Raw genomic sequence first — 55,122 nt, forward strand, 5'->3', positions numbered from 1 at the left:
TGGCGCATCCCATCCCGTGCCAGTGACGGCGCCGCGCTACGGGGCCAGCCCGAGTTCGCGCGCGGCGGCGGCGGCCTGCGTGCGGTTCTCCACCTGCAGCTTGCCGAGGATGTTGGCCACGTGCCAGCGCACCGTGTTGACCGAAATGAAGAGCGTGGCGCCGATGTGGAGGTTGCTGGCCCCTTCGGCCAGCAGGCGCAGCACCTTGAGTTCGCGCCCGGTCAGGGTGTCGGCCACGCCGTTGACCAGGAACGGGATGCGCGTGCCGGCCGGGAACGGCATGGCGGTATGGACCACGGGTTCTCCGACGGCAGCGCAGATGCGCGCCAGGTAGTCCGCCTCGATCGGCGACAGGACCGACACGCCCCCGCGTTCGCGGGCGAACGCGACGAAGATGCCGCCCGCCGCCGGGCCCTGGTCGAGGATGCTGCGCAGGAAACCCTGCTCGGCGCCCAGCGCGAGGATCCGGCGCGCGGTCGCCAGCGCCGCGTCGTGCCGGTGGATCTGCGCCAGCGCGACGACCAGCAGGGACAGGATCTGGATGCGGCGGGCGCGTCGCGTCGCGTCCCTGGCCAGCGATGCCAGCGCCTGCAGCGGGGCGATGGCCGCATCGGCGTGGCCTTCGGCGATCAGCAGCCGGCATTGGCTGATCGCGCGCAACCCGGCCGGGCGCGACCACACCATCGGCAGCGCGATGCCGTCGTCGATGCCGCTGTGCCGCGCGAACCGCCGCGCGCCGGCGACATCGCCGGCCAGCAGGCGCAGGCGGATGCTCTCGCTGTGGGCCAGCGCGCAGGTGCGCTCGAACGCCGATTCGACGGGGATCGTGACGGCTTGGTCCAGGTGGGCGAGGGCGGCAGCGACCTGGCCGCGCGCGCCGAGGATGCCGGCCATCGCCACGAAGCCGCCGGTGCGGATGTCCACGTAGGCGCATTCGTCGACCAGCGGCAGGTCGTTCTCCAGGATCGCGTAGGCGTCGTCGAGCGCGTTGGTTTCGTAATGCAGCACGGCCATCAGCACGCGCGGCATGGCGGCGTTGAACGAGTGCTCGCCGCTGGCGTGCACGGCGACATCGAGCGCGCGCAGGAACTGCGTGCGCGCATCGGACAGCCGGCCTTGCGCCTGTTCGGCGAGTCCGCTGATGCAATGGCTGTAGCAGATGCCGTAGGAACAGGCGGAGCGGGCATGGAAGTGCCTGGCCGATCCGGCGGATGCCAGCGCGGGCGCGAATTCGCTGCGGGCCAGCGCCACCAGCCCGGCCACGTTGGCCAGGCACCCGGACAGGAAGTGGTACGGCGGCGTGTCCGGAAACCGCACCGACGACAGCGCGTGCGCGCGTCCGATGTCGTCGGCCATCAGCGCCACGATGGCGCGCAGGGTATGGATCTCCGCTTCCAGTACGCGACGCGACGCGTCGTCGCCCTGGCACAGCGTGTCGGCAGCCGCTTCGACGCGTTGCAGCAGCGCTTCGGCCAGCTGCACCTGCGCCATGTGCGCGACCGCCCAGCACTGGTAGAGCGGCAGCCGCGGATTCTGTTCCAGCACCTGCGGCGGGAAGCGCTGGATCCAGCGGGCGACCTGCGGGATGTGTCCCCGCTTGATCATGTCGACCGCGAAGCGCTCCACCAGCATCGCGGCCTGGTCAAAATCGTCCGCGTCCAGCGCCATGTCGACGGCGTCCTCCTGCAGTCCGGCATCGGCGAACCACAGGCTGGCCTTGCGGTACAGCGCCGGCAGCGCGTCCGGATGCCGGCGCCTGAGCTGCGCGCGCAGGAAATCGCGGAACAGGTGGTGATAGCGGTACCAGTGGCGCCGGGCATCGAGCGGCAACAGGAACAGGCCCAGGGTCTCGACCTGTTCGATCATCGCCTGCGCGTCGTCGATGCCGAGCAGCGCGTTGCAGACGTCGGCGTTCAGGCGGTCGAGGATCGAGGAGTGCAGCAGGAAGTGCTCGATCGCCGGTGGCTGCCGGCGCACCACTTCGGTGGCCAGGTAGTCGGCGATGTCGCGGGTATCGCCGGACAGGCCCAGGATCGCGCGGCGTGCGTCGCCGCGGTCCTTCAGGAACAGGGTCGCCAGGTGCAGGCCGGCGCCCCAGCCTTCGGTGTGCCGCAGCAGCAGGTCGAGTTCGCGTGGCGCCAGCCGCAGGCCACGGACCTGCGCCAGGAACGCATCGGCCTCGTGGCGGTTGAAGGTCAGGGCGTGCGTGCCGAGTTCGAGCAGCGCGTTGCGCCCGCGGTAGCGCGCGACCGGCAGCGCCGGCGCCACCCGGCTGGCGATCACCACGTGCAGGCGCGCGGGCGACCGCTCGATCAACTGGTGCACCAGGTCGTTGAGCGCAGGCGTTTCGGCCAGGTGGTAGTCGTCGAGGAACAGCACGCGGTCATCGTCCAGGCGATCCAGGTCGTTGGCGATCCTGATGGTGATCTCGTCGCTGTCGAGCGCGGACACGCGGCCCTCCACGAAGCTGGCCGTGGCCGCCGAGATCACCGGCCGCACGCGGTTGAAGCCGGCGATCAGGTGGCGCAGGAAGACGAAGAGATCCTGGTCGTCGCGGTCCAGCGACAGCCATACCGCCCGCCCGCCCAGCTGCTGGTGCCAGTGCCTGATCAGCGTGGTCTTGCCGAAGCCGGCCGCAGCGACGATCAGCACCACCTTCGGCAGGGCATCGAGCGGCGGCATCGCCAGCCGTGGCCGCTCGATGGCCGAGGCGGGCCCGCGCGGCGCGCGCAGTTTGGTCGACAGGACGTGCGGGTCAGCGGACGACATGGTGTCCTCCAGTCGCAACGTGCAGCCGGTGCCGGCATGGCATCTGTGGCGTGGCATGGTCCTGGCGCCACGACGTATCCCCGTGGATACGTTCCGTCTCCATGCCGCGTGCGGTTGCGTGCGCGACGGCGGCGGAGCGGTACGAAGGGCGGCAGCCGCAGCGGCGCCGACGACGGGACCACTGTACGCCTTGTCTCCCTGCCGTCTGTCTGGTGTGAGTTCACTTTTCCAGGGGCGGCAGGATCGGATCGCGGCCCACGAATGTGCCGTCTTTCCGGACGGTGACCTTCCGCCAAATGCGTCCCAGATTGGCACCACCCAAGTTCCGCTGGTCGAACGTGAGGAGGACATCATGCAACGCCGCGACTCTCCGCCCCTCCGGTCGAGATCCGATCGGCCCGTTGCGCCCGGATACGACGACGCTTGCACGGGCGATCTGCCGATGGTGGATGCATCGCCCGCCGCGCACGCGTGCATGGCCGCCTGCATCGGGCACCAGGAGGGTCCGCCGACGGCCGGCGATGCCAGCCTGCTGGACCACGTGGCCGTGGCGGTGGTCGGGCTTGGGTACGTGGGCCTGCGGTTGGCGGTGGCGATGGCGGAGAGATTCCCCACCGTCGGCTTCGACGTGGATGAAACGCGGCTGTCGACACTGCGCAACGGCATCGACTGTACCGGCGAGGTGGCGCCGGAGGTGTTGGCGCGCAGCAGGCTGTCGCTGCACGCCGAGACGACGGCGTTGGCCGAAAGCAACTTCTTCATCGTGGCGGTGCCGACGCCGCTCACGCCGGCCGGCAAGCCGGATCTGGCGATACTGGAGCAGGCCTGCGCGACGATCGGGGCGGTGATGCCGCGGGGTGCGACGGTGGTGATCGAGTCCACCGTGTATCCGGGTACCACCGAGAAGATCTGCGGACCGGCGCTGGAAAACGCCAGCGGGCTGCGGTGCGGCGTGGACTTCCAGCTCGCCTACAGCCCGGAGCGGCTCAATCCGGGCGACGTGCGCCGCGGGTTCGCCTCCATCGTCAAGCTGGTCGCGGCGCAGGACCGGCGCACGCTGGACCTGGTAGCCGCGGTGTACGGCGCGGTGGTCGGCGCCGGCGTGCACCCGGTCGATTCCATCAAGGTGGCCGAGGCGGCCAAGCTGCTGGAGAACACCCAGCGCGACGTCAACATCGCGCTGATCAACGAGATGGCGCAAATCTGCGGCCTGCTCGGCATCCGCGTCGCCGACGTGCTGCGCGCAGCGGCCAGCAAATGGAACTTCCTGCCGTTCTCGCCCGGCATGGTGGGGGGCCACTGCGTGGGCATCGATCCCTACTACCTGGCCGCCGCGGCGCAGGAGAGGGGGTACCACCCCCGGCTGATCGCCGCTGCACGCCAGGTCAACGAAGGCATGCCGGCGTACATCGCCAGCCGCATCGTGCTGGCGATGGCCGCGCAGGAGATCCGCATCCGCGGCGCGCGCGTCGGCCTGCTGGGCATCACCTTCAAGGAAGGCGTGCCGGACATCCGCAACTCCAAGACGGTGGAACTGGCGCAGGCGCTTGCCATCTATGGCATCCAGGCGCACATCGCCGACCCGCGCGCCGACGTCTACGAAAGCCGCGCGGCGTTCGGAATCGAACTGGAAGACGAGACCGACTGGGGCGACCTGGACGTGCTGGTGCTGGCGGTGCCGCACGCCGAATTCATGACGCGCATCTACGACCAGGCCGAACAGTCGCTGCGACCGCACGGCATGTTCGTGGATCTGAAGGGGATGGTGGATCCGGCGTTGCTGCCGGAGGACCTGTTCTACATGGCGCTCTAGGGGAGACGCACGCCGGTGGACGCAGGGTGGGTCCGCCGGCGTTCGTCGCTGGCGTCGCGGCTCAGGGCGTCACGCCATCAGGCGCATCCAGCATCAGTTCAAGCGCCGTGCGGAGGTCGCATGCGCTCTCGTCGCCGTTGTCGGGCCGCTGGCGCAGGGCGTCGCGGAGCATGCGCAGCGCTGCCGTGTCGAGGTCGCCATGCAGCACCAATGCAAGCACCGCGCCGCTACGCAGGTGCGGCAGCAGGCCGGTGACGAAGGCGATGCCATGGCGCGAAGCCAGCGCCCGCAGCGCGCGTCGCTGCAACCACAGGTCGATGGCGCTGAACGGCGAGGTGGTGTCGGGCGAGGACAGGGCCAGCAGGGTCAGGCGCTCGTCGTCCGGTGCGTACAGCACCAGCGTGTCCAGTGCCCGCGATACGTACGGCAGGCGTTCGTGCAGCATCGCGTCGTCCCAGCGCGCACCGGGGCGGTCGGGCAGGTGCAGCCAGCCGCCCAGGTAGGCATCCAGTTCCGTCAGGGCATCCTGCAGGGCCGCCGGCCCGGCGGCCATCGTCGGCAGGTCCGTGCGGGCGCGCCAGGCCTGCACGCGGTCACGCATCGGCGCGGGCAGCAGGTCGTGCGGCAGTTCGCCCTGTCCCCCATGCGCCGCGTCCGTCCAGGTGCGGCACATCACCACGAGGGGAGCTATGGGATCGTTCTGCGCCGCTTCCAGCCAGGCCGGCTGGCGCCAATGGCGCATCTCCTGCAGGTGGATCGTCGACAGCAGCGGGTCAGGAGACGGCGTCGCCTCCGCCTGCAGCGCGCGCACGCGCTCGGCGAGCGCCGCGCGCTCGGTGCAGTGGCCGCACATCAGGCAAGGTTCCTTGATTCCATCCCCCTGCCTGTTCGTGGTCGCCACGGCATGCAGGACGCGGCTGCGTCCACTGTCAGTCGATCATCATCCCGCCGGTCCGATCCAGGCTCTCCACCCCGCAGCGGGCTCGCCTGGCCAGACCGTCGCCAGGACCAGGTGCGTTCGCCGTACTCGCGCTGGCACGCTGCAGCAGGCGGCTTCCGACATGTGCGCGCATGGGTCTGGGACAACGTGTTCCGCCGGCCGCTGGCCGCCGGCCGCCGGTCGATCGTGAAGGGTGGGTGCGGGCGCGAAGGATGCGGAGGGTCGGGAGGGCGTTCGCAGTCAGGGTTCCGGCCGTGAACTGGCGATCCCCGATGGCGTCGTCCTTGTCCCGATCTGTCGGGCTCAGGCGCCGCCTGCCTTGCAGAGGCTGCGGCCTTTCCCCGAGGCGGGGCTGCCCCCCGCGCCCCGACATCCGGCGCGGGCCAGTCAACCATGGCGCTTGCCGCGTGATCCTGCTCCTTCTCCCATATCCTGAACGTTAGTGAAGATGGGAGGGGGTGCCCATGTCCTGCCAGCGGCTTCCCTTCCGAAGAAGTTCGTTCAAGGTCGAACAGCAGTGTCTGTCGTTCTGCTGCCTGGCGCCTGGCGCACGAGGGCGACGCCGGGCGAGCGGGCGGAGGGCAGGCGCAGCGCCAACGACGTGATGAACGGTCCGGCCTGACGGAACTCCGCGCCAGCGCGGGTTCGCAGCCCCCAATTTGCGCGCGATTGAGGATGGTTGAGGCAATGAACAACACGATAGTCAAGGCAATGGTCGGACTCATCTTGATTGGGGGCGGGGTGGTGCAGGCCCAGGCACAGGTGTGCCCCGCCGACACCTATCGCACCTTCTCGGCGCTGTCCGGACAGTCGGGCTTGAGCCAGAACCTGATCAACAACAGCAATACCTACGTCGGTGCGTCGCGGCTTCGGGTCAGTAATACGGCAACGGGCGGCGCCAGCTTCGACAACAACACCATCGACGCCCAGCACTACCCAGGCACGAGCACAATTCCCAGCGAGCCGGGTATCCGCATCGGGCAGAACAACACGAGCCCCAGTTCGGTACTGGTGACGGACATGGAGTTCCGGGACCCGGCCGATCTGACCGTGTGGCGGCCGGTCAGCAATCTCTCGCTCCGGCTGCACGACATCGATGCCGGCGACAACGTCACGGTCAATGCCTACGACCAGAACGGCAACCTGATCACGCTGACGTCGGCCAACTATTCGTTCGATAGCAGCAACGGCGCACCGTACGTGTCCTACGCCGGAGGCAACCGCTTCACCGCGCCCTCTGGCGATTCGCCGAACAACCAGCGACGCGGCACCGTCAATCTGACGTTCAATGGCCTGCAGATACGGCGTATCGAGTTCCGTTACTACGACACCACCAGCAGCGGGACCTACACCATTGCCGAACTCAGGGGGTGCAGCGTGCCGATCACCCTCTCCAAGGTCACGCAGCCGATCGCTGGCGGCCCGTTCGGCTTCGCGCTGACCAATACGACGCAGACCACCGCCACGGTGACCACCACCAGCGCTGGTAGCCCGACCCAGGTGGATGGTGATGCCTTGGCAGGCGTGCAGCCGTTCACGGTCGCCGCACCCGGCGGCCAGGTCACCATCACCGAGAACGCGTTGCCGAATGGCTGGAGCCTGGTCGATGCGACCTGCACCAACGCCAGCGGCGCCACCGTAGGCACCCGCAACAATGCGACCTATACGCTGCCGCCCGCGAGTACGGTCGCCGGCGAAGCGCTGTGGTGCACCTTCACCAATTCGCGCACGACGCTGCGCCTGCAGAAAGCACTCCCGGCCGGGCGCGCGCAGGCGACCGACCAGTTCACGCTCTCCATCGCCGGCACCGGCGCGCCGGCGGCCGTGACCACCACCGGCAGCGACACCACGGCGGCAGGCGTGGTGACCCATGCGACGGCCACTGCGAACAGCGCCTATACCCTGTCCGAAACCGCCGCCGGCGGTGCCGTACTTGCCAACTACGCCACGACCTACGCCTGTACCAATACGCGTCCAGGAGGGCAGACGCCATCCGGAACCGGCACATCCTTCGCCATCGTGCCGGCGGCGGGTGACGATCTGACCTGCACATTCATCAACACGAAGCGGCCCCGCGTGACCGTGCGCAAGATCAGCGTGAACGGCACGGACAGCTTCTCCTTCAGCGGCACCAATGGTGTCGCCAGCCAGACGCTGGTCACTGCAACGTCGGGGGTGCCCGTGGCCGGCGCTCCGCAGGTGTTGAGCGCCGCCAGCACCGTCACCACGATCACCGAGGGCGCACCGCCGGCCAACTACCGGTTGACCGACATCGCCTGCACGGGTCTTCCCCCGGGCGGCAACGCTGCGGTGAATCTGGCGGCCCGCCAGGTGGTCCTGGATGCTGCGGCAACCACAGCGGGTGCCGACGTGGTCTGCACGTTCACCAATACCCTGTTCCGTGCGGACGTGCGGGTATCCAAAACGGCGACTCCGACCTCTGCGCAGAGCGGTGCTACGGTCACCTACACCATCACGGTGAACAACGATGGTCCCGTGGCGGCCGATGGCACGCTCCTGACGGATGTACCGGGAGCCGGGCTGGACTGCATCGCTCCGTCGTCGACGTTCACCTGCACGGCCACCGGCGGTGCTGCGTGCCCGGCTGTCACGGTTCCTGTCACCACGCTGCTCGGTACCGGCATGCTGATTCCCAGCTTGCCGGTGGGCGGCCAGGTAACGGCCACGCTGCTGTGCAGGGCTACCGCGACGGGCTTCCCCTGAGGCGTCGTCCCGTCAGTCCGCTCTGTCCGGCACGCCAGGCGGTCTTGGGCGGCAGCACGAGCGCCGCTGGGTCCGCTATCTGTTCGACATCGCCGTTTGTCAGCGCACCCAGCTGCCGGGTTCGCCGGGCGCCACCGCGAACGATGGCGCCGACTTTCCGGTAGTGCCCGTCATGTTCGCGTCATCGGGTCATTGGGCGACAGCCCGTCCGTAAGGTGACCGCACCAGGGAGACGCCAGGGCGTGGAACTCGCTCGGCAGTGGCGTGCTTCGTCGACGACGCATTGATGTGGGCTGAGGGTGCTGCACGCATCGCCCACGTTGCACTCGCCCTTCGGCGCGCTGTCGCATTCGTTTGCGACCGACACCGCCCCATAACTGTGCATCGTGTTGAGGTTCGGCACATCCGCCGAGAAGACGCGCCGGAACGCGTCCGGCGCCGCCCCGTCGGGCCGATCCGAGGGGTAGTCCGTATCCGCAGGCAGCGACCACACGATGGCGCAGGTTCTCGCCGTGCCCGCATGCGGGACACATTCTGCGGGACACCCAACCGCGCTGCTTGCCGCCACGGTGGCGAGCGCTTGGGATCCGCGCGGCGTTCGGCATCTCCTCAATGCAGGAGGTGCTTTTCGGAGAGCTGGCCTGTGAGCAAGCGCATGAAGGCATCGCGATGGATTATCGGGGTTGCGGCCACAGCGGCCTGCTGTGCCGCCTCCGTCGCGCAAGCGCAGACGTGCGCGGTGGGCGGCAAGAATGCATGGGCGGCCTATGCCAGCCAGGGGCCCAGCCAGACGGTCACCAGCGACAATTTCGTCTTCGTGGGCACGGCTCGCCTGATACTCACTCAGCAGGCGGTCGGTGCGTCGATCAGCGCGGATCAGATAGACGACGAACATGTTCCAGGCGACATCGGTGTCAGGATCGCGCACAGCGGCAGCGCGAGTTCACCCAGCAATTACATCGAATCCACCTATGCGTTCCGCAGCCCCTCCAACCCATTCACCCCATTTTGGGTGGATGGCCTGAGCTTCCGCCTGCATGACGTGGACGCAGGCGACAACATCATCGTCAATGCTTACGACCAGAACGGTACCCTGATCGCAATCACCAGTTCGATGTACAGCTTCGCCCCGTCCCCGGTCGTCAGCTACGCGGGCGGCAACCGGTTCACCGCTCCGACCGGCGACATCGGCGATCTGCGCGGCACCGTGTACCTGAATTTCGCCGGTTATCGCGTGTCTCAGGTCGTATTGCGGTACTACGACACCAGCGGCTCGGGCAGCTACACGGCGGCCGGCTGGACGGTCTGCAATCCCTCGCTGACCGTCTTCAAGACCACGGTCGGCCAGGCGGGTGGACCGTTCGGCTTCACCCTGACCAACACCACCCGGAATACCGGCAGCATCGTGTCGACCTCTGCCGCAGGTACGCCCGAACAGGTGGACGGCTCGGTGTCGGCGGGAATCCAGCCCTTCGCCATCGTGACGGCGAATTCGCCCGTCAGTCTCAGCGAAAATACGCCGCTGCCCGTGGGCTGGACCTACACGAGTACCAGTTGCCGCAATGCGGCCGGGAGTGTGGTGGGGTCGGCAACCGCTACGGGGGTGAGTATCCCGGGTACCGCCACGCGTGACGGCGCTGCCATCACGTGTACCTTCATCAATACGGCGGCACCGCGGCTCACGCTGTCCAAGACATGGGTGAACGCCGCTCCCGGTGATGCGGTGACCGTAGCGGTGAGCGGTACGCCGGCTCCCATCGTGAGCGCACCGCTGACATCGGTCGCCGATGCTCCCAATGAGACCGATGCTGCGACCGCCTCCTACGTCGTGGCTGCGGGCAATACCTACACCATCAGTGAGGTCTTCGATGTGGGTGCGGCGGACGCATACGGCAAGGCCTTGGTCTGCACGGGAAACACCGGCGCCGATGCCGCAATCACTTATTCACCGGGCGCGGCCAGCGGCACGGTGACGATCGGGCAGGCCGCGACCAACATCAACTGCACCTTCACCAACACGCGGCAGGCCGTGATCAGGCTGCGGAAGACACTTCCGCAGGGGCGTCGCAATGCGTCGGATCAGTTCATCCTGTCGATGAGCGGTCCAGGCGCGCCGGGAGCCGTCACCACCGCCGGTACCGGCAGTAACGCCGCAGGGACGCTTGTCCACACCACCGCCACGGTCGGCGCGACCTACACGCTGACCGAAGCAGGAGCCGGCAGTACCGTGCTGTCCCACTACAGCCCGCGCTGGACCTGCACCAACGCGCGCGCAGGAGGACAGACGCCCAGTGGCACCGGCAGCGGCTTCTCCATCACCCCCGCCAGCGGCGACGACCTGACCTGTACCTTCATCAACGACCGGGCTCCCGTCATCCTGCTGGACAAGTACCTGCCGTACGGACGCTTGGCGGCCGGCGACCAGTTCACGCTCAGCGCATCGGGTCCGGGGGCGCCCGGATCGGTGACCACTACCGGCACCAGCACCACCCCGGTGCAGTCACTGACCATCGAGGCGACGGCGGGTGCCGCCTACACGCTGGCGGAGACGGCGGCTGGCACGGCCACGCTGGCGGGCTACCGCTCGAGCTATGCGTGCACCAACGTGTTCGCCGGCGGGCAGGAACCCAGCGGCTTCGGCAGCAGCTTCACCCTGGTGCCGGTGGCGGGCGATGACCTGCACTGCACCTTCGCCAACGAGCCGCGTCCCCGGCTGACGCTGCGTGCGCTCAGCCAGGGAGGAACGGGCAGCTTCACCTTCAGCGGCGGCAACGGGTTCGACGCCGAAACGCTGGTCACCAACACGGCTGGCGTCGCGGTCAGTGGCGCGACGCAGTTCCTCGATGAGTTCAACGTGTCCACCACCATCACGGCGGGTGGCACGCCGGCGGGGTTCGTGCTTTCGGACATCGCCTGCGCGGGACTGCCATCGGGTGGCACCGCTACGCCCAGTCTTCCGGCGCGTACGCTGGTGTTGGATGCCGGCGCCATGGCGCCTGGCGCGAACGTCGTGTGCACCTTCACCTACCGGCGGCTGGCCGCTGATGTGACGCTGTCGAAGACGGCCTCAGCCGGGACCGTCGTGTCTGGTGGCGACGTGACCTTCAGCCTGGTGTTGCGGAACAACGGGCCGGACGCGGCGGACAATGCCGTGCTGCATGACGACTGGACCACCCAGCCGGGGCTGGATTGCGGCGCTGGACCGGCTACCTGTGCAGTGTCGGGCACGGCCGGCACCCAGTGTCCGGCCCCTGCCAGCGTCACGCCTGCCGCACTGCGGACGGGCCTGACCATTCCCGCGTTGCCCAGCGGAGGCGTGGTGACGCTGGCGCTGACCTGCCAGGTCACCGCCACGGGCACGCCCTGAGCGGTCTACACGCTGCATGCCGTCGCGGCACCGTACATCGGGTCCGCAGCCGGTCGCCCGCGTCGCGGTGCGGTCCATGGGAACGACGTCCCGTTGGTGCTGCGTGCCTGTACGACGGGTTGCGCGCAACGACAGCCGCTGGCGCATCCTGTTGGCAAGACACCATGCCCGATCAATCAAGCGTCGGATGGGACGAGTTGAGGAAGATGTTACGTGTCGCTCCGCCATTACCGGTACAGGCGTCCGGCGCTGGACCATCCCCATATCCGTCGGTGCCCGACACCATGCGAGCGTGACGATCAGGCCTGGTACTGCTTCTCTTCGATGAAGCGCGAACCGGCCAGCCGGTTGATGGCGTTCTTCACCGTGATGCGCTCGCCGTTGCGCTGGGCGACCGCGCGGGCGAGGGTGACGAATTCGTCGTCGAAGGTCTGCGCCGCCTCCTTCGCGCGCAGCGCATCCTGCACGTCCCACATGCGCTCGTTGATCGCGCGCAGGTCCTGCTTCATCGCGACCAGTTCCGTCTGCGCGGCCGCCAGCGGTTCCCACAGCGCGCGCAGGCCGTCGAGTTCGACCTGCACGTGCGCGCGCTTGCCGGCGTCAGCGATACGCTCGGCCTTGATCTCGAGGATGGTCAGCTTGTCGGCCAGTTCGCCGATGGAAACGGGGATCAGGATGGTGTTCATGCCGGCATTCTAGACCCGCTCGATACCGGTGAGGGTGAGGACATGGCGTGCGTGTGTGGCGCGGCAACGTCCGAATGCTGGGGAATGACACTGCCTACGCGCCGCTGGCACTCGATAGCGATACCTGCGCCGTTGCGATCGGGAGGCCGACGCATGGCACCGTCCGATCCCGGTGTACGGGGCGCGGCGCGCCATGGCCGGATGATCCGCGCTCAGCAAGCCGCCTATCTCCCTTCCGAGCCGCGGCGGCCGCGCACAGTTGATGGCATCTGCAGCGAGCATGACAATACCGGGCTTCGCTACCCGGCGCGCCGGAGCAGACCTCTCGCCATGCGTCCCGCCCCTGTGTGCCGCCCCTTCCCGCGCCGGAATGCGCCATTCCACGGCAGAAGAGCGCACCCGTTGACGGAGCGAGCATGACCCCCGCCCTCGCACGCGCCCTGGCGCTGTTCGACGACATGGTTTCGCTGGCGCCGGATGCGCGCGCGCAGGCCATGGCGTTGCTGGCGCAGGAAGCCCCGGCCGTGCACGCCGCCCTCGTGCGGCTGCTGGCGACCGACGATGAACTGACGAGCGGCGAGGTCTTGGAGTATGCGTTCGACGGGTTGACGCATGTGTTGTTCGACGGCGGGGGACCGGGCGGCAGCGGGGTCCCGCAACTCGGCCGGCGCCTGGGACCTTGGCGGCTCGATGCCTTGATCGATGTCGGGGGCATGGGTGCGGTCTACGAAGCCTGGCGCGACGACGGCCACTACCGGCAGCGCGTGGCTGTGAAATGCATGCGCCAGGAACTCTCGTCGCCCCGCTTGGTGGAAAGCTTCCTGCGCGAGCGGGAGACGCTGGCCGCGTTGGAGCATCCTGGGATCGCCGCGTTGATCGACGGCGGTATCGATGCAGGAGGGCGTCCCTGGTTCGCAATGCGCTACGTCGACGGCGTGCCGATCGACCAGTGGTGCGAGCGCGAATACGCTAGCGTGGAGCAGCGCGTGGACCTGCTGGTGCAGGCCTGCGATGCCTTGGCCTATGCCCACGCGCGCATGGTCCTGCACCAGGACATCAAGCCGGCCAATCTGCTGGTGTCGCCGGATGCCCGCGTCCATCTGCTGGACTTCGGCCTGACGGCCTCGCTGGCGACCGACACGCTGGCGCCGCGCGTGGCGATCTCCGAGGGCTACGCGCCCCCGGAGGCCTTGAGCGGCGAGCGACCGACAGTGGCCTCGGACGTGTGGTCGCTGGGTATGGTGATGTACCGGCTGCTGTGCGACCGGCTGCCGACCGTGGCATCGTCCCGGTGGTGGTCGGATGTGGACCTCGCGCCCCCCACCGAACCCATGTCACGCATGGCGGCACAGATGCCCACGCATGTCGCGGCGACGCGGGGTGGCCGCGACGGACAAGCGCTGGCGCGCCGTCTGGCCGGCGACCTGGACGCGATCGCCTTGCGCTGCATCGCGCTCGATCCCTCGGAGCGCTACGCCTCCATGACGGACCTGCGCAGCGACTTGGAGGCCTGGCGGCTCAAGCGTCCGGTACAAGCGCGGCAGGGTGGTATCGCCTATCGCGTCCGGCGCTTCGTCGCACGGCATCGCATCGCAACGGCGCTTGCCAGCGTGATCCTGCTGGCGCTGGTCGTCTCCGGGAGTCTCGCCCTCTGGCAGGCCGAGCGCAACGCACGCGAGGCCGCGGCCACGCTCGCGCTGTCCGAGGTATTCGAGCAGACGCTGGGCACGGCCACCCTGTCGGGACTGGGCGACACCACCCTGTCTTCGCGGGACCTGCTGCAGGACACCGAGCGGCGCGTACGGGCCATCGCCGGGGACCGGTCCCCAGCCGTGCTGTCGCGCGGGCTGGGGATCCTGGCCCGCAACTACATCGTGCTGGGCGACTACCCACGCGCCACCGCGCTGGCGCGGGAAGCGGCGGCGCTGGGAAAGGGCGACGCGATCGCCGGGGTACAGCACCAGGCCACGCTGGCATCGCTGCTGAACCTGCAGAGCAGGCATACCGAAGCGCATCGCGTGGCGGCGCAGGCATTGATGTCGCTTCCCGACGACGAAGTGCCGGTCCGACTGCAACTGATGACGGAAATCGCCCGCAGCGAGTGGGACGAACTGGAGCGCACGCAGGCCTGGAGGACGCTCGACCGGGCGATGCTGCTCGCGCAGCGGTCAGGCGACCGGGTGGCGCTTGCGGAACTCCACCGGCAGCGTGGCGCATGGCATGCGCGCTTGCGCCACTTCCGCCAGGCCGAACACGATCTGAAGCAGTCCATCGCGCTTGCCGGCGTCGCCGCCCCGCTGGTCGCCAACGAAGCGCGCCACGTTCTGGCAGGCATGCTGCTGCTGGAAGAACGGGCCGTCGAAGCAGTAGAGGTGGCGGAGACCCAACTGATGGAAGCGCGCAAGCGGCTCGGCGGGTCGCACCCCCTGGTGGGTCGAGCGGGGTGGCGCCTGGCGAATGCGCAGTGCGTCAACGCGCAACTGGAAGCCTGCGCCGTGTCCATCGCGCGCGCGGAGGCAATCGTGCGCGATGCCCTCGGCGAATCCCATCCGGATTATGCGGACGTGCTGCGCGTGCGTTCACTGCTTGGGTCGTTGCGGCAGACCGACCCTGGCGCGAACATTGCACTGTTGCGGCGCGCGGAGGCGATCATGCGCGCGGCGTATCCGCGCGGGAACGAGAACGTCCAGAAGATGCAGAGCGATCTGGGCAGGCGTCTGGTGCTGACGCGCACCGCGGACCCGCGGGAGCGTGCCCGTAATCTCGATGAGGCCATCGCCTTGCTGGAAGAGCCGCTGGCGCGCCCGAGCGTTACCGGCGTACCGCTCCGGCCCTCGCACCGATCGGCGCTGGTGCAGGCGCTGATGATGCGCGACGCACCGGGCGATCGGGCGCGCGCGCGCCGCGTACTCACTGAGAACCGGCGAGCGATGGCGCCGTATCCGCAGGGCTACAGCTACCGCTTCAGCGACCGGATACGCGACGCGCAACTGCGGTTCCGCGAAGGCGATGCCGCGGGGGCGGACGCGTTGCTGGTCGCCCTGTTGCCCGAGCTGGAGCGGTACCAAGCGGTCACCTACAACCGCTTCTTTCTGCGCGATGCGTGGCTCGCGCGCGCCGAGATCGCGGCCGGTCGCGGAGATGCGGCGCAGGCTCGCGCGTGCCTGGAACAGGCGCTGCGGCATATGAAAACGGCGTTCGGCGAGCGGCATCCAGCGACGCAGCGCCTGGGCAGAGAGATCGCCGCGTTCGACCGCACCGGAAAGCTGCCCGCCTCGTCCTGAGCGCGTGGCGCGTCTAGTGGGTGCCGGCGAGCCCACGTGACGACTGCCCGCCAGCGCCCGCGACGTGATGACGAGATGCATCGGCTCAGGCTGAGTTGTTTCCTGCAGGAGCGAGCTCATGATCCCGGCCGCCTGCAACGATGTCATCCTGCGACTCGATCACTTGGACACCGCGTTACAAGGGCCGGTCGGCGAAAGAGCGGCATCCTGCGCGATACGCTGGACTGGCTGGCCGACGATCCTTCCGGGATCGTCGCCCGTGCGCTGTATCACCGCGAGCGCCATCAAGTGGGGCAATCCGTCTGCATGCCGCAGGGCCCTCGCGCGTGACGCGGCGCGTCATTCGGCTCTGCGCGTGCGTGGCATGATGCTGCGCCCTGTTCCGCACCTCAGGAGGTCGCGTGCGCATCCTTTCCTCCGTCTCGTCGATCATGCTGCTGTGCGCCGCGCTCGCCTCTCCCGCGCAGGCGGCACAGACTGTCCCGATGGCACGCTCCCACGTCCGCATCGTGCAGCAGGACGGTGCGTACGTGATGCTCGTCGATGGGCAGCCGTTCCGGGTGAAGGGCGCCGGCATGAGCGGCGAGCGGCAGGAAGCGCTGGCCACCCGCGGCGGCAATTCCTTCCGCACGTGGCGCACCGGCATGGACGCGACCAGGGTGCGCGCGATGCTCGACCGCGCGCAGCGCAACGGGCTGAAGGTGGCGATGGGCATCGAGGTGGGCAACGAGCGCCACGGCTTCGATTACGACGATGCGGCGGCGGTGACGGCCCAGCTCGCACGCATCCGCGCCGAGGTGAACCTCTACAAGGACCATCCCGCCGTGCTGATGTGGGTGGTCGGCAACGAACTGAACCTGCACTACTGCAACCCGAAGGTGTGGAATGCCGTGGGCGGCATCGCCGACATGATCCATGCCGAAGACCCGAACCATCCGGTGATGACCACGCTGGCGGGTTTCGACAGGAAGCTCATCGACCTGCTGAAGGCGCGGGCGCCGTCGCTGGATCTGATCGGCATCCAGCTGTACGGCGACCTCGGCGCGTTGCCGGAGAAACTGGCGGACAGCGGATGGACGGGCCCGTATGTCGTTACCGAATGGGGCCCGACCGGGCACTGGGAAAGTCCGCTGACCGCATGGAAGGCGCCGATCGAGGACGATGCCTCGCGCAAGGCGGCGCTGTTGCAGCAGCGCTACGAACAGGTGATCGCGGCGGACACGAAACAGGGGCTGGGTTCGTACGTGTTCCTGTGGGGCGACAAGCAGGAGCGCACGCCCACGTGGTACGGCCTGTTCCTGCCCAGCGGCGAGAGCACGCCGTCGGTGGATGCCATGCAGTACGTCTGGACCGGCGCTTGGCCGGCGAACCGTGCGCCGTCGGTCCAGCCGCTGCGGCTGGACGGTCGCGTGGCGATCGACAGTATCGTGCTGGCGCCCGGCGTGTCGTATGCGGCGCAGGTGGAGGCCCGCGATCCCGAGGGCTATCCGCTGCGCTATCGCTGGACCGTACTGCACGAAAGCACGGCGACCAGCATCGGCGGCGACCGCGAGGATGTGCCGCCCGAGGTCCCGCTGGCGATGCAGGACGACGGCAACGGCCGCATGACCTTCACCGCGCCGACGAGGCCGGGCGACTACCGGCTGTTCGTCGAAGTCCACGACGGCCACGGTCACGCGGCCTACGCCAACCTGCCGTTCCGGGTGGCGCCACGCTGACCCCGCTGCGTTCCACCCGCAGCGTCGACGCTGCTGTTGCGGCGCAGCATAATGGCGCATGGATGTCCCCCCGCCCCCTGCTGTCCTCCCTCCCGCCACCGAAGCCCTGTCCGCACGCCAGGTCGGCCTGATCCTGTTCGCGCTGACGCTGGGCGGTTTCGCCATCGGCACCAGCGAGTTCGCCAGCATGGGGCTGATGCCCAACATGGTGGCGTCGCTCGGCGTGACCGAGCCGCAGGTCGGACACCTGATCAGCGCGTATGCGCTGGGGGTCGTGGTCGGCGCGCCGCTGCTGGCCATCCTCGGCGCGGGATGGAAGCGCAAGACGCTGCTGCTCGCGCTGATGGGCTTTTATGCGCTGGGCAACCTGGCCAGCGCGCTGGGGCCGACCTACGAAAGCCTGCTGGTGTTCCGCTTCATCGCCGGTCTGCCGCATGGCGCATACTTCGGCGTGGCCGCGCTGACGGCCGTGGCGATCAGCCCGCCGAACAGGCGCGGCCGCGCGATCAGTCTGGTGATGCTGGGCCTGACACTTGCCATCCTGATCGGCAATCCGCTGGCGACTTGGCTGGGCCAGCTGATCGACTGGCGCTGGGTGTTCGCGGTGGTGGCGATGGTCGCGCTGGGCACGGCGCTGCTGCTGGCGGTCTGGCTGCCGGCGGGCATCGACGGTCCCAAGCCCCGGCCCCTGGCCGAACTACGCGCGTTCAACCGCCTGCCGGTATGGCAGGCGCTGGCGATCGGCGCGATCGGCTTCGCCGGCATGTTCTCGGTCTTCAGTTATCTCGCGCCGACGATGCTGGAGGTGACGCGCGTGTCGCCGGCGTGGATCCCGCTGGGCCTGGCCGGCTTCGGCGTGGGTGGCGTGATCGGCAATTTCGTCGGCGGCTGGCTGTCCGACCGCTACCAGCTGCGCGGCGCGTGGATGGTCCTGGCCTGGGCGACGGCGGCACTGCTGCTGTTCCCGCTGCTGGCGAACAGCCTGCCGACGATCCTGCTGGCCACCGTGATGATCGGCCTGATGGGCGCGCTGGGGCCCATCCTGCAATCGCACCTGATGGACGTGGCCGGCGATGCGCAGACGCTCGCCGCCGCTTCGCACCATGCCGCGTTCAACACCGCCAACGCGCTCGGTCCGTGGCTGGGCGGCATGGCGATCACCGCCGGCTACGGCTGGACGTCGACCGGCTATGTCGGCGCCGCGATGGCCGTGGCCGGGCTGCTGCTCTATGCCTGGGCACGGCGGAGCCTGCCCTCGGATCCGCCACTGCGCGTTGTCGCCTGCGATGGCGCGCCCTGACTCACGCTCTGAGGTTTTCGCCTACTCCGGTGAGGACGCCACCGGCGGCGAACCCGAGCGCCAGCGTCGCGTGGTGCGCTGGAAGAACTGGCTGTTGGGGATCTGCAGCACGGTGTCCCCGCGCAGGGCGTCTTCTTCCAGCAGCGTGGTGTAGAGCAGGTTGATGTCGATCACGCGACCGCGCAGGCCCGGCTTGTCGCCGTTCTCCAGCACTTCGATGTGGTCGTGCACGCGGAACGGTCGCGTGGTCAGGATCAGTACGCTGCAGAAGATGTTGGACAGCACGCTCCAGGCCGCGAAGAACGCGACAGCGGCCACCGCGGTGAAGCCCGTGAGCGCCGTCCACAGCACGCTGCCCGACACGCCCAGCCGGCCCAGCGCCAGCATCCCTGCGGACATGTAGACCAGCACGCCCAGCAGCCGGCGCGCGCTGACCGCCACCTGCGCCGGCAGGTGGTAGCTGTCGCAGATGCGGCGCACGACGATGCGCAGCACGCGCAACAACAACCACGCACCCAGCAGGATCGCCAGCGCCTGCGCAATCGGGATGGCGACCGCGGCGCCTTCCTGCAGCCAGCCGTTGAACGCGGGCCAGGACATCAGGAACGCGCTCCGTCGGTGGCGTGGGGCGTTCGGGCGGGGTGGGGGAAGCGTAACGTCATGCGGAAAGGGTGACCGCACGGGCGCGCAGGGTCAATGTCATGGAGCTACGTCGCGACGCGATACATCGCGCGTGGGCAATCGCGTCGGCGTGCTCCTCGCGGCTGTGCCGCCGTTGTCGGGACGGCGTCCCCGCACGCACCGACAGCGCACCATTGCGGGCAAGAGCGTGCCGCGATCACCGATCGCCACGGTTCCGGCCGGTTTGCGTATCGAAGGGTCGGGGTAGGTCGCCCGCTCGTCGTGCGAAGGCGGCGCCGATGCGTCGTCAGCTGTCCTGGCGCCGGAACACGCCGACGTTGGTGTAGCTGCGACCATCGCTCAGGTGGCCGCGCATGCGGATGACCAGCGTATCCGCGTCGACCAGTTCGCGCTCCGACCACTGCACCTCCTGGCCGTCGTGCCAGGTGGTCGAGTGCAGTTGCGTCGGCGATACGGATTCGAAACTCAACGCATCGGCGTGCGGCGTGCCGTGGTAGGGGTAGGGCACGCCATCGGCGCGGCCGTCGAAGGCCGCCTGATGGCGCTTGCCGTTCTTGCCGAACCACTCGGACGCGATCGACAGCGCGCCATCGTCGGCGCAGGCCAGCCGGTAGTACCCGCGCCGGGGGGCATGCCCGAGCTGGTAATCGCATTGCTCCGGCAACAGCTGCCAGAGCCCGGCGAAAGCGGCGGCGGCGTGGGTGGTCATCTGCACTCCGTGTGCTCGGGCAATGGGTCGGGCACCCATGCTAGCGAGACCACCGGGTACAGCGGTTGCTAACGCCGTCGCACTTCCGCATGCCGGTTTCACATTCGACGCCGGACAGTGATCGAGTGCCTTCCTGAATGTGATACGTGATGCGATGGCCGCTGCAGGGCGCGCTACCGATGGATCAGGAACGTTCTGCGCATCCGCCCGCGCGAAGACGAGGAGCGCTTGGGTTCCGGACCGCAGCACGGGGACCGTCTGCGGCTTCCTTCCATCAGCGGCGGGTCGGGTCCGCTGAGGCCGCCGTCGGCGGCGTCACGTCATCGCCGGCATGTGCCGGTGAGGCCACCCCAAGCCAGGGCGGCACATCGAGTTCGTGGTCCAGCGCGTCGGTCACCAGCAGCTGGACCAGGGCGTCGTGGACGGCCGGATCGGCGGTCTGCAGGGTGGCCAGGGCGCGGGCCTGGTCCTCGTCCTGCATCTCGGAGTAGGTGTCGAACAGGAACATCGCGAGGGCCCGGGCTTCCCTCATTCCCGCACGACCCCGGCGCCGCGCGGAGGCAGGGGATACGGGAGGCGGGCGTCATGTCCGGGCACATCAGGAGATTTCGATGCCCGATGCCGTTTCCGGACGCGTGGGCGCGCGGCCTGGGCGCCGGACTCAGGAAGGGTCGGGCAATTCGCCGTCACCGAGGTGACTGAACAGGAAGGCACGGGCCTTGCGCCAGTCCCGGCGCACGGTGCGTTCGGTCACCTTGAGCACGCCGGCGATCTCGAGTTCGCTCAGGCCGCCGAAGTAGCGCATCTCCACCACCTGCGCCAGGCGCGCATCCAGGTTGGCCAGGTCGTTCAGGGCCTGGTCCAGGATCAGCAACTGTTCCAGCCGCGAGCTCTGCGCGGGTTCGGTGGTCTCGTCCAGCGGCAGCAGGTCCATGCCTTCGCCGCGCTTTTCCGCGAGGGCACGCCTGACCTCATCGAGCAGGACGAAGCGCATGGCGCGCGCGACCAGCGCCACCAGGTGGGCACGGTTCTCCACGCTGAAATCGGCGCTGGCCAGCTTCAGCCAGGTCTCGCTGATCAGCGACGTGGGTGAACGGACATGTCCGCGCCGCTGCTGGCGGATCTGCGAGCGGGCGATCTGGTGCAGATCCCGGTACAGCAGCGCATAGATGCGGTTCCAGGCGCCGGGCTGCCCTTTCTCGACTTCGCCGAGCAACTGGGTGACCGAATCCGGATCCGGCGGCGGAATCGCGGCGACATCGAGCGAGCCAGGCAATTCACTGGCCCCCGGCGCCGTTTCGTCGCTGTCTCGCTGGTCCCTCATGTCCGGACTGTGCTCGCTATCACGATCTCGTCCCTTACATATATGACCCGTCAGCGACCGTCATGCAAGCCGTAATAACGGCTTCATCACGCCGTCGCGGGCCACAGGGAAGCGCACGGGGCGAAGCGAAGGACGGCAAGCGTGTATCGGAAGAGCGGAGCCCACAAGAGGACGTCATGCGGAGTTTGAAGAAGGTCGAGGGTGCGATGGCATCGGTGCGGAGATCGATGACAACGGGAGACACCATGGTGGTCCAGCGGAGGTCGGCGCATGGTGCATGAAGACGCAGCCGATCCCGCGCGCGACAAGGAGCACGCGGCTTCCGACCCCGTGTCCATGGGCGGCTCGCCCACCCAATGGAACCTGCCGCAGGGTATCGGTCCGCGCGCCATGCGCCAGTGGCCGATCATGGAACGGCTCACGGCCGACGAGTGGAAGCGGTTGATGCATGCGCTGCCCGGCCGCGTGGGCGCCAGGGCGCGGCACGGCGGCAACGCGCGCCGATTCATCGAGGCCGTGCTGTGGGTCGCGCAGACCGGCGCCTACTGGTCGGACCTGCCGAGCGATTTCGGTTCGTGGCATGGCATCTACGTGCGCTTCATCCGCTGGGCGCAGGACGGCAACTGGACGCAGGTGCTGGCGCACTTCGACAAGGACGATCAGCGTGCGATCGACCTGCATGCGCTGATCGAGCGCTACCTGCACCGCAACAACACCAAGCATCTCAGTCGGGCCATGCGCGCCTCGTGAGCGATGTCCTGTGCGGTGCCTGTCAGTACGAAAGGGTAGAAGCTTCTCGACAGAATTCGCGAGGAAGAGCGACGCGGGCGCCCCCCGTCGCATATTCCCCGCTCCTGGCTATCCGCCGACGTTCCCCCGTCGGCGGCTAGGTGGGCCGCTCCAACCCCATTGGAGCGCACCCATGGCCGTCCATGCCCGACACATGGCCGGCTTCGCGCTATGGCGCCAGAGGGGGAGGTGCAATGCCTCCCCCTCGTTTTTGCGGGCAACCTCCCCGAATCCGGCGCATGGATTCCGGTCGCTTAACACGCGGTGATCTATCTTCGGGACTCCTCTCTTCCCACGAGGACATCCACATGACGACCCATGTCTTCCTGGCGCAGGACGCCGACGGCCGACGTTGCCGCATCACGCTGGATCGCGGCGACGATGCGGAGTCTCCCCATCGCGATGCGCACCGGGCGCCCGTCTACCTGCTGGAAGACGGCAGCCACGTGCGACGCCTCGACAACGACACCTTCCAGATCCTCGCCACCGGCGCCTACGTCACCCGCGTCGTCGAGTAATCGTCGCGCGGGTCGGATGACGTGATGATCGGCGGGGGCGTCAGTACACCACCGCGGCATGCAAGGGTGCACCGTGGTCCCAGGCGGCGCGCGCGCCCAGGAAGCCGAGTTCCACCAGCACGCCCGTGCCGACGACGATCGCGCCCTGCCGCTCGACCAGGTGCACCGCGGCCTTCAGCGTGCCGCCGGTGGCCAGCACATCGTCGACCACGATGACGCGCGCGCCGGCCCGCATCGCGTCGACGTGGATCTCCAGCCGGTCGCGGCCGTATTCCAGGCCGTAGTCCAGCGACAGGGTGGCGCCGGGCAGCTTGCCGGGTTTGCGCACCGGCACGAAACCCACGTCCAGCTCGCGCGCCAGCGCCGCGCCGAGGATGAATCCGCGCGCCTCCACGCCCACCACCGCGTCGATGGACGCCTGTCGCCAGGGATGCGCCATCGCCCTGATCGCCTGGGCAAAGGCGGACGCATCGGCCAGCACCGGGGTGATGTCCTTGAACAGGATGCCGGGCTTCGGAAAGTCGGAGATATCGCGCAGCCGCGCGGTCCAGGTCGTCATCGGCAGCTCGCTGGGTGAGGACCGTCGATGCTACTCCAGGCCGTCCGCCCGACGCGCGGGGTGGGATGCAGTCTCCCGGGAGGGGCGGCTAATCAGCGCGCCGGCCAGCGGCTATGCTCGCGCCACCTTCTTCCGGATTTCCCCATGAGCGCATCCCTGTCGATGTACCAGGCGTCGGTCCCCGTGTTCCTGCGCGCACTGCGCAACCTGCGCCACGTGCTGGAGAAAGGAGAAGCGCACGCCCGCGGGCAGGGCGAAGAGCCGGCCATCCTGCTGCAGGCGCGCCTGCACGAGGACATGCTGCCGCTGGTGCGGCAGGTGCAGATCGCCACCGACATGGCGAAGTTCGGCGCCGCCCGCTTGGCCGGGGTGGAATCGCCGCGCTTCGAGGACGGGGAAACCACGTTCGGCGAACTGTATGCGCGCCTGGATGCGGTCGCCGACTACCTGGGCACGTTCGACGAGGCGTCGCTGCAGGGCAGCGAGACGCGTGCGGTCACCGTGTCCACGCGCACGCGCGGCGACCTGCACTTCGACGGCCGTGGTTACCTGCTGGGGTTCGTGGTGCCCAACCTGTTCTTCCACGTCACCATCGCCTACGCCATCCTGCGGCATCACGGCGTGGCGCTCGGCAAGGCGGACTATCTGGGTCCGGCCGCCTGACGACCGGCGGCCGGCCCGTTCACTCCACCGCGCATTCGCGCGCGCGCGCCAGCAGCAGGGCCTGTTCGCGGGCGTTGCGGGTCAGTGCCGCCGCGCGCTCGAACTCCGCACGCGCTTCCTCGCGGCGCTCCAGCTTGAACAGCAGATCGCCGCGTACGCTGGGCAGCAGGTGGTACTGCTTCATCGCCGGTTCCTCGAGCAGGCGGTCGACCAGGGGCAGGGCACTGGCCGGGCCCGTGGCCATCGAGACCGCGACCGCGCGGTTGAGCTCCACCACCGGCGACGGCGCGATCCGGGCCAGTGCCGCATACAGCGTGGCGATGCGGGTCCAGTCCGTGGCGTCGGCCGTGGTGGCCCGCGCATGGCAGGCAGCGATGGCCGCCTGCAAGGCATAAGGGCCGAACGCGCCGCCCAGCCGTTCGGCGCGCGACAGCGCCTCCAGCCCGCGCTGGATCAGCAGGCGATCCCAACGGCTGCGGTCCTGCTCCAGCAACAGCACCGGCGCACCGTCCTTGCCCAGGCGCGCGTGCAGGCGCGAGGCCTGGATTTCCATCAGCGCGATCAGGCCATGCACTTCCGGCTCGCTTGGCGCCAGTGCGGCTAGCATGCGTCCGAGGCGAAGCGCTTCTTCGCACAGCGCCGGGCGCGTCCAGTCATCGCCGCTGGTGGCCGAATAGCCTTCGTTGAACACCAGATACACCACGCCCAGCACGGACGCCAGCCGTTCCTGCAGTTCGTCACCGCGCGGCACTTCGAACGCCACGTCGGCCTCTGCCAGGGTGCGCTTGGCGCGCACAATGCGCTGGGCCACGGTCGGTTCGGAGGTCAGGAACGCGCGCGCGATCTCGTCCGTCGCCAGGCCGCACAGCAGGCGCAGCGTCAACGCCACCCGCGCGTCCATCGACAGCACCGGATGGCACGACACGAACACCAGCCGCAGCAGGTCGTCGTCGATGTCGTGGTCCAATGCGTCCTCGTCGCGCGCGCGCCGGTCCTCGTGCACTTCCTCCAGTTCCCGCGCGAGTTCCTCGTGCTTGCGGTCGAGCAGCTGCACGCGACGCAAGCGGTCGATCGCGCGGCGCTTGGCGGTGGTCATCAGCCACGCTCCCGGATTGTCCGGCACGCCGTCACGGGGCCAGGTTTCCAGGGCGGCGACCAGCGCGTCCTGCGCCAGTTCCTCGGCCAGGTCCAAGTCGCGCAGCATGCGCGCCAGGCCGGCGATCACGCGCGCCGATTCGATGCGCCAGACGGCGTCGATCGCGCGATGGGTGGGTGAGGTCGACATGCCGAGCATCAGACCACGGCACTGCGGCCGGTGAAAGCCGCAGCGCAGCGGGCGGGGGCGTCAGCGTACGCACGATCTACCCGCGCGGGCATCACGCATCCTTTTCGCAGTTGATCATCCACGGCACGCCGAACCTGTCGACGAGCATGCCGAAGCGCACCGCCCAGAAGGTCTGCGTCAGCGGCATGGTCACCTGGCCGCCGTCGGACAGCGCACCGAAAATCCGTTCCGCATCCGCGATGCTGTCCACCGACAGCGACACCGAGCAGCCCTTCACTCCCTCGTAGGGCTGAGCCGGATGGTTGTCCGAGCCCATCAGCACCGTCTGCCCGAACATCACGTGCGTGTGCATGATCTTCTGCTTGTACTCGGGAGGGAAATCGCCGCAGCCTTCGGCGCCGTCGAAGCGCATCATCGGGCCCAGTTCGCCGCCGGTGGCCTGCGCATAGAAGGTGAAGGCGGCTTCGCAGTCGCCGTCGAGGATCAGGTAGGGATTGACGTTCATGGTGTGCTCCTTGGGGTGGTAGGGGCCGTTTCCGGCCGCTGTCTCGACTGCGACGAATCGGTGGACGTGGAATCGACACGGGTCGGCCGCGACGTCTGTCGACCGGCGCGACCTTCAACGGACGCCCTGCGGGTCCGGGAGCGCAGGTCTCGCCCGCTTCGGCAGGCGCTCCCGGGCGTGGTGGTACGACCATGCGACCAGTTCCTTCAGGTAGGTCGACGGCATCGCCGACACGTCCACCACGGTGATCCAGCGGTGGTGACCGAGCCAGCGTGCCGGCTTGATGCCGGGCTGGTCGGTCAGTTCGAGGAAACGTTCCGGCGCCACCTTGACGCTGAAACGCCAGCGCTCCGGTTCGCTGGTCTTGAAATAGGCGAAGCGCTTGCCGCCCACGTCGTACACCAGGATGTTGGCGGGCGCGCCATGCCTTGTCTCCGCGCTGCCCGGCAGGGAACGGCAATGGCGTTTGAGCGCGGCGACATCCATGCAGTGATGCTAGCGCCATCACCGCACCCACGGTGGGTCTGCAGGCGATGTCGAGGGCATGGGCTGTCCGCATGGGAAGACGGCGGTCGGTCCATCGCACCGCTGGGGCGGAGGAAGGTGCGACACGCCTGCGTGAGTGCTTGGTATGGATGGGCGCAGGCGCCGCGCCCGATGCGGCACGTCTGGAAGGTGCGATGATCCCTCCACGGCGACCGGACACAGGGAGAAGCACGGCATGAATCGGATGGCACGTTTGCTGTTGGCGGCCGCCTTGCTTCCGGACGTGGGCGCGGCGCAGTCGGCCCCTGATATGGGGACGTTCCACTTCGCCGACGGAGGTACAGGCGCATTCCACGAGCTCCTGCGGGGCGATGCGGAAACTGTGGAAACGATCGTGTTCACCTATGGCGGATCGGGCTGCTCCGACCTGGGGCATTACTGGTTGCCGCGCGTGGCGAGCGGCATGGGTATCGACGCCCGCTACTTGGCGCTCAACAAGCGCTACGTCGACAAGGGCGCCATGGGCGATGGCGGCGGCGCGACCTGTTCGCCCGACTTCAATACGCACAATACGCCGCGCCAATGGATGGCGGACTACATGGAGTTCATCTCCAAGACCCTGGATGCGCATCCGCGGCGCTGGAAGAACATCGTCCTGGTCGGTGCGTCCGAAGGTGGGGCGCTAGCGGCGCGCGTGGCGCGCGCGCGCTCCGACATCACGCATCTGGTGGTCGTGGGTGATGGTGGGTGGAGCATGCGCGACAACCTGGCGTCGATCCTGGGCGCGGATGAGGTGGAAGCTGCCTGGAAAGAGATCGCACGCCATCCCGCCAGCACGAAAAGGATGTGGCTCGGGCATCCGTATCGCTATTGGTTCGATACCCTCGATCACACCCCGCTCGGCGACTACCTCGCGCTGGAGATGCCTGTGCTGATCGCCTTCGGTGAGCGCGACCGTAGTGTGCCCGTAGCATCGGGGCACGAAGTGCTCCGTGCCGCGCAGGCCGCCGGAAAGAAAAACATCGGTCTGGTGGTGTACCCGGGTGCGGACCACAGCCTTCGAGCCGAAGAGCAGGACTTCCTGGATGAGTTTCTGCGCGGAGCGGCACACGGCATCAGACACGGGGCCATCGAGCGGTCGCAACCCTGAATCCTCTCCTCGCGATGCGGGAAAGGACGCACAAAGGATCGCCCGGACCATAAGCAGCTGCTTTTCCCAGACAAAGATCTCGTAAGACGCAGTCGATCCGCTGTCGTTTTCCGCAGCGAACAGGCAACGCCGTCAGCCGCGCAACAAGTCCGCCAGCGCATCCTCCAGCCCCGGGAAGCGGAACGCGAATCCCTCCGCCAGGGCATGCGCGGGCAGCACGCGCTGGCCGGTCAGCAGCAGCTGCGCCATTTCGCCGAAGCCGGCTCTCAGCGCGAATGCGGGCGTCGGCAGCACGGCGGGACGGTGCAGGGCCTTGCCCAGCGTGCGGGCGAAGTCGCGGTTGGTTACCGGTGCGGGGGCGGTGCCGTTGTAGGCGCCACCGGCACGGTCGCTTTCCAGCAGCCAGGCGATCATGCGGACCAGGTCGTCTCGGTGGATCCAGCTCATCCACTGGCGGCCGTCGCCCATCGGCCCGCCGGCGCCCAGCCGGAACGGCGGCAGCATCTTCGCCAGCGCGCCGCCGTCGGGATGCAGCACGATGCCGATACGCACGCGGCAGGTGCGCACGTCCAAGGCTTCGGCCCGCATCGCCTCGGTTTCCCAGTCGCGGCACAGCTGGGCGGCAAAGTCGTCGCCGGGGGCCGCGGATTCGTCCAGCGCTTCATCGTCGCGCGGCCCGTAGTAGCCGATCGCCGAGCCCGACACCAGTACGCGCGGGCGCACCGCTTGCCGGGCCATCCAGGCGACCAGGGCCTGCGTGGTGCCCAACCGGGAATCGCGGAAGGCCGCCTTGCGCACCGCGTTCCATCGGCCTGCCATCAACGGCTCGCCGGCCAGGTTCACCACAGCTTCCACATCGCGCGCGTCGTCGAGCGCGGCGAGCAGGCGCACCGGCGAGGGCACGCGTGCGCGGCCCTGGTCGGGGTCGCGGGTCAACACGCTCAGCGTGTGGCCGCCGCGCAAGAGGTGATCGCAGAGGGCGTGGCCGATGAAGCCGGTGCCGCCGGTGAGCAGGACATGCATGGGCGCAATTCGTGGAAGGACGATGTCCAGCATACGCAGCGAGGTGTGTTGCGGATGTGGAACGGACCGTGGGTGGCGATCGACGGTCGGCAGCGAGCGCGGCCACTACACTAGCGCCATGGCGCCACTTCCCCTGCTCCTGCTGCCCGGCCTGCTGTGCGACGAGCGTCTGTGGCGCGATCCCGCCCATGCGCTGGCCGATGTCGCGTCCATCCACCACGCCGACCTGACCCGCGACGACAGCGTCGCCGGCATGGCCGCGCGCGTGCTGGCGACGGCGCCGCCGGTGTTCGCACTGGCGGCGCTGTCGATGGGCGGCTACGTCGCGTTCGAGATCCTGCGTCAGGCGCCCCAGCGGGTGGCACGGCTGGCCCTGCTGGACACCAGCGCGAGACGCGACCCACCCAAGCGCCGACTGGTGCGGCAGGCAGGACTGATGCTGGCCGAAGCCGGCCGCTTTGTCGGCGTCACCCGCAAGCTGCTGCCGCAGCTGGTGCACGAGAGCCGCGTGGACAGCGCGGTGGGCGACGAGGTGATGGCGATGGCGCAGCGCGTGGGCCTGCCGGCCTTCGTGCGCCAGCAGCGCGCCATCATCGACCGTCCGGACTCGGAGCCGCTGCTGCCCTTCATCGCCGTCCCCACGTTGCTGGGGGTCGGCGAGGACGACCGCATGACGCTGCCCGAGGAAACGCACCTGATGCGCGAACGGATCCCCGGCGCACGGCTGCACGTGTTCGCACGCTGCGGCCACCTGCCGCCGATGGAAGTGCCGCAGGAAACTGCCGCCGTGCTGCGCGGGTGGCTGACGGCGCCGTGACGCACCCTTCTCTTTCTTTCGAACCCACGGAGTACACATGGAACTGGCGATGATCGGACTCGGGCGCATGGGCGCCAACATGGCCGAACGGCTGGTACGCGGCGGCCATGCCGTGCGCGGTTACGATCCCGGCGAGGCGGCGCGCCAGCAGGCTGAAGCACGCGGCATCGTGCCCCACGCCAGCCTGCAGAACGCCGTGTCGGCGCTGCCTGCGCCGCGCGTGGTCTGGCTGATGGTGCCGGCCGGTCGGATCGTCGACGACACGCTGGCGCAGCTGCGTCCGCTGCTCACCGCCGGCGACATCGTCATCGACGGCGGCAATTCCAACTACAAGGACAGCCAGCGACGCGCCATCGCGCTGGGCGATGCCGGCATCCACTACCTCGACTGCGGCACCAGCGGCGGCGTGTGGGGGCTGGCCGAAGGCTACAGCCTGATGATCGGCGGCGATGCGGCGGCGGTGGACCTGCTGCGGCCCGTCTTCGCCACGCTGGCGCCCACGCCGGACACCGGCTGGGGGCGCGTGGGCCCGAGCGGTGCGGGCCACTTCGCCAAGATGATCCACAACGGCATCGAGTACGGAATGATGCAGGCCTACGCCGAAGGCTTCGCCATCCTGCAGAAGAAGACGGCCATGGACTTCGACCTGGGCGCGCTGGCGGAGATCTGGCGGCATGGCAGCGTGGTGCGCTCGTGGTTGCTGGACCTGACCGCCGATGCGCTGAAGAAGAATCCGACGATGGCCGGCATTGCGCCGTACGTGTCCGATTCGGGCGAAGGCCGTTGGACGGTGGCCGAGGCGATCGACCTGGACGTGTCCGCGCCGGTCATCACCCTGTCGCTGCTGGAGCGCCTGCGCTCGCGCGAGCACGATGCCTACACCGACAAGCTGCTGTCGGCGATGCGCAACGAGTTCGGCGGCCATGCGGTGAAGCAGGCGGACTGATCACCCGGTCTTATCGCTGTCATCGCTAGGGTGGCGGCCTACACGAGAGGAAATCCCCATGAAGATCCTGATGGTGCTGACATCGCACGACCGCCTCGGCGACACCGGCCAGAAGACCGGTTTCTGGCTGGAAGAATTCGCCGCGCCTTACTACGTGTTCAAGGACGCGGGCGCCGAGCTCGTGCTGGCTTCGCCGAAGGGCGGGCAGCCGCCGCTGGACCCGAAGAGCGATGCGCCCGATGCGCAGACCGCCGCCACCGTGCGCTTCAACGCGGACGCCGATGCGCTGGCCGCCCTGGCCGCGACGCAGCGGCTGAAGGACGTGGTGGACGACGAATTCGACGCGGTGTTCTATCCCGGCGGGCACGGCCCGTTGTGGGACCTGGCCGAGGATGCCGACTCCATCCGGCTGATCGAGCAGACCTTCTCCGCCGGCAAGCCGGTGGCGGCGGTCTGCCACGGCCCGGCGGTGTTCCGCCACACGCGCAGTTCGCTCGGCGAGCCGCTGGTGAAGGACAAGCGCGTCACCGCGTTCTCCGACGAGGAAGAGGAGGCCGTGGGCCTGACCGGCGTGGTGCCCTTCTCGCTGGAGCAAGCGTTGAAGAAGAACGGTGCGCACTATGAGCGGGGCGCGCTGTGGCAGTCGTACGTGGTGGTCGATGGCGCGCTGGTGACCGGTCAGAACCCGGCCTCGTCCGAAGCGGCCGCCGCGGAGGTGCTGCGGCTGCTGCGCTGATCCGTTCACGGTACCTTACCCCCCACAGGCTAGGGTGCATCACTGAACGCGCGGGAGTGGACCATGGCGCAAGCGCCCCAGCACCTCTACACGCGGCAGGCCGACATCGCCCGCATGGAGGCCTTGATCCAGCAGTTGCCGGACGAAGCGACGGTGGAGATCCAGCTCGCCGAGGGCGGCTCGATCACCGGCACCGTGCCTGCGCGGCCGACCGTGCAGGTGTTCCAGGATGCCACGGGCCAGGAAGGCTTCAACGCGGTGGTGCGCATCGACGACCGCAAGCGGCCGAACGTCGTGCATTATCTCTGGCTGGATCGCATCGCCACGGTCACCGTGCTGGGCTCGACCTGATGCCGCATCTTCCTTCCGCCGACATCGCCTGCCCGTACTGCGGCGAGACCATCACGCTGGTGGTGGACGACTCGGCGGGCGACCAGCGCTACATCGAGGACTGCCACGTCTGCTGCCGGCCGATCGAAGTGCGCGTGAGCGTGGACGACGACGGCACGGTGGACGTGGCGGCGTGGGGTCAGGACGACGCCTGAGTCGTGCTGACGACTGTAACGGCCGTATCGCGGCCGGCGCCGCTATGCTCCTCCCCGTCCACCAACCGACCCTGGGGAGGGAAGAAGATGACGACAACGGCTGCCAAAGGTTCGCTGGTCTACTGGATCATCGCGGTGTTCGCGCTGGTCTGGAACCTGATCGGCGTGGCGTTCTGGTACCTGCAGGTCAGTATGTCCGCCGAACGGCTTGCCGCGCTGCCCGAGGCGCAACGCGCGGTCTACGAAAGCACGCCGGGCTGGATCAACATCGTGTTCGCGGTCGCGGTGTTCGCCGGCGTGCTGGGCAGCGTGGGACTGCTGGCGAAGAAACGCTGGGCAACCCCGCTGTTGCTGGTGTCGCTGCTGGCGCTGCTGTTGCAGATCATCGGCGCCTTCGCGCTAACGCCCGCCTGGGCCGCCTATGGTCCGGCCGGCCTGGTGATGCCGGCCGTGCTGGTGCTGATCGCACTGTTCCTGTGGCAGTACGCGAGCAAGGCGAAGGCGCGCGGCTGGTTGGCGTGAGATTCGCTTGAGCGAAAGAAACTCGTAGGGTAGGCCTCGGCCCACCCTGATCGTGACGCAGGTTGTCCGGTGAAGTTCCGGCATGGCGACGGTGGGCCAAGGCCCACCCTGCGTCACCGGTCCGATTCACGCCTCGACATCTTCCACATCCACCCCGATGAAGCCGCCCGACTGGCGGCGCCACAATGCGGCGTACAGCCCGTCCTGTCGCAGCAGTTCGTCGTGGCTGCCGCTTTCGATCACGCGGCCGCCATCCATCACGATCAGGCGGTCGAGCACCGCAATGGTCGAAAGCCGGTGGGCGATGGCGATCACCGTCTTGCCTTCCATCAACGCGTACAGCTGCTCCTGGATGGCGGCTTCGACTTCCGAATCCAGGGCCGAGGTGGCTTCGTCCAGCACCAGGATCGGCGCATCCTTCAGCAGCACGCGGGCGATGGCCACGCGCTGGCGCTGGCCGCCGGACAGCTTGACGCCGCGCTCGCCCACCTGGGTGTCGTAACCGCTGCGGCCCTTGGCATCGGTGAGCCCCTGGATGAATTCATCGGCGTGCGCGCGCCGCGAGGCCTCCAGCAGCTCGGCTTCGGTCGCATCCGGCCGGCCGTAGCGGATGTTGTCGCGGATCGACCGGTGCAGCAGCGAGGTGTCCTGGGTGACCATGCCGATGTTCCGGCGCAGCGATTCCTGGGTGACCTGCGCCACGTCCTGGCCATCGATCAGGATGCGCCCGCCTTCCACGTCGTAGAAGCGCAGCAGCAGGTTGACCAGCGTCGACTTGCCGGCGCCCGAGCGGCCGACGATGCCGACCTTCTCGCCCGGCTTGATCACCAGCGACAGGTCGTCGATCACCCTGGCCTCGCGCCCGTAGTGGAACCGGACGTGGTCGAAGCGGATCTCGCCCTGCGTGACCACCAGGTCCTTCGCGTCCTTCGCGTCGGCGATGGCCAGGGGCTGCGCCAGCGTGCCCATGCCGTCCTCGACCGTGCCGATGTTCTCGAACAGGCCGGCCACTTCCCACAGGATCCAGTCCGACATCGAGCGGATGCGCATCACCAGCGCGATGGCCACGGCGATCGCACCCATCGAGATCGACGCCTGCAGCCACGCCCAGATCGCCACGCCGGCCACGCTGGCCAGCAGGAAGGCGTTGAGCGTATGCAGGGCGACGGTCAGCTGGGTGACCAGGCGCATCTGCGCGTGCACGGTGACCATGAACTCGTCCATCGCGCCGCGCGCGTAGTCCTGCTCGCGCATGGTGTGGGCGAACAGCTTGATGGTCTGGATGTTGGTGTAGCTGTCCACGATGCGGCCGGTCATCTGCGCGCGCGCGTCCGACTGCGCCATCGATACCTGCTGCAGGCGCGGCACGAAATGGAACACCAGCACCAGGTAGCTGGCCAGCCAGACGACCAGCGGCAGCACCAGCCACACGTCGGCCTGCGCTACCAGCACCACGGTGCCGACGAAGTAGACGACGACGTAGACGAACACGTCCATCAGCTTCATCACCGTCTCGCGGATCGACAGCGCGGTCTGCATGACCTTCTGCGAGATCCGGCCGGCGAACTCGTCCTGGAAGAAGCCCACGCTCTGCCGCAGCAGGTAGCGGTGCGACAGCCAGCGGGCGATCATCGGGTAGTTGCCGAAGATGGTCTGGTGGATGACCAGCGACTGCACCAGCACCAGCAGCGGGTAGGCCACCAGCACCAGCACGCCCATCCACAGCAGCTTCTGCCCGTGCACCTGCAGGAAACTGTCGCGCCCGGTGCTGCCCATCCAGTCGACCAGCTGGCCCATGTAGTCGAAGAAGGTGATCTCCAGCGCGGAGATCACGCCGGTCAGCACCGACATCAGCACCAGCCATGGCAGCAGCGGGCGCGAGTAGTGCAGGAGGAACGGCAACAGCTTCCTCGGCGGCGTGGTCGGCTCGCCCTTCGGATACGGATTGATGCGGGTTTCGAAGAATCGGAACATCGGGTCGGTCCATCGTGGGCGCGCAACCGCGCGCCGGAAAACACGTGCCGGCTCAGCCGGCGGGATAGGGCCATGCCGCCCGCGCCTGCCTCAGCGCGTGCCCGTACCAGGCGAGCTGGTCCAGCATGCGGTGCGCGGCGCGCTCGCTGGCGTCGCCTTCGCGCGGCCTGCCGGCGGCGTCGAACCGGTCCCATGCCTGCGCGAAGTACACGCCATCGCGCACCGGGACCGCATGCAGGCCGGAAAACACCTGCCGCAACTGTTCCGCCGCGCGGACGCCGCCGCTGTGGCCCCCATAGGCGACGAACGCGACCGGTTTGGCCTGCCAGTGGGCCTGGACCGAATCGATCACGAATTTGAGCGCCGCCGGATAGCCATGATTGTACTCCGGCACCACCACCACGAAGGCGTCGGCGCGCCAGACGCGTTGTTGCAGATTCACCAGGTCGGCGCTCGGTGCGCCGCCGTGGCGGTGCGGAAGATCGAGCAGGGCAGGATCGATGGCGTCGACGGTGTAGTCGCGCCGCAGGGCCAGCTGCGCACGCAGCCAGTCCGCGACCGTGTCGCAGAAGCGGCCTTCGCGCGTGCTGCCGTACAACAGGGCCAGGTGGAGAGGGTCGGACATGGACGATGCGCTTGCCAGAACGGGGAAACGCAGGGTAGAACCTCAACCATTCTTGAGGTCAACGCGCCATGCCCGGAAAACAGCAGTCCCCACCGCATCCTCCCATCGAAACGGAACTCACCGTCGGCCAGGTCGCCGCGCGCGCGGGCGTCGCCGTCTCCACGCTGCACTTCTACGAAGCCAAGGGCCTGATCCACAGCTGGCGCAACGCCGGCAATCAGCGCCGCTATGCGCGCGACGTGCTGCGCCGCGTGGCCGTCATCAAGGTGGCCCAGCGCACCGGCATTCCGCTGGCGGAAATCCAGTCCGCGCTGTCGTCGCTGCCGGAGAACCGCACGCCGACCGCCGCCGACTGGAAGAAGCTATCCGCACGCTGGCATGCCGCGCTCGATGCGCGCATCGCCAGCCTCACGCGCTTGCGTGACCAGCTCGACGGATGCATCGGCTGCGGTTGCCTGTCGATGAAGGCCTGCCCGCTGCGCAACCCCTGGGATGAGCTGGGCGAGGAAGGTCCGGGGGCGCGACTGCTCGATGCGGAACGCTGAGGCGGTCGCCGTCCTCCGGCGGCAAGGCTAGAATCACGGCATCGCGCCCACCGGCGCCTGCAGGGAAGCGCATGCATGGGCGGCATCAGCCTCTGGCACTGGATCATCCTGTTCCTGTTCTTCGTCCTGCCGGTCCTCGCCATCGGCCGGCTCGCATGGTTCCTGGTCCGCCGCTCGCGCGCTGCCGCACCGCCGGCACCCAGCGTGGAGGCCCGCCTGCAGCGCCTGGATGCGCTGCTGGCCCAGGGCGCCATCACCACCGCCGAGCATGCGCGCCAGCGCGCCGAGATCGTGCGCAGCCTCTGATCCCATCGTGTTCCCTCGTTTCCATTCGCCCTCAAGGAGCTTCACATGAAGAAGTGGATGTTGTGCCTGCTGTTCGTCCTCGCCTCGCCGGTCTTCAATGCGGCCGCCGCCCCCGCCAGCGAGGCGTCGATCCGCGAACTGCTGGAGGTGACCCGTGCGCGCGCCATGCTCGAGCAGGTCTACGGGCAGATGGAATCGATGTATGCCGGTTCGATGCGGCAGGCCTTCGGCGACGAGATGGCGCCGGAGCAGGAGGCCCGCATGCAGCGCTTCAGCACCCGCATGACCGCCCTGATGAAGCAGGAGCTGGGCTGGGACGTGATGGCGCCGATGTACGTCGACATCTACGGCAAGTCGTTCAGCGAGGACGAGATCCAGGGCATGCTGGCGTTCTACCGCACGCCGGCGGGCCAGGCGGTCGTGGACAAGATGCCGCTGGTGATGCAGAACACCATGGAGGCGGTGCAGGCGCGGATGGGTGCGATGATGCCCGCCATGCAGAAGATGATCGCCGAGGAACTGGAGCAGGCGCAGGCTGCCGGAGAGTGAGCGCACGCACGTGCCCGACCTCGCGCTGTTCGACTTCGACGGCACCCTGACCACGCGCGAGACCTTTCCGGATTTCATGCGCTACGCCGTGCCGCGCTGGCGTCTGCTGGCGGGCGGCGCGTTGCTGGCGCCGGTGGTGTTCGGCTACCGGCGTGGCTGGGTGGCGGGCAATCCGACGCGGGCCAGCATCGTGCAGGTGGGCTTGCGTGGCATGCCGGTCCGACGCCTGCGGACGCTGGGTGAAGCGTTCGCGCGCGAGGTGCTGCCGGGCCTGCTGCGGCCCCAGGCGATGGAGACGCTGGCATGGCATCGGGGACGCGGCGACCGCATCGTGGTGGTGTCCGGCGGACTGGATGTCTATCTGGCACCGTGGTGCGCCGCGCAGGGCCTGGAGCTGGCGTGTTCGGTGCTGGCCGAACGCGGCGGACGCATCACCGGGTATGCGGGCGCGCAATGCGTGGGCGAAGAGAAAGTACGTCGCGTCCGCGCGTTGTGCGATCCCGCTGCCTATGCCGCCATCCATGCCTATGGCGACACGCACGAAGACATGGCCATGCTGGCGATGGCCCAGCACCGCACGTATCGCGGGCGATCGGTGTCGTGAGTCGCTGTGCGCTGTTGTAGGAGCGACGTCAGTCGCGACCGCACGCGTACCGGCAACGTGGAAAGCCGGTGGTTCTCCTCCCGGGTGCGCTGCGGCGCGTTCCTGTTCCTGCAGGGGGCGCTGCCATCGGGGCGCGGTCGCGACTGACGTCGCTCCTACAGGGTCGCCGGTCAACCCACCGCAATCTCCCGGCGCTCCGCACTGCTCTGCAGCCCGAGTTCGATCAGCCGCATCACGTCGAGCATCTGCTGCGGCGTGACGGGTGGCGTCGCCCCGTGCAGGATCGCGTCGCGGATGCCGGCGTAGTACCGGCGGTAGTCGCCGGCTTCGGCCCGGGCGATTTCGGTGACCAGCTGCCCATCGCGCTCCAGCACCACTTCGCCCGCGCGCGGATCCATGCCCCAGCCCGGCGCACCCGGCACGACGCCGGCGCGCAGCTGGTCTTCCTGCGCATCCAGTCCGTGCTTTAGATAGCTGCCCCGCGTGCCGTGCACGGCGAAGCGCAGGCCGTTGCCCGCGACCAGCGTGGACGCATGCAGGACGGCGCGGTGGTGCGGGTAACGCAACGTCACGTCGAAATAGTCCGCCGCCCGCGCACCGTCGCGCAGGCGCGCGATGTCGGCGCTGATCGCCAACGGTGCGCCGAAGAGCTGCAGTGCCTGGTCGAGCAGGTGCGGGCCGAGGTCGTACCACAGCCCGCCGCCGGGCGCGTCGCGCTCGCGCCAGCGGTCCTGCACGCGTGGGCGGAAGCGGTCGAAGTGCGAATGGAATTCCGCGATACGGCCCAGCGTTCCTTCTTCGATCAACCGGCGGACGGTCAGGAAATCCGCATCCCAGCGCCGGTTCTGGAACACGCTGACCAGACGTTCCGCCCGTGAGGCGGCCGCCACCACGTCGCGCGCTTCCTGCAGCGTCAGCGTGAACGGTTTGTCCACCACCACGTGCTTGCCCCGCTCCAGCGCGGCGAGCGCCAGCGGCGCATGCGTGTCGTTCGGTGATGCGATGACGACCAGATCCACCGCCGGATCGGCGAACGCCGTGCGGGCGTCGCTCACCACCGTCAGCTCCGGCCAGTCGGCCTGGACCTTTGCGGCATCGCGCGATACCACGGTGTGCAGCGTCAATCCCGGCGTGGCCTGGATCAACGGTGCGTGGAAGACCTTGCCGACGAATCCGTAGCCGACGAGCGCGACGTTGAGCGGGTTTTCCATGTGCGGCACCTCAGTGCGAAGACGCGCATGGTAAAGGAAGCGCCGCGTTGACTCCCTGTGCACATGCGTGAATGCCGCGCGACGCCGTGCTGAACGCCGGTGTCCGCTCCCCACGCTTTTCACGCCTGTTGTACGCAGCGACGCCGACACTCGACCCACACCAACGAGGAGCACGATCATGAAGAACGTACATACCCGCTCGCTGCTGGCCGCTGCCCTGTCGACGGCGTTGCTGTTCTCCGCCTCGCACGTGATGGCCGCCAACCCGCCGAACGAGCCGGAAGAGAACGCGCAGAACGATTCCAGCCAGCCGGTGACCGACACCTGGATCACCACCAAGGTCAAGGCCGATCTGCTGGCCACCGAGAACGTGTCCGGTCTGGACATCAAGGTGGAGACCGTCGACGGCGTGGTGACGCTGTCGGGTGCGGTGGACAGCCAGGCGCAGAAGGACAAGGCGATCATGGTCGCCAAGCAGATCAAGGGCGTGAAAAGCGTCGAGGCGAGCGGCCTGGTGAAGACCACCAAGTAAGCCATCGCCGAACGTGTGGCACGGAGCGGATGCATCCCAGCGCAGGATGCATCCGCTTCTTTTTCATAGGCGTAGGCGTGCCACGTGCCGCCACCGTAACGGAGTGAAACGATGACACGTCCATCCCTCGCGATCCGCATGACACTGGCTGCCGTCTTGGGCGCGGGAGCGCTCGCGGCCCACGCGGCCGAACCCGTCACCTCCGTTCCCGAGCTGGATCTGTCCCGTTATGCGGGCCAGTGGCACGAGATCGCGCACCTGCCGATGTTCTTCCAGCGCCAGTGCGTGGGCGACATCACGGCGCGTTACAGCCTCGATGGCCCTGGCAAGATCGGCGTGCTCAATGCCTGCCGCACGAAAGACGGCGGGATGGACCAGTCCGAGGGCGTCGCCCGGCCGGTCGAAGGCCACCCGGGCCGACTGGAGGTGCGCTTCGCTCCGGACTGGCTGTCGTGGGCGCCTTTGGTGTGGGCCGACTACTGGGTGATCGCGCTGGATCCCGACTACCAGTGGGCGATGGTCGGCGAACCCGGCCGCGACTACCTGTGGATCCTGTCGCGCGAACCGACGATGGACCGCGCGTTGTTCGAGGAACTGAAAGCGAAGGCCGAGTCGATGGGCTACGACCTGAAGCCGCTGGTGATGGCGGCGCCGCTGCGGTAGCGGTGGTCGCTGGCAGGACGAACAGGTGCGGGAATACCCGGTGTGGGAACGGGCAACAGGTGTGGGAGCGACGTGAGTCGCGATCAGGACAGATCGGCGCCGTTGCTGCATGGTGGGGAAGCCCATCGCGACTTACGTCGCTCCCACATTTACAGCCGGTGCGTGTAGCGGAACTGCAGGAAATTCTCGCCGGGATTCGGCCGTTTGATGCGGGCGTTGGAGAAGTGCTGCAGGCGCAGCGACCATTCGTGTTGGTCGTCGTGGCCGAAACGCTTGCCCACGGCGATGTGGTCGCCGAAGTTGAAGGTGGTGCTGAATTCCTTCTTGCGGGTGTCGTACTTGGGGAAGATCACGTTGAGGCCGATGCCGCCCTCGACGAACCAACCCTCGCTCCAGCCGTTGGGTCGCCAGCGCAGGGCCGGGGTCACGCCCAGCTGGGTGCTGTTTTCGCTGTCGCTGTGCCAGCGGCCGGCCTCGCCCTGCCATTGGCCGCTGACATGACCGTAGCGGTACTGCTTCTCCCAGCGCCAGTCGCGGCTGGCACCGACGGTCAGCGACTGCGCGTCTTCGGCCACGCCGCCCTGCACGTACCACGCGGTGCGCGGCTCGGCGGCGATGGCTGGCGTGCAGGCGATGGCCAGCAGTGCGCCCAGCAGCCATCGGGGCACAGCGCGGGAAGACAGGGAGGAGGAAGAGAGGGTGGGGGGAAGGGGATGTCCAGCGGGCACGGATGACACTCGATCAGGGGTTGGGCTGCGCCCGTGGGCGCAGCATGCAAGGGATGGTCGGCAAGGCGGTGTGACGAAGCGGGCTCAGGGCAGCGCTGCCAGCGCGGGGGCCACGTCCTGTTCGCCCCAACCGCCGAGCGACTTGTAGATCGCCACGACACCGACATTGACACCGGCCTCGGCCTGCGCCAGCGCATCGTCCGCCGCGAGCTGCGTGCGTTGCGCGTCGAGCAGGGTGAGGAAGTCCGAAGAGCCGGCACGATACCGGAGTTCGGCCAGTTCTGCCGCGCGGCGGGCGGCAACGGATTGTTCCAGCCTGAGTTTCAGCTGGGCCTGCTGCTTGGCATAGGACAGCAGTGCGTTCTCGGTTTCCTCCAGCGCGCCCAGCACGGCCTGTTCGTACTGGGCGGCCACGCCGTCGGCCTGCGCTTCGCTCGCACGCAGGCGCGCGCGGACGCTGCCCATGTCGAACGCCGCCCAGCTGATCGAGGGCGTGACCTGCCAGGCGCGGTTGTCGCCGTTGACCAGGTTGCCCCAGCCGCCGGACAGGAAGCCGATGAAACCGCGCAGGCTGACCCGCGGGAACAGGTCCGCCGTCGCCACGCCCACGCGCGCGGTGGCGGCGGCCAGGCGACGCTCGGCCGCGCGCACGTCCGGCCGCTGGCGCAGCAGTTCGGTCGTGTCGCCGATCGGCAGGGCCTTGGCGAAGGCCGGGGCCTCGCGCGGGGCGAGCAGCGTGTCCAGTTCGCCCGGACGCTGGCCGACCAGCACCGCCAGCCGGTGGCGCGACTGGCCTTCGACCACCTCCAGCAGCGGCACCTCGGCCTCCACGGCGCGCACGCGGGCCAGGCTGCTCTGCACCTCCAGCTGGCTGCCGGCGCCCAGGTCGAAGCGCGACTCGGTCAGGCGCTGCGTCTCGCCCAGCGTCTGCAGGATGCGTCGTGCCACGTCCAGCCGCTTCTGCGTGCCGCGCAGTTCGAAGTAATTGCGCGCCACTTCCGCCGCCACCGTGACCTGCACGGCCTGCAGGTCGTTGCGCTGCGCCTGCAGGTCCGCGTGCGCGGCTTCGGCGCTGCGGCGGACGCGACCGAACAGGTCCAGCTCCCAGGCGGCATCGAAGCCGGCCGAATAGCTGTCCGTCTCCACGCGGCCCTGGCCTTCCACCGGCTGCTTGGTGCGCGTGCCTTCCACGCCCATGGTGACGTGCGGCGCCAGGTCCAGCCGGCGTTCGGAGAACACCGCGCGGGCCTCGTTGACGCGCGACACCGCGATGCGCACGTCGTGGTTGGCGAGCAGCGCCTCGCGCACCAGCTGGTCGAGCACCGGGTCGTCGAACTGGCTCCACCACGTGGCGACCGGATGGTCGGCCACGTAGTCGAGGGTGCCGGCCTGCTGCAGCGTGACCGGCGCGGTCGGTGGCGCCGCGTAGTCGGGCCCCACGGTCACGCAGCCGGCCAGCAGCGCGGTCGCGATGCCGACGGCGAGCGAGCGGATCACCATGGCAGCACCTGGTCGAAGTAGTAGTAGCCGCCGGTGGGGCCGTCGTTGCCGATCAGCGCCAGCTGCACGCTGGTGCGCGCGCCCTCCGGCACGGACAGCTCGCCGTTCTGCTGGTCGCCGGACTTGTTCATGTCGGTCTGCACGTAGCCAGGATGGATCGTGTTGACCTTGATGCCGGTGTCCTTCAGCTCGTGCGCCAGGTGGATGGTCCACGCGTTGACCGCGCTCTTGGACACGTTGTACGCCGGCACGCCCTTGAACCCGTAGATGAAGGATTCCGGGTTCTGGTGCTCGGACAGCGAACCCAGCAGGCTGGACACGTTGACGATGCGGCCCGCGCTGGACTTGCGCAGCAGCGGCAGGAAGGCCTGGGTGGTTTCGATCAGGCCGAACAGGTTGGTGTCGAACGTCGTGCGCCAGGTGTCCAGCGACTGGCCGGACACGCCCTTGGCCATGTCGTCGACCAGGATGCCGGCGTTGTTGACCAGGATGTCGAGACGGCCGTGGCGCTGTTCCACCTCCTTGACGGCGGCGGCGATGCTGGCCGAATCGGTGACGTCGAGCGCGATGGCTTCGACCGGGAGGCCCTGCGACTGCAGGTCCAGCGCGGCCTCGACGGCCTTCTCGCGGTTGCGGCCGGCCAGCAGGGTGTGCACGCCGGCTTCGGCCAGCTGGCGCACGGTCTCGCGGCCGATGCCGCGGGTGGCACCGGTGACGAGGGCGATCTTGGAAGAAACGTTCATGGCATGACCTCGTGGAAGCTAGGGGGTGGATCAGTGATGGGCCGTCGCCGTGTCGGCGGCGGGAGCGTGGGACGCCAGCGGCTTGTTGGCCAGCTTGCGCAGGGCCACGTAGAACACCGGCGTCAGGAACAGGCCGAACAGGGTGACGCCCAGCATGCCGGCGAAGACGGTGATGCCGGTGACCGAGCGCACCTCGGCGCCGGCACCGCTGGACAGCACCAGCGGCACGGTGCCGGCGATGAACGCCACCGACGTCATGATGATCGGACGCAGGCGCAGGCGACAGGATTCCAGTGCTGATTCGACGATGCCCTTGCCCTGCAGCTCCAGTTCGCGGGCGAACTCGACGATCAGGATGGCGTTCTTGCACGCCAGGCCCATCAGCACCACCAGGCCGACCTGCACGAACACGTTGTTGTCGCCGCCCACCAGCCACACGCCGGCCAGCGCCGACAGCAGCGTCATCGGCACGATCAGGATCACCGCCAGCGGCAGCGTCCAGCTTTCGTACAGCGCGGCGAGCACCAGGAAGGCCAGCATCACCGCCAGCGGGAACACCACCAGCGCGGCCTTGCCCTGGGTGGCCTGCTGGTAGCTCAGGTCGCTCCAGTCGATGCCCATGCCGGGCGGCAGCACCTGCTGCGCCAGTTCGGTGACCTTGGCCATCGCCTCGCCCGAAGACAGCACGCGCGGGTCGGCCTCGCCCAGCAGGTCGGCGGCCGGATAGCCGTTGAAGCGGATCACCGGGTCGGGACCGTAGGTCTGCCTGATGTTCACCATGCTGCCCACCGGCACCATCTCGCCGTCGGCGTTGCGGGTGCGCAGGTTGGCGATGTCCTCGACGTTGTCGCGGAACGGACCGTCGGCCTGCGCGATGACCTGCCAGGTGCGGCCGAACATGTTGAAGTCGTTGACGTAGGCCGAGCCCAGGTAGGTCTGCAGCGTGTCGAACAGCTCGGTCAGCGGCACGCCCTGCGCCTTCGCCTTCACCCGGTCGACCTCGGCATCGAGCTGCGGCACGTTGGCCTGGTAGCTGCTGATCGGGAAGCCAAGCCCCGGCGTCTGCGACGCGGCGCCCTGGAACGCCTGCACGGCGTTCTGCAGTTCGCCGTAGCCCAGGCGCGTGCGGTCCTCGACGAACAGCGACCAGCCGGAGCCGTTGCCTAGGCCCTGGATCGGCGGCGGCATGAAGGCGAAGGTGAAGCCCTCCTGGATGCCGGCGAACTTCTGGTTCAGTTCGGCGGTGATCTCTTCCGCACTGCGTGAGCGCTCGTTGAACGGCTTCAGGGTGAAGAACACCACGCCGTTGTTGGGCGTGTTGGTGAACTGCAGCGGGTTCAGGCCGGGGAACGCGACTTCGTGCTCCACGCCATCGACCTGCATCGCGATGGCGGCCATCTTCTTCAGCGTGGCGTCGGTGCGCTCGATCGAGGCGCCTTCCGGCATCTTCACGCCGGCGATCAGGTACTGCTTGTCCTGCACCGGGATGAAGCCGGCCGGCACCGCGCGGAACATCAGGCCCGCACCGACCAGCAGCACGGCATACACCACGAACACTGCGCCGCGACGGCCCAGCGCGCGGCCCACCGCGCCTTCATAGCGCTCGGAATTGCGCTTGAAGAAGCGGTTGAACGGACGGAACAGCCAGCCGAACAGGCGGTCGATCACGCGCGACAGGCGATCCTTCGGGGCATCGTGCGGCTGCAGCAGCTTGGCCGCCAGCGCGGGCGACAGGGTCAGCGAGTTGATCGCCGAGATCACCGTGGAGATGGCGATGGTGACCGCGAACTGCTTGTAGAACTGACCGGTGACGCCGGTCAGGAAGGCCATCGGCACGAACACCGCGCACAGCACCAGCGCGATGGCGATGATCGGGCCGGACACTTCCTTCATCGCCAGGTGCGCCGCTTCGAGCGGGGTCGCGCCGTGTTCGATGTGGCGCTCGACGTTCTCCACCACCACGATGGCGTCGTCCACCACGATGCCGATGGCCAGCACCAGGCCGAACAGGGTCAGGGTGTTGATCGAGTAGCCCAGCAGGTACAGCACCGCGAACGTACCGACCACCGACACCGGCACCGCCAGCAACGGGATGATCGAGGCACGCCAGGTCTGCAGGAACAGGATCACCACCAGCACCACCAGCAGGGTGGCTTCCAGCAGCGTGGAGATCACCGACTTGATCGAGTCGCGCACGAACACCGTGGTGTCGTAGATCGACTGGATCTCGACGCCCGGCGGCAGGGTCGGACGGATGTCGTCCATCTTCGCCACCACCGCATCGCGGATCTCCAGCGCGTTGGCGCCGGGGGCCTGGAAGATGCCGATGGCCGAGGCGTTCTTGCCGTCCAGGCGCGCGCGCAGCGTGTAGTCGCCAGCCGCCAGCTCGATGCGGGCCACGTCGGCCAGGCGCACGATCTCGCCGTTCGCGCCGCTCTTCAGCACGATGTTGCCGAATTCCTCGACCGTCTCCAGGCGGCCCTTGGCATTGATCGGCAGCAGGAAGTCGCTGCCGTTCGGCATCGGCTCGGCGCCGAGCTGGCCGGCCGAGACCTGTACGTTCTGCTCGCGCACGGCGCGCAGCACATCGCCGGCGGTCATGCCGCGCGCGGCCACCTTGTCCGGGTCCAGCCACAGGCGCATGGCGTAATCGCCGCCGCCGAACTGCTGGGCGTCGCCGACGCCGGGGATGCGCGCCAGTTCGTCCTTCACGTGCAGGCGCATGTAGTTGCGCAGGTAGAGCGAATCGTACTTGCCGTCGCTGGAGGTCAGGTGGACCACCATCAGGAAGACCGGCGACTGCTTCTGCGTGGTCACGCCCTGGCGGCGCACGTCCTCGGGCAGGCGCGCCTGCGCCTGCGCGACGCGGTTCTGCACGCGCACCGCGGCCTCGTCGGGATCGGTGCCCGGCTTGAAGGTCACGGTCAGCGAGAGCACGCCGTCGGAACCGGCGACGGACTTGACGTACATCATGTCCTCGACGCCGTTGATGGCCTCTTCCAGCGGGGTGGCGACGGTTTCGGCGATCACCTTGGGGTTGGCGCCGGGGTAGACGGTGCGCACGACCACCGACGGCGGCACCACTTCGGGGTATTCGCCGATCGGCAGCAGCGGGATCGAGATCAGGCCGGCGGCGAAGATCACGATCGACAGCACTGCCGCGAAGATCGGCCGGTCGATGAAGAAACGGGAGAAGTCCATGGGTGGATTTCCTGGAGGGAAGATGCAAAGGGCTCGCCACCGTCCGCGTGGACCGTGGTGGGAATCGATATCTGGCGCTGGATGGCGCGGGATCCAGCGATCCATCGGATCGCGCGCATCCCCCAGCCGTCTTTCCCGCGAAGGCGGGAACCCAGCGACTTTCCTCGCTCATGCGAAAGTCGCTGGACCCCCGCCTTCGCGGGGGCGACGCTGGTTACTTCATGGCGACCGTCGCGGCAGGCGCATCCGCCGCGCGCATCGCCACCGTCTTGGCCTGCACCGGCATGCCGGGGAAGAAGACCTTCTGCACGCCGCTGACGATGACCTTGTCGCCGGCGGCCAGGCCCTGTTCGACGATGCGCAGGCCATCGGCCATGCGGCCGACCTTCACGTCGCGACGCTGCGCCTTGCCTTCCTTGTCGACCACGTAGACGTACTTGCGGTCCTGGTCGGTCAGCACCGCCTTGTCGTCGACCAGCGCGGCCTTGAACTCGCCGCTGCCGAGCAGGCGCACGCGGGCGTACAGCCCGGGGGTGAACGTGCGGTCGGCGTTGTCGAGCACGGCACGCGCGCGGATGGTGCCGGTGCTGCGGTCGACCTGGTTGTCGAGGAAGTCCACCGTGCCCGCATGCGGGAAGTCGGTTTCGTCGGCCAGCGCCACCTGCACCGGCAGCTTGCCGTCGCGCTCGCTCGGACGCTCGCCCTTGCGCGCCATTTCGGCATAGCGCAGGAAGGCGCGCTCGTCGGCGTCGAAGTGCACGTGCACCTTGTCCAGCGACACCACGGTGGTCAGCACGCTGGCGGCATCGCCGGCGCTGACCAGGTTGCCGGCGGTGACCAGCGCGCGACCGGCACGGCCGTCGATGGGCGCGCGCACCTGGGTCCACTCCAGGTTGAGGCGGGCGCTTTCCAGCGCGGCCTGCGCGGCGGCGACGTTCGCCTGCGCCTGGTCGGCATTGGCGCGGCGCTGTTCGTACTCTTCGGTGGACAGGGCCTGCATCTCCGCCAGGCGCTTGGCGCGCGCGGCCTCGCTGCGCCCCAGTTCGGCCTGCGTGCGGGCCCGTGCCAGCTCGGCCTGCGCGCGCGCCAGTTCGGCGCGATAGCTGCGTGCGTCGATGGTGAAGAGTACGTCGCCCTTCTTCACTTCCTGCCCTTCGGTGTAGACCACGCGGTCGATGTAGCCGGAGACGCGCGGACGCAGGTCGACGTGCTCGATGGCTTCGACCCGGCCGCTGAATTCGTCCCACTGGCTGATCGACTTGACCGGCACGGCGGCAACGGACACTTCCGGCGCCGGCGGCGCACCGTGTTCGGCGGCCTGGCCGCTGCAGCCCGCCAGCACGGCGATGGCGAGGGCGCTGAGCGCGCCGAGCGCCAGCAGGCGCCGCGGACGCGGAGAAGAGGAGGGATGCATGTTCATGGTGGGTGGTCTCTTGGGGGAGAGGAGGAAACGGGCGGGAAGGGTGCGACCTGAAGTCGGGTTGAGGTCAAGCGGCGAAGCGATAGCGGTGCAAGGACGGCGATGTGCGCGACGGCGTGACGGTCAGGCGGAGGTACGGCCATTGCGTCTGGCGCCCGCCACGGCCCACAGCGCTTCCTCGAAGTCGCGCGCCAGGGTGTTCTCCGGCGGCTTGGCGTCGTGCGCGGACCAGGTGACGATCGACTGCGCCGCGCGACCGCCGCGCGACAGCAGCGACACCGCGCTGCGTCCGACGGCCAGTGCGTTCGGCCATTCCGCGCAGGCGTTGACCGCGTTCTCCGGCGTGCATACCGGCTTGTCGACCGACAGCAGCTGCACGCGCACGCCCAGCATCTGCGCTTCCTCGTGCAGCACCTGCGTCAGCATGCGCATGGCGGCGCCGGTGACCGAGGCGTGGCCGTAGCCCGACCAGCCGCGTTCGGCATACGGGCCGCCGATCAGCACGTAGTTCGCGGCGGTCTGGCTTTCGGACAGCAGCGGCAGCAGATGGCGCGCGGCGGCAAGGTGCGGGATGAGGTCGGCTTCCAGCTTCTCCAGCAGGAACGACGCCGGGCGGTCGAGCAGGCGGCCGGCCTGCAGCGGTGTGCCGATGCTGGCGAACACGGCACGCAGCGGCCGCCCGCGCTCGCGGACTTCCTCGGCCAGGCGCGCGGCGTCGCGGTCGTCGTGGATGCACGGCGAGTACAGCAGCTCCAGGCCGGGCTCGTCCTCGAAGTGTTCGGCCAGTGCACTCATGCGCGGACCGTCGCGGCCGACCGCCAGCACCGGGCAGCCGGCCTCGAGCAGTGCACCGACCACGCCGAAGCCGACGTTGCCGCTCGCGCCCAGCACCAGGGCGCCGGGGGTCAACGCGTCCGTCTTCATGCTCACGGCGTCCTCCGCTCCGGCAGCGACGCGATGCGCGCGCTGACGCCGGCCGACTTCACCCGCAGCCGCAACGCGCCGCCGTCGGCCAGGTGGCGCGGCAGGGTGAATTCGCGGAAGCCGGTGCGCGCAACGACGAACGGCAGGCGCGCGACGGACCGCCCCGTCGCGGGGGAGGAGAGCGACGGGGCGGCCGGCCGGCGGAAGCGTTCGGCCAGCGAGCGGGCGACGGCGTGCAGCCAGCGCAGGGCGGCGGTGGGAAGTCGAGCGGGCATGGGCAGCAGTCTGGCGACCGGCGCGGTGCGCGCGATATCCGGATCCTGTTGGCCGATTGCCTGATCCTGCGTGGCGTCGGCAGCCGGTGCCACGTAATGGCGGCAGCTGGCCAGGCGCAGCGCCGGCGCCGGGCGATCGGCCTGGCCGTTCGTCGGACGGCATGCGGCGAGTGTCCCGCTCATGGGATGAATCCTCCCGTCGACGGGATAATCCCATTGACCGACAGCAGTCGACCGATGCGGCGGCCACCGCCCATCACGCCACCACGCTGCGAGCGCGGCGCGGCCACATGACGGGAGATGTCATGTAACAGAAGGCTTTTCTCGCGCCGGAAAGCCCGGGGATAGGGCGATTCGGCGGGGTCTTCGTGGTGTTCCAGCGACTGGAAGAGGCGGGCGAACAGCATGGGGGCGGTACCCGGTGGGAGACGAGGGGTGTCACGTTACGCCCCCAATGAGGACTTGATTAGTCCTGATTTAGGGGAATAATCATCCCGTCAGCGGGCCAATTCGCCCTTCCCCTACCGGAGTCCCCACGATGAGCCACGATCTCAACGACACCCTGATCTTCGTCAAGGTGGTGGAGCAGGGCAGCTTCATCGCCGCCGCCAACGTGCTTCGCCTGCCCAAGACCACCGTCAGCCGCAAGGTGCAGGAACTGGAAACCCGGCTGGGCGCGCAGCTGCTGCACCGGACCACGCGCAAGCTCGGCCTCACTGAAGCCGGCAACGTCTATTACGAACACTGCCAGCGCATCGCGCGCGAGCTGAGCGAAGCGGCCAGCGCGGTCAGCCAGCTGCATGCCGGCCCGCGCGGCTGGCTGCGCTTCACCGCGCCGTATTCGATCGGCATCGACAAGATCTCGCCGCTGCTCGGCGAGTTCCACGCGCAGTACCCCGAGATCCGGGTGGAGATGCTGCTGGCCAACGACACGCTCGACCTGATCTCCGGCGAGATCGACGTGGCGCTGCGCATCGGCAGCCTGCCGGATTCCAACCTGGTCGCCCGCCGGCTCACCACGCTGCGCACGCAGGTCTACGCCAGCCCGAAGTACCTGGCGCGTTACGGCGAGCCGCTGCATCCGGACGACCTGCAGCACCATCGCGTGCTGGCCATGCCGAAGAACCGGCGCGGCAACGCCTGGGCCATGGCGTTGAGCGATGCCAGTGGCGAACACGACTATCCGATCAATCCCATCCTGGTCGCCAACGACCCGGCCGCACTGAAGGGCGCGCTGCTGTGCGGCGAGGGCCTGATGCTCGGTGCCGACGTCATGGTCAAGCCCTACCTGGAGCAGGGACACCTGCAACGCGTGCTCGCCGGCTGGACCGGACCGGAGTACGAGTTCAACGCGGTGTTTCCGCGCGGTCATGTGCAGTCGCCGAAGGTGCGCGCGTTCGTCGACTTCCTGGTCGAGCGGATGACGTTCGACGTCGACTACATGATGGAGCACTGCCCGGTGTACCTGAAACAACAGGCCGAGGCACGTGCGGCGGCAGAGGCGACGCCGGAAGTCGAAGCGGCCGCCGCCGTCGGGAGGAAAGTGTTGGCGGATGTGTTGAGTTGATGCCACGGAAATGACGGCCGACAAGAAAGCCGTCATCCCGGCGAACGCCGGGACCCAGCGTCTTTCGCGCGCACCCACTCATCCGCACGCGTCACTGGGTCCCGGCCTGCGCCGGGATGACGATCGTCCCTAACGATTCCCGAACGCAAGCCGTCGCGCAGCTGGCTAGGATGGGCCCGCATCGCCGGAGTTGGGTTGTCGCCATGGAATGGCTGCCTCGCCGCTTATCCACCTGACCAGGAATCCGCACGATGAAGAACTCGATCGCCGCCTTCGCGGTGCTGTGGCTGGTGGCCTGCACGCCCGCCACGCCCGACCCTGCTTCTCCATCGGCAGGCGAGGCGCCGGCGGAGGCGACGCCCGGTGCGACCGCTGCTTCCGCACCGGTGTCGTCCGCGGCCGGGGTCGCCGATGACCCGCGCGCGGTGAACCAGGCCATCGACGAGGTGTTGGGCGACCATGCGCGCTACGAGACCGTGATCCGCCAGCTGCAGCAGGCGGTGACGGCAAGCGATGCGGCGGCCGTGGCGGCGTTGGTCGACTATCCGTTCGCCACCGTGCGCGACGGACAACCGATGAAGATCGCCGACGCCGAGGCCTTCGTCCGCGACTACGACCGCATCATGACGCCGGCCATCGCCGAGGCGATCAAGCGGCAGAAGTACTCGCAGCTGATGGTCAACTACAAAGGCGTGATGTTCGGCAACGGCGAAGCCTGGGTGAACGGCATCTGCAAGGACGACGCCTGCAAGGACGTCGACGTGCGCGTGGTGGCGCTGCAGCCGACATCATGATCCGCACCGCACCACTGTAGGAGCGACGTGAGTAGCGACCGCACAGCCTCGCTGTCTTGAAGCAATGGACAGGCAGATGGGCCGGAAGCCAAACGATTCCTCGTTCAAATCCTGACCATGCTCGCGTACGCAGTCAGATTGCGGTCGCGACTGACGTCGCTCCTACAACAAGCGAAAAAAGGGCGGCCAGTGGCCGCCCTTTTTTAGGTCATGCCGCCACGGCTACTCCACCCGGACGTCCACACGGCGCGCCTCGTCGGCATCGCCACTGCCGGTGGTCTGCGCCGGCTTGTCCAGGGTGATGCGCTCGACCGCCACGCCGTTCACCACCAGCCACTGCTGGATCGCTTCGGCGCGCTGCTTCGCCAGGGCCTCGTTGGCCGCGGCATCGCCGCTGGCGTCGTGGAAGCCGGAGACGCGGACCTGCGCGGCGGCATCGGCGGCCAGCGTGCCCAGCACGCCGGACAGGCGCGCGCTGGTATCGGCCGGCACCACCGCCGAGCCGCTGTCGAACAGGATGCGCGCGCGGCGCCCCTCGACCAGCTCGCCCGTGGACATCGGAGCGGCATGTGCCGCCACGTCGTGCGATGCGGCGCCACCCAGCCAGCCGTTGACCGGCAATACCGGCACCAGCAACAGGGCGACGATGTTGATGATCTTGATGAGCGGATTGATGGCCGGGCCTGCCGTGTCCTTGTAGGGATCGCCGACGGTGTCGCCGGTGACCGCGGCCTTGTGGGCTTCGCTGCCCTTGCCGCCGTGGTGGCCGTCCTCGATGTACTTCTTGGCGTTGTCCCACGCGCCGCCGCCCGTGGTCATCGAGATGGCGACGAACAGGCCCGTCACGATGGTGCCGATCAGCAGGCCGCCCAATGCCTGCGGACCCAGCAGCAGGCCGACGATGATCGGCACGATCACCGGCAGCAGCGACGGCACGATCATTTCCTTGATCGCCGACTTGGTCAGCATGTCGACCGCGCGGCTGTAATCCGGCTTGGCGGTGCCGGCCATGATGCCGGGAATCTCGCGGAACTGCCGGCGCACTTCCTCCACCACGCTGCCTGCGGCGCGGCCGACGGCCTCCATCGCCATCGCGCCGAACAGGTACGGAATCAGGCCGCCGATCAGCAGGCCGACGATCACCAGATGATTCGACAGGTCGAAGGTGAAGAGCGTGCCGGGATGCGCGGTCTGCAGGTTGTGCGTGTAGTCGGCGAACAGCACCAGCGCGGCCAGCGCGGCGGAGCCGATCGCATAGCCCTTGGTCACCGCCTTGGTGGTGTTGCCGACGGCGTCCAGCGGATCGGTGATGTTGCGGATTTCCGGCGGCAGTTCCGCCATCTCCGCGATGCCGCCGGCGTTGTCGGTGATCGGGCCGTACGCATCCAGCGCCACGATCATGCCGGCCATCGACAGCATCGCCGTCGCGGCGATGGCGATGCCGTACAGGCCACCCAGCGCGTAGGCGCCGAGGATCGCGATGCACACCGCGACCACCGGCCAGGCCGTCGAACGCATCGACACGCCCAGGCCGGCGATGATGTTGGTGCCGTGGCCTGTGGTCGATGCCGCGGCGACATGCTTGACCGGTGCGTACTGCGTGCCCGTGTAGTACTCGGTGATCCACACGATCACGCCGGTCAGCACCAGGCCGACCAGCGCGCAGAAGTACAGGTTCAGCGCACCGTAGGACGAATCCGCCATCAGCTGCGTGGTGATCGGATAGAACGCGATGGCCGCCAGCACCGCCGACACGATCACGCCCTTGTACAGCGCGCCCATGATCGAACCGCCGCCCTTCACCCTGACGAACATCGCGCCGATGATCGAGGCGATGATCGACACGCCGCCCAGCACCAGCGGGTAGAGCACCGCATGTTCGCCGGCCTGCGCGGCCATCAGGCTGCCCAGCAGCATGGTCGCGATGATGGTGACCGCATAGGTCTCGAACAGGTCGGCCGCCATGCCCGCGCAGTCACCGACGTTGTCGCCCACGTTGTCGGCGATCACTGCGGGGTTGCGCGGATCGTCCTCGGGAATGCCCGCTTCCACCTTGCCCACCAGGTCCGCGCCGACGTCGGCGCCCTTGGTGAAGATGCCGCCGCCCAGCCGGGCGAAGATCGAGATCAGCGACGAGCCGAATGCCAGCCCGACCAGCGCGTGCAGCGCGTCGGCTTCCGTGTAGCCCATGTGCAGGTGGAGCACGGCGAAATAACCGGCCACGCCCAGCAGGCCCAGGCCGACCACTAACATGCCGGTGATGGCGCCGCCCTTGAAGGCCACGTCCATCGCCGCGCTCATGCCCTTGTTCGCCGCCTCGGCGGTGCGCACGTTGGCACGCACCGAGACATTCATGCCGATGTAGCCGGCGGCGCCCGACAGCACCGCGCCGATCAGGAAGCCGATGGCGCTGGCCCAGGACACGAAGAGGCCGATCAGCACCAGCAGCACGATGCCGGCGACGCCGATGGTGGTGTACTGGCGGTTGAGGTAGGCGCTGGCGCCTTCCTGCACGGCCGCCGCGATGTCCTGCATGCGGGCGTTGCCCGCGGGCTGTTTCATGATCCAGCGCGCCGCCACCACGCCGTAGATGATCGCCACGCCGGCGCAGATCAGCGCCAGCGTCAAACCGTGTTGTTCCAGCATGACCCCTCCCAAGGTTGATGGATGTCGTCCAGCAGAACGCATGAACACGCAACCCAATCCCGGTGGAGCCTGTTGAACGATTGAGCGCACTCGACCGCTGCGATGGACTGCAGCACGAAACCCTTGTTCAGACATCCCTGGAGCTGGCCCGAGTATGACCCGATGCGCTGCGGGCCGCCAGCGGTGACGGACCGGTTCAGGCATTCCATACCAGCCTTGCGGCCCCGATCGCGTTTCCGTATCCGTTTCAAGGAGTTGCCATGCGTCCGACCGTCGCACGTCCGTTGCTCGCCGCCTGCCTGGCCATCGCAGCGCCCGCGTGGGCGTCCGATCCGAAGCCCGAGATCGAACGTTCCGCCGCCACGCCACAGGCGGTGGGGACCGTGCATACGCTGCGGCAGATCCCCGAGGCCTGCGCACGGCTGGAAGGCGCCTTCACCGGTGATGCTGCACAGCCCTATCGCTACGCGTCGGTGCGCACCAGCCCGCAGTGCCAGCCGCGTGCGCGCTTCATGGACTTCGACCAGGCGAAGCCCTCGGTCGCGGCGGGCTGGAAGCTCAACGACGTGATCCGCGTACCGAACGCGGCCTGTCCCTCGCAGCAGGCGGTCGTGCGCGTCTGGCGCAAGCCCGGTAGCGCCGCGCCGCCGCCGCTCGATGGCCAGGGCCAATCGCGCATCTATCTGCAGGACGCGAAACAGCAGGCCGGTACCGCCGCGCAGGCGCCATCGCTGACGCTGTTCGCGGCGAAGCTGGATGTGGAAGGCACCGCCTGTAAATGAAAACGGCGGCGGCCCCGCAAGGAAGCCGCCGCCGCGATGCATCGTGGCCCGGCGTTACTGCTTCGCGGGCTTGAGATCGTCCGCCATGGCGTTGAACACGGACTCGTCGGACGGCGAAAGATTCGGTCGGCCCGCCATGAAGCCCATGGTGATCGAGCCCTGCACGTAGTAGGTCTCACCGGCTTCCACTTCCAGCGTCAGCACGTCCTTGGCCTCGGAGTGCACCGTGTACTGGTGCGTGCCCGGCGCGACGGAGGCGACGAAGTACGTGCCGCTGCCGAGCTTGCCCAGTTCGGTCTCGCCTTCGCGGACCTTGTACTTGATGGCGGCGCCGGTGAACTTCTTCTCGCGGAAGAACACGACCTGTCCCATCCCCTCCGCAGGCGCGCCGACCAGGCGGTTGGCGGTTTCCGTCGTCGGCGGTGCGTCGGGGGCTGCCGTCGCCGGTTCCGCTGCGGTGGATTCCGCAGGCGCGGGCGTGGCGGCCGGATCCTGCGCCTGGACGGCGGCGATCGGCAGCAGCAGGGCGAGACAGAGCAGTGAACGGTTCAACGGGTGGCGCATGCGGCTTACTCCTGAGGGTCGGGTGGTGGGGTAGCGGAGGCCTTGTCCGGTGTCGGGGTTTCCGTCGCGCCCGGAGCGGGCGCGATGGGGTCCGGTGTGGACGACGGCGTATCGAGGGAGAAGGATCCGGCCAGCTTGGCGGTCGCTGCCGTCAGTGGCGGAATTTCGATTTCCTTGCCGTGGATGAAATGCGCGAAGGGGCCGATGGCGAACGCGACACCCAGCGCCACACCACTGGTGTCCTTGCCGGCTCCGGCCAGCTTGAAGCCGCGCAGTTTCACCTCGCGGTCGCCCACCTGCAGGCGTCGCGCGGCCAGGATCAGTTCGCCGGGTTTCCCGCCGCCGCGCGAGGGTTCCGCGTGGACGACCTCGCCCACGCCTTCGAGGCCGGCCGCCAGGATGGCCACGCCGTCGACCGTCACCGGTTCCTTCAGGCGGAGACGGAACATGTCGCCGCGCTTGATGCGTGCCGAACTGATGGGGTCGAGGATCTCGAGCACCAGCGGCGTCCCGTCCGGCAGTACGCAGCAGGTCGCCGGCGGAGCCGGTCCGTCAGCGACGACGGGCGGCGGTGGTGCCGCATCCGCTGCCGGTGCTTCCTGTGCAGCGCTCGGCCAGGCGCACAGCATGACCAGCAGGCCCGTGCCCACGCACTTCCATGGTGTCCGCATACTCCCCCCTTGCCGCTCACGCTAGCGCAAGGTCCGCTCGCCGCCAAGCGGGGGAATCGGCCAATCTTTCGCGGCGCCGTGCCGCAGCGGTCGCCTCACGCTGCTGCGGATGGCGTGCCCTGGTGGTATGCCAGCTGCCAGCCCATCGCGGTGCGTCGCCAGAGCGAGGCACGCAAGGCTGCACGAAAGGGCGTGCCATCGCAGCCGAGTTCGTACGAACGGAAATGCAGCAGGGCCACGTCCGGGCCCATCACGTCGATGCGATGGTCGCAGGCGACCACATCCGGCACCTGAGTGCGTGTCGCCAGGAAGTCGATCACCACCTGCCGCGTGTAGCGCACGCCCGATCGGCCGACTTCGTGGAAGTCGGGATGCAGCAGTCGCTCCAGTCGTTCGCGCGTGCAGGGTACGCCGGGATGGTGGAGTTCGCGTTCCAGGGCGGTGAGTTCGGCCAGCAGGGTGTCCATGGGTCAAGCCT

The 55,122-nt window shown here is 68.5% G+C and carries 53 protein-coding genes and 1 pseudogene (1 of these 54 cut by a window edge); 26 read left to right on the forward strand and 28 right to left on the reverse strand.

The window, feature by feature from the left end; translation table 11 throughout:
- Nucleotides 1-26: the 3' portion of a DNA/RNA non-specific endonuclease gene (locus VGN58_RS02240; RefSeq protein ID WP_327481202.1), read on the forward strand. The gene continues 1,048 nt to the left of window position 1, outside the view; 26 of the gene's 1,074 nt are visible here — the last part of the coding sequence; its start codon lies off the left edge, out of view; the stop codon is at nucleotides 24-26.
- A gap of 10 nt (nucleotides 27-36) precedes the next feature.
- Here VGN58_RS02240 and VGN58_RS02245 read toward each other — a convergent pair whose 3' ends face one another.
- Nucleotides 37-2,769 (reverse strand): LuxR C-terminal-related transcriptional regulator, encoded by a 2,733-nt coding sequence (locus VGN58_RS02245; RefSeq protein ID WP_327481204.1) that lies wholly within the window; start codon nucleotides 2,767-2,769, stop codon nucleotides 37-39.
- 475 nt (nucleotides 2,770-3,244) lie between these two features.
- Here VGN58_RS02245 and VGN58_RS02250 point away from each other — a divergent pair, with 475 nt between their 5' ends.
- Complete coding sequence (locus VGN58_RS02250; RefSeq protein ID WP_327481206.1) at nucleotides 3,245-4,582, forward strand: nucleotide sugar dehydrogenase; 1,338 nt, start codon at nucleotides 3,245-3,247, stop codon at nucleotides 4,580-4,582.
- 61 nt (nucleotides 4,583-4,643) lie between these two features.
- Here the strand turns inward: VGN58_RS02250 and VGN58_RS02255 are convergent, their stop codons facing one another.
- Nucleotides 4,644-5,435: a hypothetical protein gene (locus tag VGN58_RS02255; RefSeq protein WP_327481208.1), complete on the reverse strand. Its 792-nt coding sequence runs from the start codon at nucleotides 5,433-5,435 to the stop codon at nucleotides 4,644-4,646.
- 774 nt (nucleotides 5,436-6,209) lie between these two features.
- Between VGN58_RS02255 and VGN58_RS02260 the strand changes: the two genes are divergently transcribed.
- Together VGN58_RS02260 and VGN58_RS02265 are read left to right on the forward strand one after the other, a co-directional pair.
- Nucleotides 6,210-8,246, forward strand: coding sequence for a prealbumin-like fold domain-containing protein (locus VGN58_RS02260; RefSeq protein ID WP_327481210.1), 2,037 nt, complete (start codon nucleotides 6,210-6,212; stop codon nucleotides 8,244-8,246).
- A gap of 643 nt (nucleotides 8,247-8,889) precedes the next feature.
- The gene (locus VGN58_RS02265) at nucleotides 8,890-11,613 is read left to right on the forward strand and encodes a prealbumin-like fold domain-containing protein (protein WP_327481212.1); all 2,724 of its coding nucleotides are present in this window, start codon (nucleotides 8,890-8,892) and stop codon (nucleotides 11,611-11,613) included.
- Nucleotides 11,614-11,912: 299 nt separating this feature from the next.
- On the opposite strand, the gene VGN58_RS02270 is transcribed toward VGN58_RS02265, so the two are convergent.
- Nucleotides 11,913-12,299 carry a DUF6165 family protein gene (locus tag VGN58_RS02270; protein ID WP_327481214.1) on the reverse strand — a complete coding sequence of 129 codons (387 nt, stop codon included), beginning with the start codon at nucleotides 12,297-12,299 and terminating at the stop codon, nucleotides 11,913-11,915.
- 416 nt (nucleotides 12,300-12,715) lie between these two features.
- Between VGN58_RS02270 and VGN58_RS02275 the strand changes: the two genes are divergently transcribed.
- The 3 genes from VGN58_RS02275 (at nucleotide 12,716) to VGN58_RS02285 (ending at nucleotide 18,601) form a co-directional block, all read left to right on the forward strand.
- Nucleotides 12,716-15,583, forward strand: coding sequence for a protein kinase domain-containing protein (locus VGN58_RS02275; RefSeq protein ID WP_327481216.1), 2,868 nt, complete (start codon nucleotides 12,716-12,718; stop codon nucleotides 15,581-15,583).
- A 431-nt stretch (nucleotides 15,584-16,014) separates the two neighbouring features.
- Complete coding sequence (locus VGN58_RS02280; protein WP_327482036.1) at nucleotides 16,015-17,301, forward strand: glycoside hydrolase family 2 TIM barrel-domain containing protein; 1,287 nt, start codon at nucleotides 16,015-16,017, stop codon at nucleotides 17,299-17,301.
- 58 nt (nucleotides 17,302-17,359) lie between these two features.
- The gene (locus tag VGN58_RS02285; protein ID WP_327481218.1) at nucleotides 17,360-18,601 is read left to right on the forward strand and encodes an MFS transporter; all 1,242 of its coding nucleotides are present in this window, start codon (nucleotides 17,360-17,362) and stop codon (nucleotides 18,599-18,601) included.
- 21 nt (nucleotides 18,602-18,622) lie between these two features.
- On the opposite strand, the gene VGN58_RS02290 is transcribed toward VGN58_RS02285, so the two are convergent.
- The 4 genes from VGN58_RS02290 to VGN58_RS02305 form a co-directional block, all read right to left on the reverse strand.
- Nucleotides 18,623-19,201, reverse strand: coding sequence for a mechanosensitive ion channel family protein (locus VGN58_RS02290; RefSeq protein WP_327481220.1), 579 nt, complete (start codon nucleotides 19,199-19,201; stop codon nucleotides 18,623-18,625).
- A gap of 328 nt (nucleotides 19,202-19,529) precedes the next feature.
- Nucleotides 19,530-19,952, reverse strand: a complete 423-nt coding sequence (locus VGN58_RS02295) for a hypothetical protein (protein WP_327481222.1) — start codon at nucleotides 19,950-19,952, stop codon at nucleotides 19,530-19,532.
- A 274-nt stretch (nucleotides 19,953-20,226) separates the two neighbouring features.
- Entirely contained in the window at nucleotides 20,227-20,484 is a 258-nt protein-coding gene (locus tag VGN58_RS02300) for a hypothetical protein (protein WP_327481224.1), read from the reverse strand.
- Between the two features lie 129 nt (nucleotides 20,485-20,613).
- Entirely contained in the window at nucleotides 20,614-21,276 is a 663-nt protein-coding gene (locus VGN58_RS02305) for an ECF-type sigma factor (protein ID WP_327481226.1), read from the reverse strand.
- A gap of 270 nt (nucleotides 21,277-21,546) precedes the next feature.
- On the opposite strand from VGN58_RS02305, the gene VGN58_RS02310 reads away from it, so the two are divergent.
- Together VGN58_RS02310 and VGN58_RS02315 are read left to right on the forward strand one after the other, a co-directional pair.
- A complete protein-coding gene (locus VGN58_RS02310) occupies nucleotides 21,547-22,026 on the forward strand; it encodes a transposase (RefSeq protein ID WP_327481228.1) in 480 nt (159 codons plus the stop codon).
- Nucleotides 22,027-22,373: 347 nt separating this feature from the next.
- Nucleotides 22,374-22,583 (forward strand): hypothetical protein, encoded by a 210-nt coding sequence (locus tag VGN58_RS02315; RefSeq protein ID WP_327481230.1) that lies wholly within the window; start codon nucleotides 22,374-22,376, stop codon nucleotides 22,581-22,583.
- Between the two features lie 40 nt (nucleotides 22,584-22,623).
- Here the strand turns inward: VGN58_RS02315 and VGN58_RS02320 are convergent, their stop codons facing one another.
- Nucleotides 22,624-23,142, reverse strand: coding sequence for an adenine phosphoribosyltransferase (locus tag VGN58_RS02320; RefSeq protein WP_327481231.1), 519 nt, complete (start codon nucleotides 23,140-23,142; stop codon nucleotides 22,624-22,626).
- A 144-nt stretch (nucleotides 23,143-23,286) separates the two neighbouring features.
- On the opposite strand from VGN58_RS02320, the gene VGN58_RS02325 reads away from it, so the two are divergent.
- Nucleotides 23,287-23,805, forward strand: a complete 519-nt coding sequence (locus VGN58_RS02325) for a DUF1993 domain-containing protein (RefSeq protein WP_327481232.1) — start codon at nucleotides 23,287-23,289, stop codon at nucleotides 23,803-23,805.
- A gap of 19 nt (nucleotides 23,806-23,824) precedes the next feature.
- Here the strand turns inward: VGN58_RS02325 and VGN58_RS02330 are convergent, their stop codons facing one another.
- From VGN58_RS02330 to VGN58_RS02340, 3 genes are all read right to left on the reverse strand, one after another.
- Entirely contained in the window at nucleotides 23,825-25,090 is a 1,266-nt protein-coding gene (locus VGN58_RS02330) for an RNA polymerase sigma factor (protein WP_327481233.1), read from the reverse strand.
- Between the two features lie 91 nt (nucleotides 25,091-25,181).
- Nucleotides 25,182-25,595: a VOC family protein gene (locus VGN58_RS02335; RefSeq protein ID WP_327481235.1), complete on the reverse strand. Its 414-nt coding sequence runs from the start codon at nucleotides 25,593-25,595 to the stop codon at nucleotides 25,182-25,184.
- A gap of 114 nt (nucleotides 25,596-25,709) precedes the next feature.
- Nucleotides 25,710-26,081, reverse strand: a complete 372-nt coding sequence (locus VGN58_RS02340) for an MmcQ/YjbR family DNA-binding protein (protein WP_327481237.1) — start codon at nucleotides 26,079-26,081, stop codon at nucleotides 25,710-25,712.
- A 235-nt stretch (nucleotides 26,082-26,316) separates the two neighbouring features.
- On the opposite strand from VGN58_RS02340, the gene VGN58_RS02345 reads away from it, so the two are divergent.
- Complete coding sequence (locus VGN58_RS02345) at nucleotides 26,317-27,231, forward strand: alpha/beta hydrolase (RefSeq protein WP_327481239.1); 915 nt, start codon at nucleotides 26,317-26,319, stop codon at nucleotides 27,229-27,231.
- A 132-nt stretch (nucleotides 27,232-27,363) separates the two neighbouring features.
- On the opposite strand, the gene VGN58_RS02350 is transcribed toward VGN58_RS02345, so the two are convergent.
- Nucleotides 27,364-28,254, reverse strand: coding sequence for a TIGR01777 family oxidoreductase (locus VGN58_RS02350; protein WP_327481241.1), 891 nt, complete (start codon nucleotides 28,252-28,254; stop codon nucleotides 27,364-27,366).
- Nucleotides 28,255-28,372: 118 nt separating this feature from the next.
- On the opposite strand from VGN58_RS02350, the gene VGN58_RS02355 reads away from it, so the two are divergent.
- From VGN58_RS02355 to VGN58_RS02380, 6 genes are all read left to right on the forward strand, one after another.
- Nucleotides 28,373-29,071, forward strand: a complete 699-nt coding sequence (locus tag VGN58_RS02355; RefSeq protein ID WP_327481243.1) for an alpha/beta fold hydrolase — start codon at nucleotides 28,373-28,375, stop codon at nucleotides 29,069-29,071.
- Between the two features lie 37 nt (nucleotides 29,072-29,108).
- A complete protein-coding gene (gnd, locus tag VGN58_RS02360; protein ID WP_327481245.1) occupies nucleotides 29,109-30,017 on the forward strand; it encodes a phosphogluconate dehydrogenase (NAD(+)-dependent, decarboxylating) in 909 nt (302 codons plus the stop codon).
- A gap of 58 nt (nucleotides 30,018-30,075) precedes the next feature.
- Complete coding sequence (locus tag VGN58_RS02365) at nucleotides 30,076-30,753, forward strand: type 1 glutamine amidotransferase domain-containing protein (RefSeq protein WP_327481247.1); 678 nt, start codon at nucleotides 30,076-30,078, stop codon at nucleotides 30,751-30,753.
- 63 nt (nucleotides 30,754-30,816) lie between these two features.
- Nucleotides 30,817-31,104, forward strand: a complete 288-nt coding sequence (locus VGN58_RS02370) for a DUF3247 family protein (RefSeq protein ID WP_327481249.1) — start codon at nucleotides 30,817-30,819, stop codon at nucleotides 31,102-31,104.
- Nucleotides 31,104-31,298: a CPXCG motif-containing cysteine-rich protein gene (locus tag VGN58_RS02375; RefSeq protein ID WP_327481252.1), complete on the forward strand. Its 195-nt coding sequence runs from the start codon at nucleotides 31,104-31,106 to the stop codon at nucleotides 31,296-31,298. The genes VGN58_RS02370 and VGN58_RS02375 overlap by 1 nt, the downstream gene beginning before the upstream one ends.
- An 87-nt stretch (nucleotides 31,299-31,385) precedes the next feature.
- A complete protein-coding gene (locus VGN58_RS02380; protein ID WP_327481254.1) occupies nucleotides 31,386-31,820 on the forward strand; it encodes a hypothetical protein in 435 nt (144 codons plus the stop codon).
- A 126-nt stretch (nucleotides 31,821-31,946) separates the two neighbouring features.
- On the opposite strand, the gene VGN58_RS02385 is transcribed toward VGN58_RS02380, so the two are convergent.
- Both VGN58_RS02385 and VGN58_RS02390 read right to left on the reverse strand, forming a co-directional pair.
- Entirely contained in the window at nucleotides 31,947-33,794 is a 1,848-nt protein-coding gene (locus tag VGN58_RS02385) for an ABC transporter ATP-binding protein (protein ID WP_327481256.1), read from the reverse strand.
- A 52-nt stretch (nucleotides 33,795-33,846) separates the two neighbouring features.
- Nucleotides 33,847-34,419, reverse strand: coding sequence for an NAD(P)H-dependent oxidoreductase (locus VGN58_RS02390; RefSeq protein WP_327481258.1), 573 nt, complete (start codon nucleotides 34,417-34,419; stop codon nucleotides 33,847-33,849).
- A 68-nt stretch (nucleotides 34,420-34,487) separates the two neighbouring features.
- Between VGN58_RS02390 and soxR the strand changes: the two genes are divergently transcribed.
- From soxR to VGN58_RS02410, 4 genes are all read left to right on the forward strand, one after another.
- On the forward strand, nucleotides 34,488-34,964 hold the full coding sequence (gene soxR / locus VGN58_RS02395) for a redox-sensitive transcriptional activator SoxR (protein WP_327481260.1): 477 nt from the start codon (nucleotides 34,488-34,490) through the stop codon (nucleotides 34,962-34,964).
- Nucleotides 34,965-35,039: 75 nt separating this feature from the next.
- The gene (locus VGN58_RS02400; RefSeq protein WP_327481262.1) at nucleotides 35,040-35,270 is read left to right on the forward strand and encodes a hypothetical protein; all 231 of its coding nucleotides are present in this window, start codon (nucleotides 35,040-35,042) and stop codon (nucleotides 35,268-35,270) included.
- Nucleotides 35,271-35,315: 45 nt separating this feature from the next.
- A complete protein-coding gene (locus tag VGN58_RS02405) occupies nucleotides 35,316-35,819 on the forward strand; it encodes a DUF2059 domain-containing protein (protein WP_327481264.1) in 504 nt (167 codons plus the stop codon).
- Between the two features lie 10 nt (nucleotides 35,820-35,829).
- Entirely contained in the window at nucleotides 35,830-36,423 is a 594-nt protein-coding gene (locus VGN58_RS02410) for an HAD-IB family hydrolase (RefSeq protein ID WP_327481266.1), read from the forward strand.
- Between the two features lie 170 nt (nucleotides 36,424-36,593).
- Here VGN58_RS02410 and VGN58_RS02415 read toward each other — a convergent pair whose 3' ends face one another.
- Complete coding sequence (locus tag VGN58_RS02415) at nucleotides 36,594-37,634, reverse strand: oxidoreductase (RefSeq protein WP_327481268.1); 1,041 nt, start codon at nucleotides 37,632-37,634, stop codon at nucleotides 36,594-36,596.
- Nucleotides 37,635-37,812: 178 nt separating this feature from the next.
- Between VGN58_RS02415 and VGN58_RS02420 the strand changes: the two genes are divergently transcribed.
- Together VGN58_RS02420 and VGN58_RS02425 are read left to right on the forward strand one after the other, a co-directional pair.
- Nucleotides 37,813-38,166, forward strand: coding sequence for a BON domain-containing protein (locus VGN58_RS02420; RefSeq protein WP_327481270.1), 354 nt, complete (start codon nucleotides 37,813-37,815; stop codon nucleotides 38,164-38,166).
- A 111-nt stretch (nucleotides 38,167-38,277) separates the two neighbouring features.
- Nucleotides 38,278-38,829: a lipocalin family protein gene (locus VGN58_RS02425; RefSeq protein WP_414710729.1), complete on the forward strand. Its 552-nt coding sequence runs from the start codon at nucleotides 38,278-38,280 to the stop codon at nucleotides 38,827-38,829.
- A 149-nt stretch (nucleotides 38,830-38,978) separates the two neighbouring features.
- On the opposite strand, the gene VGN58_RS02430 is transcribed toward VGN58_RS02425, so the two are convergent.
- The 8 genes from VGN58_RS02430 to VGN58_RS02465 form a co-directional block, all read right to left on the reverse strand.
- Nucleotides 38,979-39,497, reverse strand: a complete 519-nt coding sequence (locus tag VGN58_RS02430) for an acyloxyacyl hydrolase (protein ID WP_327481272.1) — start codon at nucleotides 39,495-39,497, stop codon at nucleotides 38,979-38,981.
- 144 nt (nucleotides 39,498-39,641) lie between these two features.
- Nucleotides 39,642-41,057, reverse strand: coding sequence for an efflux transporter outer membrane subunit (locus tag VGN58_RS02435; protein WP_327481274.1), 1,416 nt, complete (start codon nucleotides 41,055-41,057; stop codon nucleotides 39,642-39,644).
- Nucleotides 41,051-41,800, reverse strand: a complete 750-nt coding sequence (locus VGN58_RS02440; protein WP_327481276.1) for an SDR family oxidoreductase — start codon at nucleotides 41,798-41,800, stop codon at nucleotides 41,051-41,053. Before VGN58_RS02440 ends, VGN58_RS02435 begins: the two co-directional genes overlap by 7 nt.
- 30 nt (nucleotides 41,801-41,830) lie before the next feature.
- Nucleotides 41,831-45,001, reverse strand: coding sequence for a multidrug efflux RND transporter permease subunit (locus tag VGN58_RS02445; protein ID WP_327481278.1), 3,171 nt, complete (start codon nucleotides 44,999-45,001; stop codon nucleotides 41,831-41,833).
- Nucleotides 45,002-45,215: 214 nt separating this feature from the next.
- Entirely contained in the window at nucleotides 45,216-46,415 is a 1,200-nt protein-coding gene (locus VGN58_RS02450) for an efflux RND transporter periplasmic adaptor subunit (RefSeq protein WP_327482040.1), read from the reverse strand.
- Between the two features lie 129 nt (nucleotides 46,416-46,544).
- Entirely contained in the window at nucleotides 46,545-47,345 is an 801-nt protein-coding gene (locus VGN58_RS02455; RefSeq protein WP_327482042.1) for an SDR family oxidoreductase, read from the reverse strand.
- Between the two features lie 2 nt (nucleotides 47,346-47,347).
- Nucleotides 47,348-47,803 carry a hypothetical protein gene (locus VGN58_RS02460; protein WP_327481280.1) on the reverse strand — a complete coding sequence of 152 codons (456 nt, stop codon included), beginning with the start codon at nucleotides 47,801-47,803 and terminating at the stop codon, nucleotides 47,348-47,350.
- Entirely contained in the window at nucleotides 47,800-48,027 is a 228-nt protein-coding gene (locus VGN58_RS02465) for a hypothetical protein (RefSeq protein WP_327481282.1), read from the reverse strand. The genes VGN58_RS02460 and VGN58_RS02465 overlap by 4 nt, the downstream gene beginning before the upstream one ends.
- A gap of 131 nt (nucleotides 48,028-48,158) precedes the next feature.
- Here VGN58_RS02465 and VGN58_RS02470 point away from each other — a divergent pair, with 131 nt between their 5' ends.
- A complete protein-coding gene (locus VGN58_RS02470) occupies nucleotides 48,159-49,187 on the forward strand; it encodes a LysR family transcriptional regulator (protein ID WP_327481284.1) in 1,029 nt (342 codons plus the stop codon).
- A 251-nt stretch (nucleotides 49,188-49,438) separates the two neighbouring features.
- Nucleotides 49,439-49,981, forward strand: coding sequence for a hypothetical protein (locus VGN58_RS02475; RefSeq protein ID WP_327481286.1), 543 nt, complete (start codon nucleotides 49,439-49,441; stop codon nucleotides 49,979-49,981).
- Between the two features lie 222 nt (nucleotides 49,982-50,203).
- Here the strand turns inward: VGN58_RS02475 and VGN58_RS02480 are convergent, their stop codons facing one another.
- Nucleotides 50,204-50,539, reverse strand: coding sequence for an OmpA family protein (locus VGN58_RS02480; RefSeq protein ID WP_327482044.1), 336 nt, complete (start codon nucleotides 50,537-50,539; stop codon nucleotides 50,204-50,206).
- A gap of 60 nt (nucleotides 50,540-50,599) precedes the next feature.
- Nucleotides 50,600-52,627 (reverse strand): annotated as a pseudogene (locus VGN58_RS02485) (sodium-translocating pyrophosphatase); the annotation flags it as partial.
- A gap of 260 nt (nucleotides 52,628-52,887) precedes the next feature.
- Between VGN58_RS02485 and VGN58_RS02490 the strand changes: the two are divergent.
- Nucleotides 52,888-53,409 (forward strand): hypothetical protein, encoded by a 522-nt coding sequence (locus VGN58_RS02490; RefSeq protein WP_327481288.1) that lies wholly within the window; start codon nucleotides 52,888-52,890, stop codon nucleotides 53,407-53,409.
- 54 nt (nucleotides 53,410-53,463) lie between these two features.
- Here the strand turns inward: VGN58_RS02490 and VGN58_RS02495 are convergent, their stop codons facing one another.
- From VGN58_RS02495 to VGN58_RS02505, 3 genes are all read right to left on the reverse strand, one after another.
- Nucleotides 53,464-53,973, reverse strand: a complete 510-nt coding sequence (locus VGN58_RS02495; protein ID WP_327481290.1) for a DUF2846 domain-containing protein — start codon at nucleotides 53,971-53,973, stop codon at nucleotides 53,464-53,466.
- A gap of 5 nt (nucleotides 53,974-53,978) precedes the next feature.
- Nucleotides 53,979-54,644, reverse strand: a complete 666-nt coding sequence (locus VGN58_RS02500) for a hypothetical protein (RefSeq protein WP_327481292.1) — start codon at nucleotides 54,642-54,644, stop codon at nucleotides 53,979-53,981.
- A 95-nt stretch (nucleotides 54,645-54,739) separates the two neighbouring features.
- Nucleotides 54,740-55,111, reverse strand: coding sequence for a DUF4440 domain-containing protein (locus tag VGN58_RS02505; RefSeq protein ID WP_327481294.1), 372 nt, complete (start codon nucleotides 55,109-55,111; stop codon nucleotides 54,740-54,742).
- Between the last annotated feature and the right edge of the window lie 11 nt (nucleotides 55,112-55,122).

It is taken from the genome of Pseudoxanthomonas sp., from assembly GCF_035999195.1.
Taxonomy (GTDB): Bacteria; Pseudomonadota; Gammaproteobacteria; order Xanthomonadales; family Xanthomonadaceae; genus Pseudoxanthomonas_A.

Excerpts from the sequence above, each read along its gene's own strand:
- VGN58_RS02245 (WP_327481204.1), bottom strand. The coding sequence starts at position 2,769 with ATGTCGTCCGCTGACCCGCACGTCCTGTCGACCAAACTGCGCGCGCCG.
- VGN58_RS02250 (WP_327481206.1), top strand. The coding sequence starts at position 3,245 with ATGGCCGCCTGCATCGGGCACCAGGAGGGTCCGCCGACGGCCGGCGAT.
- VGN58_RS02255 (WP_327481208.1), bottom strand. The coding sequence starts at position 5,435 with ATGTGCGGCCACTGCACCGAGCGCGCGGCGCTCGCCGAGCGCGTGCGC.
- VGN58_RS02260 (WP_327481210.1), top strand. The coding sequence starts at position 6,210 with ATGAACAACACGATAGTCAAGGCAATGGTCGGACTCATCTTGATTGGG.
- VGN58_RS02270 (WP_327481214.1), bottom strand. The coding sequence starts at position 12,299 with ATGAACACCATCCTGATCCCCGTTTCCATCGGCGAACTGGCCGACAAG.
- VGN58_RS02275 (WP_327481216.1), top strand. The coding sequence starts at position 12,716 with ATGACCCCCGCCCTCGCACGCGCCCTGGCGCTGTTCGACGACATGGTT.
- VGN58_RS02280 (WP_327482036.1), top strand. The coding sequence starts at position 16,015 with ATGCTGCTGTGCGCCGCGCTCGCCTCTCCCGCGCAGGCGGCACAGACT.
- VGN58_RS02285 (WP_327481218.1), top strand. The coding sequence starts at position 17,360 with ATGGATGTCCCCCCGCCCCCTGCTGTCCTCCCTCCCGCCACCGAAGCC.
- VGN58_RS02290 (WP_327481220.1), bottom strand. The coding sequence starts at position 19,201 with ATGTCCTGGCCCGCGTTCAACGGCTGGCTGCAGGAAGGCGCCGCGGTC.
- VGN58_RS02295 (WP_327481222.1), bottom strand. The coding sequence starts at position 19,952 with ATGACCACCCACGCCGCCGCCGCTTTCGCCGGGCTCTGGCAGCTGTTG.
- VGN58_RS02300 (WP_327481224.1), bottom strand. The coding sequence starts at position 20,484 with ATGAGGGAAGCCCGGGCCCTCGCGATGTTCCTGTTCGACACCTACTCC.
- VGN58_RS02305 (WP_327481226.1), bottom strand. The coding sequence starts at position 21,276 with ATGAGGGACCAGCGAGACAGCGACGAAACGGCGCCGGGGGCCAGTGAA.
- VGN58_RS02310 (WP_327481228.1), top strand. The coding sequence starts at position 21,547 with ATGGTGCATGAAGACGCAGCCGATCCCGCGCGCGACAAGGAGCACGCG.
- VGN58_RS02315 (WP_327481230.1), top strand. The coding sequence starts at position 22,374 with ATGACGACCCATGTCTTCCTGGCGCAGGACGCCGACGGCCGACGTTGC.
- VGN58_RS02320 (WP_327481231.1), bottom strand. The coding sequence starts at position 23,142 with ATGACGACCTGGACCGCGCGGCTGCGCGATATCTCCGACTTTCCGAAG.
- VGN58_RS02325 (WP_327481232.1), top strand. The coding sequence starts at position 23,287 with ATGAGCGCATCCCTGTCGATGTACCAGGCGTCGGTCCCCGTGTTCCTG.
- VGN58_RS02330 (WP_327481233.1), bottom strand. The coding sequence starts at position 25,090 with ATGTCGACCTCACCCACCCATCGCGCGATCGACGCCGTCTGGCGCATC.
- VGN58_RS02335 (WP_327481235.1), bottom strand. The coding sequence starts at position 25,595 with ATGAACGTCAATCCCTACCTGATCCTCGACGGCGACTGCGAAGCCGCC.
- VGN58_RS02340 (WP_327481237.1), bottom strand. The coding sequence starts at position 26,081 with ATGGATGTCGCCGCGCTCAAACGCCATTGCCGTTCCCTGCCGGGCAGC.
- VGN58_RS02345 (WP_327481239.1), top strand. The coding sequence starts at position 26,317 with ATGAATCGGATGGCACGTTTGCTGTTGGCGGCCGCCTTGCTTCCGGAC.
- VGN58_RS02350 (WP_327481241.1), bottom strand. The coding sequence starts at position 28,254 with ATGCATGTCCTGCTCACCGGCGGCACCGGCTTCATCGGCCACGCCCTC.
- VGN58_RS02355 (WP_327481243.1), top strand. The coding sequence starts at position 28,373 with ATGGCGCCACTTCCCCTGCTCCTGCTGCCCGGCCTGCTGTGCGACGAG.
- gnd (WP_327481245.1), top strand. The coding sequence starts at position 29,109 with ATGGAACTGGCGATGATCGGACTCGGGCGCATGGGCGCCAACATGGCC.
- VGN58_RS02365 (WP_327481247.1), top strand. The coding sequence starts at position 30,076 with ATGAAGATCCTGATGGTGCTGACATCGCACGACCGCCTCGGCGACACC.
- VGN58_RS02370 (WP_327481249.1), top strand. The coding sequence starts at position 30,817 with ATGGCGCAAGCGCCCCAGCACCTCTACACGCGGCAGGCCGACATCGCC.
- VGN58_RS02375 (WP_327481252.1), top strand. The coding sequence starts at position 31,104 with ATGCCGCATCTTCCTTCCGCCGACATCGCCTGCCCGTACTGCGGCGAG.
- VGN58_RS02380 (WP_327481254.1), top strand. The coding sequence starts at position 31,386 with ATGACGACAACGGCTGCCAAAGGTTCGCTGGTCTACTGGATCATCGCG.
- VGN58_RS02385 (WP_327481256.1), bottom strand. The coding sequence starts at position 33,794 with ATGTTCCGATTCTTCGAAACCCGCATCAATCCGTATCCGAAGGGCGAG.
- VGN58_RS02390 (WP_327481258.1), bottom strand. The coding sequence starts at position 34,419 with ATGTCCGACCCTCTCCACCTGGCCCTGTTGTACGGCAGCACGCGCGAA.
- soxR (WP_327481260.1), top strand. The coding sequence starts at position 34,488 with ATGCCCGGAAAACAGCAGTCCCCACCGCATCCTCCCATCGAAACGGAA.
- VGN58_RS02400 (WP_327481262.1), top strand. The coding sequence starts at position 35,040 with ATGGGCGGCATCAGCCTCTGGCACTGGATCATCCTGTTCCTGTTCTTC.
- VGN58_RS02405 (WP_327481264.1), top strand. The coding sequence starts at position 35,316 with ATGAAGAAGTGGATGTTGTGCCTGCTGTTCGTCCTCGCCTCGCCGGTC.
- VGN58_RS02415 (WP_327481268.1), bottom strand. The coding sequence starts at position 37,634 with ATGGAAAACCCGCTCAACGTCGCGCTCGTCGGCTACGGATTCGTCGGC.
- VGN58_RS02420 (WP_327481270.1), top strand. The coding sequence starts at position 37,813 with ATGAAGAACGTACATACCCGCTCGCTGCTGGCCGCTGCCCTGTCGACG.
- VGN58_RS02425 (WP_414710729.1), top strand. The coding sequence starts at position 38,278 with ATGACACGTCCATCCCTCGCGATCCGCATGACACTGGCTGCCGTCTTG.
- VGN58_RS02435 (WP_327481274.1), bottom strand. The coding sequence starts at position 41,057 with ATGGTGATCCGCTCGCTCGCCGTCGGCATCGCGACCGCGCTGCTGGCC.
- VGN58_RS02440 (WP_327481276.1), bottom strand. The coding sequence starts at position 41,800 with ATGAACGTTTCTTCCAAGATCGCCCTCGTCACCGGTGCCACCCGCGGC.
- VGN58_RS02445 (WP_327481278.1), bottom strand. The coding sequence starts at position 45,001 with ATGGACTTCTCCCGTTTCTTCATCGACCGGCCGATCTTCGCGGCAGTG.
- VGN58_RS02450 (WP_327482040.1), bottom strand. The coding sequence starts at position 46,415 with ATGCATCCCTCCTCTTCTCCGCGTCCGCGGCGCCTGCTGGCGCTCGGC.
- VGN58_RS02455 (WP_327482042.1), bottom strand. The coding sequence starts at position 47,345 with ATGAAGACGGACGCGTTGACCCCCGGCGCCCTGGTGCTGGGCGCGAGC.
- VGN58_RS02460 (WP_327481280.1), bottom strand. The coding sequence starts at position 47,803 with ATGAGCGGGACACTCGCCGCATGCCGTCCGACGAACGGCCAGGCCGAT.
- VGN58_RS02465 (WP_327481282.1), bottom strand. The coding sequence starts at position 48,027 with ATGCTGTTCGCCCGCCTCTTCCAGTCGCTGGAACACCACGAAGACCCC.
- VGN58_RS02470 (WP_327481284.1), top strand. The coding sequence starts at position 48,159 with ATGAGCCACGATCTCAACGACACCCTGATCTTCGTCAAGGTGGTGGAG.
- VGN58_RS02475 (WP_327481286.1), top strand. The coding sequence starts at position 49,439 with ATGAAGAACTCGATCGCCGCCTTCGCGGTGCTGTGGCTGGTGGCCTGC.
- VGN58_RS02480 (WP_327482044.1), bottom strand. The coding sequence starts at position 50,539 with ATGTCCACGGGCGAGCTGGTCGAGGGGCGCCGCGCGCGCATCCTGTTC.
- VGN58_RS02490 (WP_327481288.1), top strand. The coding sequence starts at position 52,888 with ATGCGTCCGACCGTCGCACGTCCGTTGCTCGCCGCCTGCCTGGCCATC.
- VGN58_RS02495 (WP_327481290.1), bottom strand. The coding sequence starts at position 53,973 with ATGCGCCACCCGTTGAACCGTTCACTGCTCTGTCTCGCCCTGCTGCTG.
- VGN58_RS02500 (WP_327481292.1), bottom strand. The coding sequence starts at position 54,644 with ATGCGGACACCATGGAAGTGCGTGGGCACGGGCCTGCTGGTCATGCTG.
- VGN58_RS02505 (WP_327481294.1), bottom strand. The coding sequence starts at position 55,111 with ATGGACACCCTGCTGGCCGAACTCACCGCCCTGGAACGCGAACTCCAC.